The 57089-nt window shown below is 58.9% G+C and carries 55 protein-coding genes (1 of these 55 running past the window's edge); 23 read left to right on the top strand and 32 right to left on the bottom strand.

The genetic code is table 11. The features are described 5' to 3' along the window. A protein-coding gene (locus ACZ3HH_RS25610; RefSeq protein WP_367372857.1) for a BON domain-containing protein crosses the window boundary here: on the top strand, positions 1 to 320 show its 3' portion. It extends 259 nt beyond the left edge of the window; the window shows 320 of its 579 coding nt (coding positions 260-579); its start codon lies off the left edge, out of view; it ends in the stop codon at positions 318 to 320. 93 nt (positions 321 to 413) lie between these two features. Here ACZ3HH_RS25610 and ACZ3HH_RS25605 read toward each other — a convergent pair whose 3' ends face one another. Both ACZ3HH_RS25605 and purL read right to left on the bottom strand, forming a co-directional pair. After that, entirely contained in the window at positions 414 to 725 is a 312-nt protein-coding gene (locus ACZ3HH_RS25605; protein WP_465808834.1) for an NGG1p interacting factor NIF3, read from the bottom strand. Positions 726 to 730: 5 nt separating this feature from the next. Next, positions 731 to 4627, bottom strand: a complete 3897-nt coding sequence (gene purL, locus ACZ3HH_RS25600) for a phosphoribosylformylglycinamidine synthase (protein ID WP_465808832.1) — start codon at positions 4625 to 4627, stop codon at positions 731 to 733. A gap of 274 nt (positions 4628 to 4901) precedes the next feature. Here purL and mltF point away from each other — a divergent pair, with 274 nt between their 5' ends. Next, positions 4902 to 6362, top strand: coding sequence for a membrane-bound lytic murein transglycosylase MltF (gene mltF, locus ACZ3HH_RS25595; RefSeq protein WP_465808830.1), 1461 nt, complete (start codon positions 4902 to 4904; stop codon positions 6360 to 6362). Positions 6363 to 6490: 128 nt separating this feature from the next. Here the strand turns inward: mltF and pdxJ are convergent, their stop codons facing one another. The 8 genes from pdxJ to lptF form a co-directional block, all read right to left on the bottom strand. Beyond that, complete coding sequence (pdxJ, locus tag ACZ3HH_RS25590; RefSeq protein ID WP_465808828.1) at positions 6491 to 7237, bottom strand: pyridoxine 5'-phosphate synthase; 747 nt, start codon at positions 7235 to 7237, stop codon at positions 6491 to 6493. A gap of 99 nt (positions 7238 to 7336) precedes the next feature. Continuing rightward, positions 7337 to 8026 carry a DNA repair protein RecO gene (gene recO, locus ACZ3HH_RS25585; protein WP_427627526.1) on the bottom strand — a complete coding sequence of 230 codons (690 nt, stop codon included), beginning with the start codon at positions 8024 to 8026 and terminating at the stop codon, positions 7337 to 7339. A 171-nt stretch (positions 8027 to 8197) separates the two neighbouring features. Continuing rightward, positions 8198 to 9100: a GTPase Era gene (gene era / locus ACZ3HH_RS25580; RefSeq protein WP_465808825.1), complete on the bottom strand. Its 903-nt coding sequence runs from the start codon at positions 9098 to 9100 to the stop codon at positions 8198 to 8200. Continuing rightward, entirely contained in the window at positions 9093 to 9782 is a 690-nt protein-coding gene (gene rnc / locus ACZ3HH_RS25575) for a ribonuclease III (RefSeq protein ID WP_010463056.1), read from the bottom strand. Before rnc ends, era begins: the two co-directional genes overlap by 8 nt. 184 nt (positions 9783 to 9966) lie before the next feature. Further along, complete coding sequence (gene lepB / locus ACZ3HH_RS25570) at positions 9967 to 10821, bottom strand: signal peptidase I (protein WP_109628119.1); 855 nt, start codon at positions 10819 to 10821, stop codon at positions 9967 to 9969. Between the two features lie 5 nt (positions 10822 to 10826). Further along, positions 10827 to 12626, bottom strand: coding sequence for a translation elongation factor 4 (gene lepA, locus ACZ3HH_RS25565; protein WP_038981674.1), 1800 nt, complete (start codon positions 12624 to 12626; stop codon positions 10827 to 10829). Between the two features lie 171 nt (positions 12627 to 12797). After that, the gene (lptG, locus tag ACZ3HH_RS25560) at positions 12798 to 13859 is read right to left on the bottom strand and encodes an LPS export ABC transporter permease LptG (RefSeq protein ID WP_465808822.1); all 1062 of its coding nucleotides are present in this window, start codon (positions 13857 to 13859) and stop codon (positions 12798 to 12800) included. Next, positions 13852 to 14970, bottom strand: coding sequence for an LPS export ABC transporter permease LptF (gene lptF, locus ACZ3HH_RS25555; protein WP_465808820.1), 1119 nt, complete (start codon positions 14968 to 14970; stop codon positions 13852 to 13854). The genes lptG and lptF overlap by 8 nt, the downstream gene beginning before the upstream one ends. Before the next feature lie 293 nt (positions 14971 to 15263). Here lptF and ACZ3HH_RS25550 point away from each other — a divergent pair, with 293 nt between their 5' ends. The 5 genes from ACZ3HH_RS25550 (at position 15264) to rlmF (ending at position 22035) form a co-directional block, all read left to right on the top strand. Beyond that, a complete protein-coding gene (locus ACZ3HH_RS25550; protein ID WP_465808818.1) occupies positions 15264 to 16754 on the top strand; it encodes a leucyl aminopeptidase in 1491 nt (496 codons plus the stop codon). Positions 16755 to 16814: 60 nt separating this feature from the next. Next, positions 16815 to 17243, top strand: coding sequence for a DNA polymerase III subunit chi (locus ACZ3HH_RS25545; RefSeq protein WP_465808813.1), 429 nt, complete (start codon positions 16815 to 16817; stop codon positions 17241 to 17243). A gap of 8 nt (positions 17244 to 17251) precedes the next feature. Beyond that, entirely contained in the window at positions 17252 to 17641 is a 390-nt protein-coding gene (locus tag ACZ3HH_RS25540; RefSeq protein WP_008072054.1) for a hypothetical protein, read from the top strand. 264 nt (positions 17642 to 17905) lie between these two features. Continuing rightward, positions 17906 to 20752 (top strand): valine--tRNA ligase, encoded by a 2847-nt coding sequence (locus ACZ3HH_RS25535; protein ID WP_465808811.1) that lies wholly within the window; start codon positions 17906 to 17908, stop codon positions 20750 to 20752. Positions 20753 to 21012: 260 nt separating this feature from the next. Further along, positions 21013 to 22035, top strand: coding sequence for a 23S rRNA (adenine(1618)-N(6))-methyltransferase RlmF (gene rlmF, locus ACZ3HH_RS25530; RefSeq protein ID WP_007905515.1), 1023 nt, complete (start codon positions 21013 to 21015; stop codon positions 22033 to 22035). A gap of 206 nt (positions 22036 to 22241) precedes the next feature. Here the strand turns inward: rlmF and ACZ3HH_RS25525 are convergent, their stop codons facing one another. Then, on the bottom strand, positions 22242 to 22523 hold the full coding sequence (locus ACZ3HH_RS25525) for an HU family DNA-binding protein (protein ID WP_007905514.1): 282 nt from the start codon (positions 22521 to 22523) through the stop codon (positions 22242 to 22244). A gap of 396 nt (positions 22524 to 22919) precedes the next feature. Between ACZ3HH_RS25525 and yejK the strand changes: the two genes are divergently transcribed. Continuing rightward, positions 22920 to 23924 carry a nucleoid-associated protein YejK gene (gene yejK, locus ACZ3HH_RS25520; RefSeq protein ID WP_008147593.1) on the top strand — a complete coding sequence of 335 codons (1005 nt, stop codon included), beginning with the start codon at positions 22920 to 22922 and terminating at the stop codon, positions 23922 to 23924. After that, the gene (locus ACZ3HH_RS25515; RefSeq protein ID WP_465808806.1) at positions 23924 to 24274 is read left to right on the top strand and encodes a glutaredoxin family protein; all 351 of its coding nucleotides are present in this window, start codon (positions 23924 to 23926) and stop codon (positions 24272 to 24274) included. Before yejK ends, ACZ3HH_RS25515 begins: the two co-directional genes overlap by 1 nt. A 147-nt stretch (positions 24275 to 24421) precedes the next feature. Here the strand turns inward: ACZ3HH_RS25515 and ACZ3HH_RS25510 are convergent, their stop codons facing one another. The 5 genes from ACZ3HH_RS25510 to ACZ3HH_RS25490 form a co-directional block, all read right to left on the bottom strand. Further along, positions 24422 to 25357 carry a glutathione S-transferase family protein gene (locus ACZ3HH_RS25510; RefSeq protein ID WP_465808804.1) on the bottom strand — a complete coding sequence of 312 codons (936 nt, stop codon included), beginning with the start codon at positions 25355 to 25357 and terminating at the stop codon, positions 24422 to 24424. 88 nt (positions 25358 to 25445) lie between these two features. Then, a complete protein-coding gene (locus ACZ3HH_RS25505; protein WP_465808802.1) occupies positions 25446 to 25766 on the bottom strand; it encodes a GIY-YIG nuclease family protein in 321 nt (106 codons plus the stop codon). A gap of 39 nt (positions 25767 to 25805) precedes the next feature. After that, positions 25806 to 26276, bottom strand: a complete 471-nt coding sequence (locus tag ACZ3HH_RS25500) for a nuclear transport factor 2 family protein (protein WP_465808800.1) — start codon at positions 26274 to 26276, stop codon at positions 25806 to 25808. A 220-nt stretch (positions 26277 to 26496) separates the two neighbouring features. Then, a complete protein-coding gene (locus ACZ3HH_RS25495; protein ID WP_465808798.1) occupies positions 26497 to 27813 on the bottom strand; it encodes a CynX/NimT family MFS transporter in 1317 nt (438 codons plus the stop codon). Continuing rightward, entirely contained in the window at positions 27803 to 28462 is a 660-nt protein-coding gene (locus ACZ3HH_RS25490) for a FadR/GntR family transcriptional regulator (protein ID WP_465808796.1), read from the bottom strand. Before ACZ3HH_RS25490 ends, ACZ3HH_RS25495 begins: the two co-directional genes overlap by 11 nt. A gap of 165 nt (positions 28463 to 28627) precedes the next feature. Between ACZ3HH_RS25490 and ACZ3HH_RS25485 the strand changes: the two genes are divergently transcribed. Together ACZ3HH_RS25485 and ACZ3HH_RS25480 are read left to right on the top strand one after the other, a co-directional pair. Further along, on the top strand, positions 28628 to 28939 hold the full coding sequence (locus ACZ3HH_RS25485; RefSeq protein ID WP_465808794.1) for a type II toxin-antitoxin system MqsR family toxin: 312 nt from the start codon (positions 28628 to 28630) through the stop codon (positions 28937 to 28939). After that, the gene (locus tag ACZ3HH_RS25480; protein WP_465808792.1) at positions 28936 to 29424 is read left to right on the top strand and encodes a type II toxin-antitoxin system MqsA family antitoxin; all 489 of its coding nucleotides are present in this window, start codon (positions 28936 to 28938) and stop codon (positions 29422 to 29424) included. The genes ACZ3HH_RS25485 and ACZ3HH_RS25480 overlap by 4 nt, the downstream gene beginning before the upstream one ends. A gap of 57 nt (positions 29425 to 29481) precedes the next feature. On the opposite strand, the gene ACZ3HH_RS25475 is transcribed toward ACZ3HH_RS25480, so the two are convergent. The 4 genes from ACZ3HH_RS25475 to ACZ3HH_RS25460 all read right to left on the bottom strand — a co-directional run bounded on the left by ACZ3HH_RS25475 (position 29482) and on the right by ACZ3HH_RS25460 (position 33661). After that, complete coding sequence (locus ACZ3HH_RS25475) at positions 29482 to 30246, bottom strand: amino acid ABC transporter ATP-binding protein (RefSeq protein WP_460144714.1); 765 nt, start codon at positions 30244 to 30246, stop codon at positions 29482 to 29484. A 28-nt stretch (positions 30247 to 30274) separates the two neighbouring features. Then, a complete protein-coding gene (locus ACZ3HH_RS25470) occupies positions 30275 to 31372 on the bottom strand; it encodes an amino acid ABC transporter permease (protein WP_123358171.1) in 1098 nt (365 codons plus the stop codon). A 10-nt stretch (positions 31373 to 31382) separates the two neighbouring features. Continuing rightward, positions 31383 to 32564 (bottom strand): amino acid ABC transporter permease, encoded by a 1182-nt coding sequence (locus tag ACZ3HH_RS25465; protein ID WP_465808789.1) that lies wholly within the window; start codon positions 32562 to 32564, stop codon positions 31383 to 31385. A gap of 65 nt (positions 32565 to 32629) precedes the next feature. Further along, positions 32630 to 33661 carry an amino acid ABC transporter substrate-binding protein gene (locus tag ACZ3HH_RS25460; protein WP_367372879.1) on the bottom strand — a complete coding sequence of 344 codons (1032 nt, stop codon included), beginning with the start codon at positions 33659 to 33661 and terminating at the stop codon, positions 32630 to 32632. A gap of 468 nt (positions 33662 to 34129) precedes the next feature. Here ACZ3HH_RS25460 and ACZ3HH_RS25455 point away from each other — a divergent pair, with 468 nt between their 5' ends. The 5 genes from ACZ3HH_RS25455 (at position 34130) to ACZ3HH_RS25435 (ending at position 39478) form a co-directional block, all read left to right on the top strand. Continuing rightward, positions 34130 to 34786: an alpha/beta hydrolase gene (locus ACZ3HH_RS25455; RefSeq protein WP_465808787.1), complete on the top strand. Its 657-nt coding sequence runs from the start codon at positions 34130 to 34132 to the stop codon at positions 34784 to 34786. Positions 34787 to 34871: 85 nt separating this feature from the next. Beyond that, entirely contained in the window at positions 34872 to 36359 is a 1488-nt protein-coding gene (rhlB, locus tag ACZ3HH_RS25450; RefSeq protein WP_217854429.1) for an ATP-dependent RNA helicase RhlB, read from the top strand. A 139-nt stretch (positions 36360 to 36498) separates the two neighbouring features. Then, positions 36499 to 37446, top strand: a complete 948-nt coding sequence (locus ACZ3HH_RS25445) for an ornithine cyclodeaminase family protein (RefSeq protein WP_465808785.1) — start codon at positions 36499 to 36501, stop codon at positions 37444 to 37446. Between the two features lie 146 nt (positions 37447 to 37592). Beyond that, positions 37593 to 38720 carry an NAD(P)/FAD-dependent oxidoreductase gene (locus ACZ3HH_RS25440; protein WP_465808783.1) on the top strand — a complete coding sequence of 376 codons (1128 nt, stop codon included), beginning with the start codon at positions 37593 to 37595 and terminating at the stop codon, positions 38718 to 38720. Positions 38721 to 38836: 116 nt separating this feature from the next. Then, positions 38837 to 39478 carry a helix-turn-helix transcriptional regulator gene (locus ACZ3HH_RS25435; RefSeq protein ID WP_038981650.1) on the top strand — a complete coding sequence of 214 codons (642 nt, stop codon included), beginning with the start codon at positions 38837 to 38839 and terminating at the stop codon, positions 39476 to 39478. Between the two features lie 124 nt (positions 39479 to 39602). Here the strand turns inward: ACZ3HH_RS25435 and ACZ3HH_RS25430 are convergent, their stop codons facing one another. Together ACZ3HH_RS25430 and hmpA are read right to left on the bottom strand one after the other, a co-directional pair. Then, the gene (locus ACZ3HH_RS25430) at positions 39603 to 40379 is read right to left on the bottom strand and encodes an ABC transporter substrate-binding protein (RefSeq protein ID WP_465808781.1); all 777 of its coding nucleotides are present in this window, start codon (positions 40377 to 40379) and stop codon (positions 39603 to 39605) included. A gap of 236 nt (positions 40380 to 40615) precedes the next feature. Then, on the bottom strand, positions 40616 to 41797 hold the full coding sequence (hmpA, locus tag ACZ3HH_RS25425; RefSeq protein WP_465808779.1) for an NO-inducible flavohemoprotein: 1182 nt from the start codon (positions 41795 to 41797) through the stop codon (positions 40616 to 40618). 148 nt (positions 41798 to 41945) lie between these two features. Here hmpA and norR point away from each other — a divergent pair, with 148 nt between their 5' ends. The 5 genes from norR to ACZ3HH_RS25400 all read left to right on the top strand — a co-directional run bounded on the left by norR (position 41946) and on the right by ACZ3HH_RS25400 (position 46467). After that, positions 41946 to 43499 carry a nitric oxide reductase transcriptional regulator NorR gene (gene norR / locus ACZ3HH_RS25420; protein ID WP_465808777.1) on the top strand — a complete coding sequence of 518 codons (1554 nt, stop codon included), beginning with the start codon at positions 41946 to 41948 and terminating at the stop codon, positions 43497 to 43499. Positions 43500 to 43772: 273 nt separating this feature from the next. Continuing rightward, on the top strand, positions 43773 to 44675 hold the full coding sequence (locus tag ACZ3HH_RS25415; protein WP_465808775.1) for a chemotaxis protein CheW: 903 nt from the start codon (positions 43773 to 43775) through the stop codon (positions 44673 to 44675). A gap of 27 nt (positions 44676 to 44702) precedes the next feature. Further along, the gene (locus ACZ3HH_RS25410; protein ID WP_465808773.1) at positions 44703 to 45161 is read left to right on the top strand and encodes a GNAT family N-acetyltransferase; all 459 of its coding nucleotides are present in this window, start codon (positions 44703 to 44705) and stop codon (positions 45159 to 45161) included. Positions 45162 to 45307: 146 nt separating this feature from the next. Next, the gene (locus ACZ3HH_RS25405; protein ID WP_465808771.1) at positions 45308 to 45634 is read left to right on the top strand and encodes a hypothetical protein; all 327 of its coding nucleotides are present in this window, start codon (positions 45308 to 45310) and stop codon (positions 45632 to 45634) included. An 83-nt stretch (positions 45635 to 45717) separates the two neighbouring features. Further along, positions 45718 to 46467, top strand: a complete 750-nt coding sequence (locus ACZ3HH_RS25400) for a YkgJ family cysteine cluster protein (RefSeq protein WP_465808769.1) — start codon at positions 45718 to 45720, stop codon at positions 46465 to 46467. A 53-nt stretch (positions 46468 to 46520) separates the two neighbouring features. Here the strand turns inward: ACZ3HH_RS25400 and ACZ3HH_RS25395 are convergent, their stop codons facing one another. The 9 genes from ACZ3HH_RS25395 to rplM form a co-directional block, all read right to left on the bottom strand. Beyond that, positions 46521 to 47663 carry a transporter substrate-binding domain-containing protein gene (locus ACZ3HH_RS25395; RefSeq protein WP_465808767.1) on the bottom strand — a complete coding sequence of 381 codons (1143 nt, stop codon included), beginning with the start codon at positions 47661 to 47663 and terminating at the stop codon, positions 46521 to 46523. A 141-nt stretch (positions 47664 to 47804) separates the two neighbouring features. Next, a complete protein-coding gene (locus tag ACZ3HH_RS25390; RefSeq protein ID WP_007943495.1) occupies positions 47805 to 48062 on the bottom strand; it encodes a hypothetical protein in 258 nt (85 codons plus the stop codon). 228 nt (positions 48063 to 48290) lie between these two features. After that, positions 48291 to 48704: a ClpXP protease specificity-enhancing factor gene (locus tag ACZ3HH_RS25385; RefSeq protein ID WP_008004998.1), complete on the bottom strand. Its 414-nt coding sequence runs from the start codon at positions 48702 to 48704 to the stop codon at positions 48291 to 48293. 16 nt (positions 48705 to 48720) lie between these two features. After that, positions 48721 to 49338 (bottom strand): glutathione S-transferase N-terminal domain-containing protein, encoded by a 618-nt coding sequence (locus ACZ3HH_RS25380; protein ID WP_007905304.1) that lies wholly within the window; start codon positions 49336 to 49338, stop codon positions 48721 to 48723. 150 nt (positions 49339 to 49488) lie between these two features. Continuing rightward, complete coding sequence (locus ACZ3HH_RS25375) at positions 49489 to 50271, bottom strand: cytochrome c1 (protein ID WP_465808763.1); 783 nt, start codon at positions 50269 to 50271, stop codon at positions 49489 to 49491. Beyond that, the gene (locus ACZ3HH_RS25370; RefSeq protein ID WP_367372893.1) at positions 50271 to 51482 is read right to left on the bottom strand and encodes a cytochrome b; all 1212 of its coding nucleotides are present in this window, start codon (positions 51480 to 51482) and stop codon (positions 50271 to 50273) included. The genes ACZ3HH_RS25375 and ACZ3HH_RS25370 overlap by 1 nt, the downstream gene beginning before the upstream one ends. Next, positions 51482 to 52075 carry a ubiquinol-cytochrome c reductase iron-sulfur subunit gene (gene petA, locus ACZ3HH_RS25365; protein ID WP_007905300.1) on the bottom strand — a complete coding sequence of 198 codons (594 nt, stop codon included), beginning with the start codon at positions 52073 to 52075 and terminating at the stop codon, positions 51482 to 51484. Before petA ends, ACZ3HH_RS25370 begins: the two co-directional genes overlap by 1 nt. A gap of 267 nt (positions 52076 to 52342) precedes the next feature. Then, positions 52343 to 52735 carry a 30S ribosomal protein S9 gene (gene rpsI, locus ACZ3HH_RS25360; RefSeq protein ID WP_002555064.1) on the bottom strand — a complete coding sequence of 131 codons (393 nt, stop codon included), beginning with the start codon at positions 52733 to 52735 and terminating at the stop codon, positions 52343 to 52345. A gap of 14 nt (positions 52736 to 52749) precedes the next feature. Further along, entirely contained in the window at positions 52750 to 53178 is a 429-nt protein-coding gene (gene rplM / locus ACZ3HH_RS25355) for a 50S ribosomal protein L13 (protein WP_007905295.1), read from the bottom strand. Between the two features lie 245 nt (positions 53179 to 53423). Between rplM and ACZ3HH_RS25350 the strand changes: the two genes are divergently transcribed. Then, positions 53424 to 54464, top strand: a complete 1041-nt coding sequence (locus ACZ3HH_RS25350; RefSeq protein WP_465808752.1) for an NADP(H)-dependent aldo-keto reductase — start codon at positions 53424 to 53426, stop codon at positions 54462 to 54464. 103 nt (positions 54465 to 54567) lie between these two features. Here the strand turns inward: ACZ3HH_RS25350 and ACZ3HH_RS25345 are convergent, their stop codons facing one another. Beyond that, positions 54568 to 55704 (bottom strand): acyl-CoA dehydrogenase family protein, encoded by a 1137-nt coding sequence (locus ACZ3HH_RS25345; protein WP_038981619.1) that lies wholly within the window; start codon positions 55702 to 55704, stop codon positions 54568 to 54570. 244 nt (positions 55705 to 55948) lie between these two features. Between ACZ3HH_RS25345 and ACZ3HH_RS25340 the strand changes: the two genes are divergently transcribed. After that, positions 55949 to 56845, top strand: a complete 897-nt coding sequence (locus ACZ3HH_RS25340) for a GlxA family transcriptional regulator (protein WP_218399024.1) — start codon at positions 55949 to 55951, stop codon at positions 56843 to 56845. Positions 56846 to 57089: the final 244 nt, after the last annotated feature.

The following is a 57089-nucleotide window of genomic DNA, read 5'->3' as shown; positions in this document are numbered from 1 at the left end:
CTCGCGCCGACCTCAAGGCCAAGGCCGAACAGGTTGCCGCCTCTGTTCAGCGGGTAAAGAAGGTGCACAACGAGCTGCAAGTACTGGCGCCCTCCTCGCTGCTGGCGCGTCAGAACGACACTTGGCTGACCACTAAGATCAAGACCCAGATGCTCACCGACGCCTCCATCCCGGGTTCGCGTATCAAAGTCGTGACCGAAAATGGCATCGTCTACTTGCTGGGTCTGCTGACCAAACAGGAAGCAGCCCAGGCGACCAATCTGGTACAAGGCGTTTCCGGCGTGCAGAAGATCGTGAAGTTGTTTGAGTACATCGACTGATCGACTTGTTGGAGATGGCGCCCATGCCAGGCGCACATAAAAAAACCCGCTGAAATCACTTCAGCGGGTTTTTCATTTCAACGGCCAGGAAGATCAGAAATCCTCCAACCGCCATACCTCATAAGCCGGCGTTTCATAGGGATGACTCTCTTTCAGAGCCACCACCACCGCCTGTATCAACTCATCGCTGACTACAAGCTCAACCTTCCATTCCTCAACCTGCTCGACCTGCCCCGCTTCACCAATAAACGGCTGACTGCCATCCAGTGGACGAAACTGACCCAACCCGAACACCTGCCACGCACAGTGATCATAAGCCCCGATCCGCCCACCACCGGCAGCGAACACAGCGCTTTTGACCACCTCGACATGACTGGCCGGAACAAAAAAACTGAGCTTGTACACGGCGCTTAGTTAACCCACACGCGAGCATTACGGAACATACGCATCCAAGGTGCGTCTTCGTTCCAGTCTTCCGAACGCCACGAGTTCTGCACCGCGCGGAATACACGCTCCGGGTGCGGCATCATGATGGTCACGCGACCGTCACGGCTGGTCAAACCGGTGATCCCGCGCGGCGAACCGTTCGGGTTGGCCGGATAGCTCTCGGTGACCTTGCCATGGTTGTCGACGAAACGCATCGCCACGCAACCCGACAGATCGGCTTCCAGCAACGCTTCTTCGCTAGCGAATTCGGCATGACCTTCGCCGTGTGCGATGGCGATCGGCATGCGCGAACCGGCCATGCCTTGCAGGAAGATCGAGTTCGACTCCTGGACCTGTACCATCGCCACGCGAGCTTCGAACTGCTCGGAACGGTTACGCACGAAGTGCGGCCAGAACTCGCTGCCCGGGATCAGCTCGTGCAAGTTGGACATCATCTGGCAACCGTTGCACACGCCGAGGGTGAAGCTGTCGTTACGTTCGAAGAAGCCCTGGAAGGCATCGCGAGCGCGGCTGTTGAACAGCGCGGACTTGGCCCAGCCTTCGCCGGCACCCAGTACGTCGCCGTAGGAGAAACCGCCGCAAGCCACCAGACCTTTGAACTCGTTCAGGTCGACACGACCGGCCAGAATGTCGCTCATGTGCACGTCGATCGCGTTGAAACCGGCGCGGTCGAACGCGGCCGCCATTTCCACCTGACCGTTGACGCCCTGCTCACGCAGCACGGCAACCTGTGGGCGAATGCCTTTCTTGATGTAAGGCGCGGCGACGTCCTGGTTGACGTCGTAGCTGAGCTTGACGCTCAGGCCCGGGTTGTCTTCTTCCAGCAGCACGTCGAACTCTTGCTCGGCGCAGTCGGCGTTATCACGCAGACGCTGGATCTGATAGCTGGTTTCAGCCCACTGACGTTGCAGCAGACGGCGCTGACCTTCGAACACGGTGTCGCCGTTGAACGTGATGCTGATCTCGCCATTGTTCATCGGCTGACCGATCACCGACACGCAGTCACCCAGGCCCGCTGCGCTGAACTGCGCGAGGATGTCTGGAGTGGCGTCCTGGCGAACCTGGATCACGGCACCCAGTTCTTCGTTGAACAGGATCGCGGCGATGTCGGCGGAGGTTTCTGCCAGACCGTCGAGGTTCAGGCTCAGACCGCAATGGCCGGCGAAGGCCATTTCTACCACGCTGGTCAGCAGACCACCGTCGGAACGATCGTGGTAAGCCAGCAGGTGACCGTCGGCGTTGAGGCCCTGGATCACGGCGAAGAAGGCTTTCAGGTCTTCGGCGTCATCGACGTCCGGGGCCTGCTTGCCGAGTTTGCCGTGAACCTGAGCGAGGATCGAAGCGCCCATGCGGTTCTGACCGCGACCGAGGTCGATCAGGATCAGGTCGGTGGTGCCCTTGTCCATGCGCAGTTGCGGGGTCATGGTCTGACGGATGTCAGCCACGGGCGCGAAACCGGTCACGATCAGCGACATCGGCGAAGTCACAGTCTTGTCGACGCCTTCGTCGTTCCAGCGGGTGGCCATGGACATCGAGTCCTTGCCCACCGGAATGGTGATGCCGAGGTCCGGGCACAATTCCATGCCGACTGCTTTCACGGTGTCGTACAGACGCGCGTCTTCACCCGGGTGACCGGCGGCGGACATCCAGTTCGCCGACAGTTTGATGTCGGAGATTTTGGCGATGCGCGACGCCGCGATGTTGGTCAGGGTTTCGCCGATGGCCATGCGGCCCGACGCTGGAGCGTCCAGCAGTGCCAGCGGAGTGCGCTCGCCCATGGCCATGGCTTCACCGGTGTAGACGTCGAAGCTGGTGGCGGTGACGGCAACGTCGGCCACCGGAACCTGCCACGGGCCGACCATCTGATCACGGGCCACGAGGCCGGTGATGGTGCGGTCGCCGATGGTGATCAGGAAGCTTTTGCTGGCCACGGCCGGGTGATGCAGGACGCGCTCGACGCAGTCTGCAATTTCCAGCGTGCTTGGATCGAAATCATCGCCCAGCTCGTTTTCGCGAACGGCCGAACGGTGCATGCGCGGGGCTTTGCCCAGCAGCACTTCGAGCGGCATGTCCACCGGGCTGTTGCCGAAGTGGCTGTCGGTCACGGTCAGTTGTGGTTCGGCAGTGGCTTCGCCGACCACGGCAAACGGGCAACGCTCACGTTCGCAGATCGCCTGGAAGCGTTCGAAGTCCGCAGGGCCGACTGCCAGAACGTAGCGTTCCTGAGATTCGTTACTCCAGATTTCGTGCGGGGCCATGCCCGGCTCATCGTTTGGAATATTGCGCAGTTCAAAGCGGCCGCCACGGTTGCCGTCGTTGACCAGTTCCGGGAAGGCGTTGGACAGACCGCCGGCACCCACGTCGTGGATGAAGCTGATCGGGTTCTTGTCACCCAACTGCCAGCAACGGTCGATGACTTCCTGGCAGCGACGTTCCATTTCCGGGTTTTCGCGCTGTACGGAGGCGAAGTCCAGATCCGCCGAGCTGGTGCCGGTGGCCATGGAAGAGGCAGCACCGCCGCCCAGGCCGATGAGCATTGCCGGGCCGCCAAGAACGATCAGCTTGGAGCCAACGGTGATTTCGCCTTTCTGTACGTGTTCGGCACGGATGTTACCCATGCCGCCAGCCAGCATGATCGGCTTGTGGTAACCGCGAACTTCGTCGCCACGCGGGGTGGTGATCGATTGTTCGAAGGTACGGAAGTAGCCGGTCAGCGCCGGACGGCCGAATTCGTTGTTGAACGCGGCGCCACCCAGTGGGCCTTCGATCATGATGTCCAGCGCGGTAACGATGCGCTCAGGCTTGCCGTACGGCACTTCCCACGGCTGTTCGAAGCCCGGGATCTGCAGGTTGGACACGGTGAAACCGGTCAGGCCAGCTTTTGGCTTGGCGCCGCGACCGGTTGCGCCTTCGTCGCGAATCTCACCGCCGCTACCGGTGGATGCGCCCGGGAACGGGGCAATCGCGGTCGGGTGGTTGTGAGTTTCGACTTTCATCAGGATGTGCACCGGTTCCTGCACCGCGCCGTACTGGCGGGTTTCAGGGTCCGGGAAGAAACGGCCGGCGACGGAGCCGACGATTACCGAGGCGTTGTCCTTATAAGCCGACAAAACACCTTCGCTGTGCATCTGATAGGTGTTCTTGATCATGCCGAACAGGCTTTTTTCCTGGCTCTGACCGTCGATGTCCCAACTGGCGTTGAAGATCTTGTGACGGCAGTGCTCGGAGTTCGCCTGGGCAAACATCATCAGTTCGATGTCATGCGGGTTGCGCTTCAAGCCGACGAAGGCTGCGACCAGATAGTCGATTTCGTCTTCGGCCAGGGCCAGGCCCAGCTCGGTGTTGGCTTTTTCCAGCGCGGCGCGGCCGCCACCCAACACGTCGATCGCGGTCAGGGGCTTGGGCTCGGCGTGGCTGAACAGGCCGGCGGCTTGTTCAAGGTTGTCCAATACGATCTGGGTCATGCGGTCATGCAAGGCGCCTGCAATCAGCTGCGCTTCGGCGTCGCTGAATTGGCCGGCGACGTAGAACGCGATGCCGCGCTCCAGGCGCTGGATCTTGGTCAGGCCACAGTTGCGAGCGATGTCGCTGGCTTTACTGGACCACGGTGAGATGGTGCCGAAACGTGGCAACACCAGAAACAGACGACCGGTTGGCTCTTGTACTGGAACGCTTGGGCCGTACTTCAGAAGGCGCGCGAGCACCTGCTGTTCGTCGCCGGTCAGGACGCCGGTAACTTCGGCGAAGTGAGCGAATTCAGCATACAAGCCACTGACAGCCGGAACCTTCTGGCTCAGTTGCTCAAGGAGTTTGCTGTGGCGAAAGGCAGAAAGGGCAGGAGCGCCGCGCAGGATCAACATCTTCGGGACAGCCTCGGGAAGGGGTGTGCTTTGAGGCCGTGCATTCTAGCCTAAACCGCCCGCGACAGCACCCGAAACGGTACGCACGGCTGTACCCGAACGTCGGGCCGGGTATTCGGGCCCGAAACAGGGGCGTGTCGAGGGTTATTTTTTCTGTCACAAAACGCTGTTCAGGCCCATTCCTGCGGGCTCCAAACAGGTTTTCGACGCTCTAGCAGACAAGCCCTTCGCTGTCGAGATATGGCGCTCGTGGTCCTTTGCGTATACTGCGCAGATGTTTTCCCCAACGGCTTTGCGTCCGCGGCATGCCAAATGGCTGATCGCAACCGGACTCTTCCTGGTGCTCAGTGGCTGTGTTGATAAACCCAACACGCTGGAGCGCGTAAAGGAGGATGGCGTGCTGCGGGTGGTTACCCGTAACAGTCCCGCCACCTACTTTCAGGATCGCAACGGTGAAACCGGCTTCGAATACGAGCTGGTGAAGCGCTTCGCCGACGATCTGGGGGTGGAACTCAAGATCGAAACCGCCGACAACCTCGATGACCTGTTCAGTCAGGTGGGCAAGCCCAATGGCCCGGTGCTGGCTGCTGCCGGCCTGGTCAGCAGCGAGCAACGTAAAAAACAGGTGCGGTTTTCCCACTCCTACCTCGAAGTCACCCCACAGATCATCTACCGCAACGGCCAGTCACGGCCGACCGACGCAGGCGATCTGGTCGGCAAGAAGATCATGGTGCTCAAGGGCAGCACTCACGCCGAGCAATTGGCAGAGCTGAAAAAGAAATATCCCGGCATTGAATACGAAGAGTCCGACGCGGTTGAAGTCGTCGACTTGCTGCGCATGGTCGACGAAGCCCAGATCGATCTGACCTTGGTCGATTCCAACGAAGTCGCGATGAACCAAGTCTACTTCCCCAACGTGCGGGTCGCCTTCGATCTTGGTGACGCCAGTAATCAGAGCTGGGCCGTGGCCGCTGGCGAAGACAACAGCCTGCTCAACGAGATCAACACCTACCTCGACAAGGTGAAGAAAAACGGCACCCTGCAACGCCTGAAAGATCGTTACTACGGCCACGTCGATGTACTCGGTTACATGGGCGCCACCACCTTCGCCCAGCACTTGCAGCAACGGCTGCCCAAATACGAACAGCACTTCAAGGCGTACGCCAAGAAAGAAAAAGTCGACTGGCGCCTGCTGGCGGCGATCGGCTATCAGGAGTCGCTGTGGCAAGCGGCGGTCACGTCCAAGACCGGCGTGCGCGGGTTGATGATGCTGACCCAGAACACGGCGCAAGCCATGGGCGTGTCCAATCGCCTTGACCCCAAACAGAGCATCATGGGCGGCGCGAAGTACCTGGCCTACATGAAGGATCAATTGGACGAATCGATCCAGGAGCCGGATCGTACGTGGTTCGCGCTGGCAGCCTACAACGTAGGCAGCGGTCACTTGGACGACGCACGCAAACTGGCGGCCAAGGAAGGGCTGAACCCGGACAAGTGGCTGGACGTGAAGAAAATCCTGCCGCGTCTTTCCGAGAAGAAGTGGTTCAGCAAAACCCGTTACGGCTACGCCCGGGGCGGCGAGCCGGTGCACTTCGTGGCGAACATTCGTCGTTACTACGACATCCTGACGTGGGTCACGCAGCCGCAGCTGGAAGGCAATCAGATCGCTGAGGGCAATCTGCATGTGCCGGGGGTCGACAAGACCAAGCCGAGCCAGGAAACCCCTCCGCTCTAAATCTTCGCTGCCTTCAAGGACGCCATCGCGGGCAAACCACGCTCCCACAGGTCCGCGTCGAGTACATAGTTATCGTTCAACTCGGACCTGTGGGAGCGCGGCTTGCCCGCGATGGCAGCGCCGCCGATCTAACCTTTCAACGCAGCAGCCAGAATCAGCGCCTTCATCTCCGACACCGCCGACTTGAACCCGACGAACAACGCATGAGCCACCAATGCATGGCCGATGTTCAGTTCGTTGATGCCCTTGATCGCCGCAACAGCCTCGACGTTGTGATAGTGCAGGCCGTGACCCGCATTGACGATCAGGCCCTGGGCCAGGCCGAATGCCACGCCATCGGCCACGCGCTTGAGTTCTTCAGCCACTTCGGTTGGCGTCTCGGCGTCCGCATAACGCCCGGTGTGCAATTCAATGGCTGGCGCACCAATACGACGGGACGCTTCGATCTGCCGCTCGTCCGCGTCAATGAACAGCGACACTTCACAGCCGATCTTCGCAAGGCGATCCACCGCTGCCTTGATCCGCGCCTCCTGCCCTGCCACGTCCAGACCGCCTTCGGTGGTCAGCTCCTGACGGGTTTCCGGGACCAGGCAAATATGTGCCGGGCGAATGCGTTCGGCGAACACCATCATTTCTTCGGTGACGCCCATTTCGAAGTTCATGCGGGTTTGCAGCACGTCCTTGAGCAACAGCACGTCGCGCTCCTGAATGTGCCGGCGGTCTTCGCGCAGGTGCACGGTGATGCCGTCAGCGCCCGCCTCTTCCGCGTCCAGCGCTGCCTTGACCGGATCCGGGTAGCGAGTACCCCGGGCCTGACGCAGGGTGGCAACGTGGTCGATGTTCACGCCAAGAAGAATGCGATTGCTGGTGGTCACGGAAGCGCTCCTGAAAATAAGGGAAAGTTCGGTGCACAGCATACACGGGGAGCTTGGGTCTGTTGACGCAAGCATCAATAGTTCCTATTGCTTGCGAAACTATGGCTTGCGAAACAACTCGCGACTGACCAGAGGACGCCCACCCAGATGAACGGCCAATGCCTGACGCATCAAGCGCTTGGCGGCGGACAGTGCGCCGGGCGCGGACCAGTCGGCATCGGCCATCGCCAGCAGTTCAGTGCCGTTGAACAGGCCCGGTTGCAGCAGATAGACCCGCTCCAGGCCTGCATCCACTTGCAAGCGGTAGAGGCCATCCGGCGCAATGGGGTCGCCGTGGATGTCGGTGTTTAATGCAAAGCCGTAACCGAGGTCGTCGAGTAGACGCCATTCGAAGGAGCGCAGCAACGGCTCTAACGGGCGGCCTTCGGCCAAGGCGAGCAAGGTCGCGGCGTAGTGATCGAAAACTGCGGGGTGAGGGTCTTCGGCGGGCAGCAGGCGAATCAGCAATTCGTTGAGGTAGAGGCCGCTGAACAGCGCCTCGCCGTTGAGCCAGGTAGAAACACCGGCGCTTTCCATGCGGCCGACGTTTTTCAACTCGCCCCGACCACGGAACTCGACTTCCAGCGGCACGAACGGCCGCGCCAACGTCCCGGCCTTGCCCCGCGCGCTACGCAACACCGCGCGCAGCCGACCTTGCGGCGTAAGGAAATCCACCAGCGCGCTGCTTTCGCGGTAGGCGCGGCTGTGGAGGACGTACGCGGGTTGGCCGGTTGGCGCGGTGTTCGACATGGAAATCGTAGTTCTCAATGAAGGAGCGCAGTTCTACAAACAACCAAAACCAATGTGGGAGCGGGCTTGCCCGCGATGGCGGACTTACATTCAACATCTCTGCTGAATGTTACATCCTCATCGCGGGCAAGCCCGCTCCCACAGGGTTCTACGGTGCAACGCAGACCGGGTTTACAGGTCGCCGTAACCCAGCGAACGCAACGCACGTTCGTCATCGGACCAGCCGCCCTTAACCTTGACCCACAGATTGAGCATGATCTTGGAGTCGAACAGCAGCTCCATGTCCTTGCGCGCCTCGGTGCCGATGCGCTTGATGCGCTCGCCCTTGTCACCAATGATGATTTTCTTCTGGCCGTCACGTTCGACGAGGATCAAGGCATGGATGTGCAGGGTCTTGCCCTGCTGCTTGAACTCTTCGATTTCCACGGTGATCTGGTACGGCAGCTCGGCGCCCAACTGGCGCATGATTTTCTCGCGCACCAGTTCGGCGGCGAGGAAGCGGCTACTGCGGTCGGTGATCTGATCTTCCGGGAAGAAGTGATCATTTTCCGGCAAGTGCTGGGCGATCACTCGTTCCAGCGTGTCGAGGTTATGCCCGTGTTGGGCCGAGATCGGCATGATCTGCGCGTTCGGCAGCTGTTCCTGCAACCAGGTCAGGTGCGGCATCAGCTCGGATTTGTCTTCGATGCGGTCGGTCTTGTTCAGCGCCACGATCAGCGGGCCGGTCACGTACTGAACGCGCTCGAGGACCATCTGGTCTTCGTCGGTCCACTTGGTGCGGTCAACCACGAAGATCACCACGTCGACGTCTTTCAACGCCGCCGAAGCGGTCTTGTTCATGTAACGGTTCAGAGCCTTTTCGCCGCCCTTGTGCATGCCCGGGGTGTCGACGTAGATCGCCTGCACGGCGCCCTCAGTCTTGATGCCGAGCATGTTGTGGCGAGTAGTCTGAGGCTTGCGCGAGGTGATCGCCAGTTTCTGACCCAGGATGTGGTTCAGCAGCGTGGACTTGCCCACGTTGGGACGGCCGACGATGGCAACATAGCCACAGCGAGTTGCAGTTGAATCAGTCATTGCCATTCTCCACACCCAGGGCAATCAGTGCTGCGGCGGCCGCTACCTGTTCGGCAATACGACGACTCACACCCTGACCTCGGCTTTTTTCATTCAGTAAGGTGATTTCACATTCGACGAAGAACGTCCGGCAATGTGGCTCACCCTGGATATCCACCACTTCGTAACGTGGCAGCTCACAACCACGCGACTGCAGGAATTCCTGCAGGCGGGTTTTTGGATCTTTGTTGGTGTCGACCAGCGTCAGGCCTTCGAACTCACCGGCCAGCCAGGCCAACACACGCTCGCGCGCCATGTCCATGCCGGCATCCAGGTAGATCGCACCGATCAGCGCTTCAAGGGCATCAGCCAGAATCGACTCGCGACGGAACCCGCCGCTTTTCAATTCACCTGAACCCAGGCGCAGGTATTCGCCCAGGTCGAAACCACGGGCCAGTACGGCCAGGGTCTCACCTTTCACCAAGCGGGCGCGCAAACGCGACAACTGGCCTTCGCGGGCCAACGGGAAGCGATCGAACAACGCCTCGCCAGCGACGAAGTTGAGGATGGCATCACCGAGGAACTCCAGGCGTTCGTTGTTGCGCCCGGCAAAGCTGCGGTGAGTCAGGGCCAGGACCATCAGTTCCTGGTCTTTGAAGGTGTAGCCGAGCTGACGCTCTAGACGGCTTAAGGAGACGCTCACGGTTTACCCACGCTGAGTTCGTGGCTGGATTCCACCGCCATCGCCGTGGTACGGCGCAGGCTTGGGACAATTAACGCTGTGTTCAAAAATAACGTCCTGAATATCGTTGTTTTCATGCTTCTGTGGCCGATTATGCCGACTCCAGAAATGCATTCGGCGCTGTGTTCAACAGCGCCGTGTGTGATTACTTGATCAGGCCAACCCGCGAGAAATTCGGCAGGTGACTGAGTTTGGGTTCCGGCCAGCTCATCCAGACTGCGAAGGCCTTGCCGACGATATTCTTGTCGGGAACCATGCCCAGCAGATCCTTGGGAATACTCGGATCATCCCAGTAGCGACTGTCGTTCGAGTTGTCGCGGTTGTCGCCCATCATGAAGTAGTGCCCGGCAGGCACGGTCCACGAATGATCCGGCGTTGCGCGGTAGCGGCTCATTTCCTTGCGGATAAGGTGCTCGGCGACGCCGAGCTTTTCCTTGTAGAGCTCGGCGCTGCCCAACGTGCCCGGCTCGGAGCCGACCAGTTGTTCGGCGATCGACTCACCGTTGACGAACAGACGCTTGTCCGCGGTGTAGCGAATCTGGTCACCCGGCAGGCCCACCACACGCTTGATGTAATTGACGTTCGGGTCGCTCGGGTAGCGGAACACCATCACATCACCGCGCTGCGGATCACCGACTTCGATGACTTTCTTGTCGATCACCGGCAGGCGGATCCCATAAGAAAACTTGTTCACCAGAATGAAGTCGCCGACGTCCAGGGTCGGTTTCATCGAGCCGGAAGGAATCTGGAACGGTTCCACCAGGAACGAACGCAGCACCAGCACGATGAACAACACCGGGAAAAACGACTTGCCGTATTCGACCAGCAGCGGCTCTTTGTTCAGTTTCTCGACCACCACCATGTCAGCCTGGCTGACGCTACCCTGGTAAGAGTTAATGGCAGCCCGGCGCCGTGGCGCCAGGAACAGCAAATCGAGCAACGCCAACAGGCCGCAGACGAACACGGCGATGACCAGCAACAGCGGGAAATTTAGTGACATAGGACCTAACTATCCAACCTGAGCACTGCAAGGAAGGCTTCTTGTGGAATTTCCACGTTGCCGACTTGCTTCATGCGTTTTTTACCGGCCTTTTGCTTTTCCAACAGCTTGCGCTTACGGCTAACGTCACCGCCGTAGCATTTGGCCAATACGTTCTTTCTGAGTGCCTTGACGGAGGTTCGCGCAATGATCTGCCCGCCGATGGCGGCCTGGATCGCGACGTCGAACATCTGGCGCGGAATCAGTTCTTTCATCTTCTCGGTCAACTGGCGACCTTTGTAGTGCGCATTGTCGCGGTGCACGATCAGCGCCAGGGCGTCGACCTTGTCACCGTTAATCAGCACATCCAGTTTCACCAGATTAGCCGATTGATAACGGTCGAAATGGTAATCCAGCGAAGCATAGCCACGGCTGGTGGATTTCAGACGGTCGAAGAAGTCGAGGACCACTTCGTTCATCGGCAAATCGTAGGTCACTTGTACCTGGGTACCGAGGAACAGCATGTCGTGCTGCACGCCACGCTTTTCGATACACAGGGTAATGACGTTACCCAGGTGCTCTTGCGGCACAAGGATATTGGCCCGCACGATCGGTTCACGCATGTCTTCGATCGACGACAGGTCCGGGAGCTTGGACGGGTTATCGACGTAAATCGTTTCGCCGGTTTTCAGCAACAGCTCGAAAATTACCGTCGGCGCCGTGGTGATCAGGTCCAGGTCGTACTCGCGCTCCAGGCGCTCCTGGATGATTTCCATGTGCAGCATGCCGAGGAACCCGCAACGGAAGCCGAAGCCCAGCGCGTCGGAGCTTTCCGGGGTGTACTGCAGGGACGAGTCGTTGAGGGTGAGCTTTTGCAGCGCTTCACGGAAATCTTCGAAGTCGTCGGAGCTGACCGGGAACAGACCGGCGTACACCTGCGGCTGAATGCGTTTGAAGCCTGGCAGCACGTCAACGTCAGGCGTGGAACTCAAGGTCAGGGTGTCGCCGACCGGTGCACCGTGAATGTCCTTGATGCCGGCGATGATGAAGCCTACTTCGCCGGCCTTCAGGTCAACGGTGGCGGTGTGTTTCGGGTTGAAGACACCGACGCTGTCCACCAGGTGGATCTTGCCGGTGGATTTGACCAGGATCTTGTCGCCTTTCTTCACACGACCGTGACGCACGCGTACCAGGGAAACAACGCCCAGGTAGTTGTCGAACCAGGAGTCGATGATCAACGCTTGCAGCGGATCTTCGTAGTTGCCGGTCGGCGCAGGAATGGTGTGAACCAGGCGTTCGAGCACTTCGTCGACGCCCAAGCCAGTCTTGGCAGAGCACTCGACCGCATCGGTGGCATCAATGCCGATGATTTTTTCGATTTCTTCTTTGACGCGGTCCGGATCGGCCTGTGGCAGGTCGATCTTGTTCAGGACTGGCATGACTTCCAGGCCCTGCTCGATCGCCGTGTAGCAGTTGGCAACCGACTGCGCCTCAACGCCCTGACCGGCATCGACCACCAGCAATGCACCTTCACAGGCCGCCAGCGACCGGCTGACTTCGTAGGTGAAGTCAACGTGGCCGGGGGTGTCAATGAAGTTCAGCTGGTACTTGATGCCATCGCGGGCGGTGTAATAAAGGGTGACGCTGTGGGCCTTGATGGTGATCCCGCGTTCACGCTCCAGGTCCATGGAGTCCAGCACCTGGGCTTCCATTTCGCGCTCGGCAAGACCGCCGCACATCTGGATGAAGCGATCGGCCAGCGTCGACTTGCCATGGTCAATGTGGGCGATGATGGAGAAATTGCGGATATGACTCAAATCACTCACGGATCAACACTCAAAAAGGCTGCAGGCATAGCCCGCCGAAAAATAGCCGGGAATTGTACCTGATCCACGGCGCAAGCGTCACGTTCGCAGGTCAGACGGCGCCTACAAAAACGCCCCGGTCTTGCGACAGGGGCGTTTTGAGTGACAAGCCACATCGGGAATAACCCGCGATCAACCGGCCCGGCGCAACAACCAGACCCCGGCCAGGGCACAGACACCGGCCGGTACCAGCACCGCAAACAACGGCGAGAAACCGAATACCAGGCTCGAAGGCCCCAGCAAATCCTGGACGATGCGGAAGGTGAAACCCACCAGCACACCGGTAAAGACCCGCTGACCGAGAGTCACCGAACGCAGCGGGCCGAAGATGAAGGAAATCGCCATCAACACCAATGCAGCGGTCACCAGTGGCTGCAACACCTTGACCCAAAACGCCAGCCAGTAACGACCGTTGCTCAGGCCCTGGTCAGCCAGGTAGTGGATGTAACTCCACAGACCGGTGATCGACAATGACTCAGGCGCCATCACCACAGTACTCAGCAGTTGCGGGCTCAGGGCTACTTCCCAACGCTCCACCGGAGTCGTCACCACTTCGGTGCTCTTGTCATGGAACAACGTGGTCGTGACATCGCTCAGCTGCCAGTGATCCGTGTCAAATTCCGCGCGCTTGGCAAAGCTCGAAGACAGCATGTGGCGTTGATCGTCGAAGCGATAACGGGTCACGCCGTACAGCAGACCATTGGGTTGCACGGAGTTGACGTGAATGAACTCGTCACCCTGCCGGTGCCACAGACCGTGCTTGGCGCTTTGTGCATCGCCACTGCCCTGGGCCAGCGAGCGATTGGCCTGAGCGGTGACTTCCGTGGCCGGCGCGACGTATTCGCCAATCACCAGCCCTACCGCCATCAGAAGCAGCATCGGCTTCATGACGGCCCAGACGATCCGCCCGAGCGATACGCCCGCAGCGCGCATGATGGTCAGTTCGCTGTGGCTGGCCAGACTGCCGAGGCCGATCAGGCAACCGATCAACGCCGCCATCGGCAACATGTCGTACAGACGGCGTGGAGCGGTCAGCAGCACGTAGCTCAGGACATCTATCAGCGTATAGGTATCGCTGACCTCACTCATTTCATCGATGAAGGCAAACAGCGTTGCCAGGCCGAGGATGATCCCCAGGACTGCCAGGATCGCGACGAACACGCTGCTACCGATGTAGCGATCGAGCTTATCCACGGGCCACCTCCAGCGCACTGCGGCGACTCGCCATTTTCAAGCGCAGCGGCTCCCAGTACAGCAAGCCCAGACCGATGGACAGGAAGATCGCATGCACCCACCACAAGCCCAATGCCGGCGCAATCTTGCCCTTTTCGAGGGCGCCGCGAGCGGCAATCAGGATGCTCAGGTAAGCCATATAAAGAAGAATCGCCGGCAGCAACTTGAGGAAACGGCCCTGGCGCGGGTTGACCCGCGACAGCGGCACCGCCATCAGGGTCACGATGAAGACCAGCAACGGCAGGGACAGACGCCATTGCAGTTCAGTGCGCGAGCGGATGTCATCACTGCCCAGCAAGGAGCGAGTGGTCATTGCGTCACGGTCGGTGACTTCGTCGCTGACGTCCGGCTTGGGCAGCAATACGCCGTACTCGTCGTATTTGATGGCGCGGTAGTCGGCCTGACCCGGATTACCGTCGTAACGATAGCCGTTGTCGAGGATCAGATAACGGTTGCCGTCGGGGCGAATTTCCTGACGCCCCTTCTCGGCCACCAGTACGGAAATCCCGCGATCCTTTTTGTCGGAGTTTATATTTTTCTGCGAAATGAACACGCCACCCAGATTGATGCGGTCATCCGAAAGTTGTTCGGTGTAGGTCACCCGAGTACCGTCGCGCAAGGCCTGGAAGCGGCCTGGCTCAAGGGTATCGAATTCAGTCAGTGCGTCCTGTTTGTTCAGCAGCAACTGGAACTGATTGGCCCCTTGCGGCGCCAGGCTCAGGCTCAGCCATGCCACCACCAGCGCAACCAGGGTGGCCGGAAAAAGGGTCATGGCGAACAGACGCTGCTGACTCATGCCAGTGGCAGACAACACGGTCATTTCACTTTCAAGATATAGGCGACCGTAGGCCAGCAAAATCCCGAGAAACAGCCCCAAAGGCAGGATCAACTGCAGAAAACCCGGCAGACGGAAACCCATGATCAGGAACAGTGACCCCGGATCCAGAAGGCCAGAGGCCGCCTGGGCGAGGTACTTGATAAAGCGCCCGCTCATGATGATGACCAGCAGCACGGCGCTGACGGCGCTCAAGGTCAACAGGACTTCGCGGGATAGATAACGGAAGACAATCAAACCAGACACTCCAGGGTTGTCAGGCTAAGCGGCCAAACAAACAAACGTATCGGTCGGCCCGCAGGGCAGAGCCGCCGAAAAAGATGGCGCATTATCCTGTGATTGGGTGCGCCTGTCACTGCGCACGCTCAAGCAGACACCTGAACCACCGAAGTTCGCATGACCGAGGGTTGTCAGGCGCCGGTAGCGAGGTTCAAACTGCGGCCTTTATCGCTGGCACTGCACCGGCGTCTTTCTTAATAAGCAAGCCTCTGCGCGTCGCGCACTTTGACCATTAATTCAGGGACCCAGACATGGAACTGGTTGTAAAAAGCGTTAGCCCGGAAACGTTGAAGACCGCCACGCTGGTGGTCGCCGTCGGCGAAGGCCGTAAACTCGGCGCCGTTGCCAAACAACTCGACGAACTGAGCGGTGGCACCATCAGTGCCGTTCTCAAGCGCGGCGACCTGGCCGGAAAAGTCGGCCAGAGCCTGTTGCTGCACAGCCTGCCTAACCTCAAGGCCGAGCGCGTGTTGCTGGTGGGCGTGGGCAAGGATGAAGAGCTGGGCGATCGCCCGTTCCGCAAAATCATCGCCGGCATCCTCAACACCCTTAAAGGCCTGGGCGGCAGCGATGCCGTTCTGGCCCTGGACGAAGTCGTGGTCAAAGGCCGCGACAGCTATGGCAAAACCCGCCTGTTGGCCGAAACCCTGGTGGATGGCGAGTACACTTTCGACCAGTTCAAGAGCCAGAAAGCCGACCCGCTCTCCCTGAAGAAAATCACCCTGGTGACCATCAAGGCAGCACAGGCCGAAATCGAACGCGCCGTGGCCCACGCTACCGCGATCGCCAATGGCATGGCCTTCACCCGTAACCTGGGCAACCTGCCGCCAAACATCTGCCACCCGACGTTCCTGGGCGAGCAAGCCAAGAATCTGGGCAAAGAATTCAAGAGCCTGAAAGTCGAAGTCCTTGATGAGAAGAAGATCAAGGACCTGGGCATGGGCTCGTTCTACGCCGTCGGCCAGGGCAGCGCCCAGCCGCCGCGCTTGATCGTCATGCAATACAACGGCGGCAAGAAATCCGAGAAGCCGTACGCACTGGTCGGCAAAGGCATCACCTTCGACACCGGCGGCATCAGCCTCAAGCCGGGCGCCGGCATGGATGAAATGAAGTACGACATGGGCGGCGCCGCCAGCGTGTTCGGTACCCTGCGTGCCGTGCTTGAGCTGAAACTGCCGATCAACCTGGTGTGCATCCTGGCCTGCGCCGAGAACATGCCGAGCGGCAACGCTTCGCGTCCGGGCGACATCGTCACCACCATGAGCGGTCAGACCGTGGAAATCCTCAACACCGACGCCGAAGGCCGTCTGGTGCTGTGCGATGCCCTGACCTACTCCGAACGCTTCAAGCCGCAAGCGGTGATCGACATCGCCACCCTGACCGGCGCTTGTGTCGTCGCTCTGGGTTCCCACACCTCGGGCCTGCTGGGCAACAACGACGAGCTGATCGGCCAACTGCTGAGCGCCGGCCAATCCGCCGACGACCGCGCCTGGCAACTGCCGCTGTTCGATGAATATCAAGAGCAGCTGGACAGCCCGTTCGCCGACATCGCCAACATTGGCGGCCCGAAAGCCGGCACCATCACCGCTGCCTGCTTCCTGTCGCGCTTCACCAAGAACCTGAACTGGGCGCACCTGGACATCGCCGGCACGGCCTGGACCAGCGGCGGCAAGGACAAGGGCGCCACTGGCCGTCCGGTTCCCCTGCTGACCCAATACCTGCTGGACCGCGCCAAAGCCTGAAACCAATGACCCCGAGCGGTGCCTCTTACCCGTGGCGCCGCTCAGGGTTCAGGAACCGCAATGACCAAAGTCGACTTCTATATCCTGCCCAGCGCCGATCCTTCGGCACGGTTGGATTTCGCCTGCAAGCTCACCGAAAAAGCCTGGCGCATGGGCCACCGCATTTACCTGCACTGCAGCGATGCCGCCCAGCGTGATGACCTCGATGCACGTTTGTGGGCCTTCAAGGGCGAAAGCTTCGTGCCCCACGGTCCGGCTGAAAGCGAGCCGGAGGGTTTGATTGTCCTGGGTCTTGGCGATGCCTGCGGTCAGCATCAGGATCTGCTGGTCAATCTCGACCTGAAAGTCCCGGTATTTGCCAAACAGTTCGCCCGCGTGGCGGAAGTGGTGGTGGAAGATCCGACGATTCGTTCGGCTGCGCGGGAGAGTTTCCGTTTCTACCGCGAACAGGGCTATCCTCTGCAAGATCACCGTTTACAGCGACTCTGAGCATTCCGATGGACACTCCAAAACCGCAGCAAAATTCCGCGCATCTGCTGGATGACCTCGAGTCGATCCGACAACTGCTCGGCGATGACAACCTGCAACCGCCCTTGCTGACCGACACGGTCATTGAAGGTGATCAGGAACAGATCCCCATGCTGTTCGACACGGTCGGCAATGCGCCGCAACCGGTCGAAACCACACCACCACCCGCCCCAGCCGCGCAACCGTCACCTGCCGCCAGCAAAGGCCCTGACGCCCTGCTGCACCTGGACAGCGAACTGCGCGCCGCCGCGCTATTGATCATGCAAGATGTGATCGACGACTTCGCCCCGCACATTGAAACCGAAATCAAACGCCGTCTTGATGCGCGAATGGAACGGTTGCTCAGCCAGTACGAATAACACTGTCGAGCGGGCTTCTGTGGCGAGGGAGCTTGCTCCCGCTCGGTTGCGAAGCAGCCGCAAAGCCTGCACACGCGGAGTACCTGACACACCTGACTTGCTGATGTCGGGGCCGCTTCGCGCCCCAGCGGGAGCGAGCTCCCTCGCCATAGGTCCATTCCACACTTTGATCTGCGCCCTGTCCGCACCTGCTCGCCCTACGCCCCACGCCCCGCTATACTTGCCGGCTTTTCCTGAATAAATGCCAATAGGGTCCCGCCGCGCATGGATAAGACCTACCAGCCGCACGCCATTGAAACTTCCTGGTACAACACCTGGGAGTCTGAGAATTACTTCGCCCCGCAAGGCGCGGGCGAGTCCTACACCATCATGATCCCGCCGCCGAACGTCACCGGCAGCCTGCACATGGGTCACGGCTTCAACAACGCGATCATGGACGCCCTGATCCGTTTCCGCCGCATGCAGGGTCGCAACACCCTGTGGCAGCCGGGTACCGACCACGCCGGTATCGCCACGCAAATGCTGGTGGAGCGTCAACTCGAAGCCCAGGGCCAGAATCGCCATGATCTGGGCCGCGAAAAATTCCTCGAGAAAGTCTGGGAGTGGAAGGATCAGTCCGGCGGCAACATCAGCCGTCAGATCCGCCGCCTCGGCTCGTCCGTGGACTGGAGCCGTGAGCGCTTCACCATGGACGACGGCCTCTCGGAAGCGGTTAAAGAAGCGTTCGTGCGCCTGCACGAAGACGGCCTGATCTATCGCGGCAAGCGCCTGGTCAACTGGGACACCAAGCTGCACACGGCGATTTCCGACCTCGAAGTGGAAAACCACGACGAGAAAGGTTTCCTGTGGAACCTGAAGTACCCGCTGGCCGACGGCGCTAAAACCGCTGAAGGCAAGGATTACCTGATCGTCGCGACCACTCGCCCGGAAACCATGCTCGGCGACGCCGCCGTGGCCGTTAACCCGAACGATGAACGCTACAAAGCCCTGATCGGCAAATTTGTCGAGCTGCCACTGGTTGGCCGCCGCATCCCGATCATCGCCGATGATTATTGCGATCCTGAATTCGGCACCGGTTGCGTGAAAATCACCCCGGCCCACGATTTCAATGACTACGAAGTCGGCAAGCGCCACAACCTGCCGCTGCTGAACATCTTCGACAAGAACGCTGACGTGCTGCCGGCTGCCCAGGTGTTCAACCTCGATGGCAGCGTCAACGAGCAAATCGACGGCACGCTGCCCGCCGAATTCGTCGGCCTCAACCGCTTCCAGGCCCGCAAGGAAATCGTGGCTGCATTCGAAGCCGCCGGCCTGCTGGTCAGCGTCGACGATCACGCCCTGAAAGTACCGAAAGGCGACCGCTCCGGCACCATCATCGAGCCGTGGCTGACCGACCAGTGGTACGTCTCCACCAAGCCATTGGCCGAGCCGGCCATCGCTGCGGTTGAAGATGGCCGCATTCAGTTCGTGCCAAAGCAATACGAAAACATGTACTTCTCGTGGATGCGCGACATCCAGGATTGGTGCATCAGCCGTCAGCTGTGGTGGGGCCACCGGATTCCGGCCTGGTACGACGAGTCGGGCAAGGTCTATGTCGGTCGCGACGAAGCCGAAGTGCGTGCCAAGCACAACCTTGGCCCGGACGTTGCGCTGCAACAGGACAACGATGTTCTGGATACCTGGTTCAGTTCGGGCCTGTGGACTTTCTCCACGCTCGGCTGGCCGGAGCAGACCGAATTCCTGAAAAAATTCCATTCCACCGACGTACTGGTGACCGGTTTCGACATCATTTTCTTCTGGGTTGCCCGGATGATCATGCTCACCATGCACTTGGTGAAAAACGAAGACGGCACGCCACAGGTTCCGTTCAAGACCGTTTACGTGCACGGTCTGGTACGTGATGGCCAGGGCCAGAAGATGTCCAAGTCCAAGGGCAACGTCCTGGACCCGCTGGACATCATCGACGGCATCGAGCTGGAAGAGCTGGTGCAGAAACGCACCTCCGGCATGATGCAGCCGAAACTGGCGAAGAAGATCGAGAAGCAGACCCGCGACGAGTTCGCCGACGGCATCGCCAGCTATGGCACCGACGCCCTGCGCTTCACGTTCTGCTCGCTGGCGTCCACCGGTCGCGACATCAAGTTCGACATGGGCCGTGTCGAAGGCTATCGCAACTTCTGCAACAAGATCTGGAACGCTGCGCGCTACGTGCTGGACAAAGGCGAAGACTGCGGCCAGAACGGCGAAGCCTACGAGCTGTCCCTGGCGGATCGCTGGATCATTTCGCAGCTGCAACGCACCGAAGCCGAAGTGACTCGTCAGCTTGATCAGTTCCGTTTCGACCTGGCGGCACAAGCCTTGTACGAGTTCATCTGGAACCAGTATTGCGACTGGTACCTGGAACTCTCCAAGCCTGTGCTGTGGGACGAAAATGCACCGGTCGAACGTCAGCGCGGCACCCGTCGCACACTGGTTCGAGTGCTGGAAGTCGCGCTGCGTCTGGCGCACCCGTTCATGCCGTTCATCACCGAAGAAATCTGGCAGCGCGTCGCGCCGCTGGCCGGTATCGAAGGCAAGACGATCATGCTGCAACCTTGGCCTGTGGCCAATGAAGCACGCATCGACCAGGGCGCCGAAGACGACATCGAATGGCTCAAGGGCCTGATGCTCGGCACGCGTAACATCCGTGGCGAAATGAACATCGGTCCGGGCAAGCCGCTGAACCTGTTCCTGAAAAACGTCAGCGCCGAAGATCAGCGTCGCCTCACCGAAAACGAAGCCTTGCTGAAGAAGCTGGCCCGTCTGGAGTCGATCACCGTTTTGAAGGCCGGCGAAGAAGCACCGCTGTCCGCCACCGCACTGGTTGGCGAGATGGAAGTGCTGGTGCCGATGGCCGGCCTGATCGACAAGGATGCCGAACTGGCTCGTCTGGACAAGGAAATTCTGCGTCTGCAGGGTGAAGTTCAGCGGGTTGGCGGCAAGCTGTCCAACGCCGGTTTCGTTGATAAGGCCCCGGCCGAAGTCATCGACAAGGAACGCGCTAAACTGGCTGAAGCCGAACAGGCTTTGGGCAAGTTGGCCGAGCAGCATGCGCGGATTGCCAGCCTGTAACGGCAAGTCGCAATGAAAAAGGGAGGCCAGATGGCCTCCCTTTTTCATGCCCGCCCCTTCCCCCAAACACCGCAAATCCCTGTGGGAGCGGGCTTGCCCCGATGGCGTCCTTGCAGCCACATCAATGATGGATGTGATGTCCTCATCGCGGGCAAGCCCGCTCCCACAGGGAACAGCGGCGAACTTTACAGTTGGGTTCACAACGACTGGATGTGGGACAATACCCACCACTTTTAGCCATACCCGAATCGACAACGCCCATGAACGCCCCCCGCACACCAAGACCTGCGCGCAAAAAGCCTGACTCCGCTACCCCGGCCAAAGCCGTGGAGCCCCGCGAGAAGGCCAGCCTGCATCCGCGCAATCGCCATCAGGGTCGTTATGACTTCCCGGCGCTGATCAAAACCACGCCGGAACTGGCGAAGTTCGTGATCATCAACCCGTATGGCAAGGAAAGCATCGACTTCGCCAGCCCGGACGCGGTTCGGGTGTTCAACCGGGCGCTGCTCAAGTCGTTCTACGGCATCGCCCATTGGGACATCCCGGCCGATTACCTGTGCCCACCGGTGCCGGGTCGCGCTGACTATGTGCACTTCCTCGCTGACCTGCTGGCCAGCGTCAACGACGGCGAGATTCCTCGCGGTGCGCCGGTCAAGGTGCTCGATATCGGCATGGGCGCCAACTGCGTCTATCCGTTGATCGGCTACAGCGACTATCGCTGGCACTTCCTCGGCTCGGAAATCGACCCGACGGCCGTGGCCGCCGCCAAAGCCATCGTGCAATCCAACGGGCTGAACAAAGCCATCCAGCTGCGCCAGCAAAGCAATCCCAAGCACATTCTGCTGGGCCTGCTCGAGCCCGGCGAACGCTTCGACCTGACCATGTGCAACCCGCCGTTCCACGCCTCGATGGACGAGGCCACCAAGGGCAGCGAGCGTAAATGGCGCGCATTGGGCCGCGCCGACCCAAAACGTAAACTGCCGGTGCTGAACTTTGGCGGTCAATCGGCCGAACTGTGGTGTGAAGGTGGCGAAGCACGGTTTGTGACGCAACTGATCGCCGAGAGCGCGCATTTTCAACACAAAGTGCTTTGGTTCAGCACTCTGGTCTCGAAAGCCTCAAACCTGCCGGCGATCCAGACGGCGCTGAAAAAGGCCGGTGTGTTGGAAAGCCAAGTGGTAGAAATGTCCCAAGGGCAGAAGCAAAGCCGCTTCGTCGCCTGGACCTTCCAGACCAAGTCTGAGCAGCAAGTCTGGCGCGAACGTTGGGCGCGTAAAAGCTGATTAGCTGACCGACGTAGATCAAATGTGGGAGCGGGCTTGCTCGCGAAGGCGGTGTGTCAGTCGAATTCAATAGTGACTGACACACCGCCTTCGCGAGCAAGCCCGCTCCCACATTGGTTTAGAGGTGTTGCAGGTCAATCGTCAAATCGCAGACACAAAAAAACCGTGCCCGGATTGCTCCGGTGCACGGTTTTTTTTAACAAGTCTTACTTGTTAACAGCGTCGGTCAGGCCTTTGGCCACAACCAGCTTGATAACTTTCTTGGCAGCGATTTCGATGGCAGCGCCAGTCGAAGGGTTGCGGCCGGTACGGGCAGGACGCTCAGTCACTTTCAGCTTGCCGATACCTGGCAGGGTGATTTCGCCGCCGTTTTCCAGCTGATCAGCAACGATTTGGCCCAGTTGGTCCAGAGCGTTACGCGCGGTGGTTTTTGGCGCGTCGATAGCTTCAGCGATGTCGGCGATCAGTTGGTCTTTAGTAAGAGCCATGTAATGTTCCTTCCCTATCAAATTCATATGGATTGCAGAGTGCAGTGTCAGCCATCGAGCCCGATCTTCTGGATCTGGCACCCTCGGCCATAACCACGACGAGTCGGGGTTATAGATGCCGAAATCAGGGTTTGGTTCGACCTGACAAATGCTGAATGCACGCTTAACGCAGTGACTTCGCGTAAGACCGGGCAAAACTAGCACAGAGACGGGGAAATATCCGCCTCTAGCTACCCATTTGGTCAGCTTTATTGCTCTAAATCGGCAAAAAACTGCATAAGGGCCGGCGGACAGCTGCAAATTGCCCTTGGTACCACGCCAAAACCAGTGGTTGCGGTACACTGAGCGCTTTTTCGGGGGAGCACGCCCTCCTCTCTTCAATCAGCCGAGAAGCCCATGCCGATCCGTCATTGCATCGTCCACCTGATCGACAAAAAACCCGACGGCACACCCGCAGTGCTTCATGCCCGCGATTCCGAACTGGCCGAGTCCAGCGCCATCGAGTACATGCTTGCCGACCTCAACGAGAGCTACAACGCCAAACAAGGCAAGGCCTGGGGTTTCTTCCATGCCGAGTCCGGGGCGCATCCGTTCAGCGGCTGGCTGAAAGAATACCTCGACGGCGGTAAGGACTTCACAGCCTTCAGCCGGGTGGCGGTGGAACATCTGCAAAAGCTGATGGAAGAGTCGAACCTCTCTGTGGGCGGCCACGTGCTGTTCGCGCATTACCAGCAGGGCATGACCGATTACCTCGCCATCGCCCTGCTGCACCACAGCGAAGGCGTGGCAGTGACCGATCAGCTGGACGTGACCCCTTCGCGACACCTGGACCTTGGCCAGTTGCACCTGGCAGCGCGGATCAACGTCTCCGAGTGGCAGAACAACAAACAGTCCAAGCAGTACATCTCGTTCATCAAAGGCAAGAACGGTAAAAAGGTTTCGGAGTACTTCCGCGACTTCATCGGCTGCCAGGAAGGCGTCGACGGCCCCGGCGAAACCCGCACCCTGCTCAAAGCCTTCAGCGACTTCGTCGAAAGCGAAGACCTGCCGGAAGAGTCCGCACGCGAGAAGACCAAGACTCTGGTGGATTACGCCAGCAGCCAGGCCAAACTCGGCGAACCGATGGGCCTGGAAGAACTCTCGGAGCTGATCGACGAAGAACGCCCGAAAGCCTTCTACGATCACATCCGCAACAAGGACTACGGCTTGTCGCCTGAGATCCCGGCGGACAAGCGCACCCTGAACCAGTTCCGCCGCTTTACCGGCCGCGCCGAGGGCTTGTCCATCAGCTTCGAAGCGCACCTGCTGGGCTCGAAGATCGAATACGACGAAGAAGCCGGCACGTTGATCATCAAAGGTCTGCCAACCCAACTCACCGACCAGCTCAAGCGACGCAACTGATGCTCGGCGGCGTATTGAAGAAATGCCTGCTGATCCTGCTGGTGGTCGTTGTTTACCAGAACTGGGGCAAGATCGAGCGGGTGTTTCACCCCTCGCAGGTCGTGTCCGAGCAGACCCAAGCCAAGGCCAATGTCGTGCTCTACGCCACCGATTGGTGCGGCTACTGCAAGCTGACTCGACGCTTTCTCGACCAGAAGGGCATTCCGTACAAGGAATTTGATATCGAAAAAGATGCCCCGGCGCGTAAAGCCTACGAGGCGCTCGGAGGACGCGGGATCCCGCTGATTGATGTGAACGGAACGTTGATACGCGGGTATGACCCGGACAAGGTTCTTGCGGCGTTGAAATAACTCTTCAGACCGACACCGTCCCTTGTGGGAGCTGGCTTGCCTGCGATAGCGGAGTGTCAGGCAACATCAATATTGCTGGGCTGACCTCATCGCAGGCAAGCCAGCTCCCACAGGTCAGTGCATGACCAGAAATTCAATGGTTAGCGCCTACTGCACTTCGATGCGAAACCCGAACCGCGGAAAGTGCACATGCACAACGCCGGCCCGCTCGTCTTCGCGACGTAAAATCAACTCTTCGCTACCCGCAAACAACAATTCACCCGCCACCGGATCAACGCCGTAATCAGTCGCGGCGATCACCACCTGCTGGCCAACCTCAAACCCGTTTGGCTCCTCAAACTGCTCATCCGGCAACGCGGCCGGCGTGGCGTTGCGCGCGACCTCAAGCGCTTCCCCAGAAGTCATCTCGCTGAACGCGCCATGACCAAAGCCCATCACCCGACCAAACCACGCCAAAACAGCCGGATAAGCATCCACCAACGGTGACGTCACGTGCGTCGCTTTGAGGAACCACAACGGGTGAGCCAGGGCAAAGTCGGCAATCGACGGCTCGCCAAACAGGAAGTCGCCCTGTTCGCGCTGAAGCTGCTGCTCCAGACGCGCCATGATCGTTGGCCACTGGTGCCGAGCCTGCTCGGCCGATAACCGTGTGGCGCTGCCACCGCTGAACAAGCCGGCGCGATCGGCCAGGAACCCCTTGATCGCTTCCGGCGACAACTTGCCAAAGCGCACCGCCACCGACGCCGGCTGGAACACCAGGCTGACCGCATGCTGGAACACCACCGAATCGACCCACGCCGCGAAGGTTGCGGTGATCATTTCCTGACCTTCCGGGAAAAACGCCGGCAAGGCTTTTTCCTGCTCCAGACGACGAGCCATCAGCGCTGTGTCGCAATAGACATCAGCGCCAATCTGCAATACCGGCGTCTTGCGGTAGCCGCCGGTCAGCGCCGTCAGGTCGGGTTTTGGCATCACTGGCGATATGTTCACCGAGCGCCATGACAGCCCCTTGAAGCCCAGCAGCAAGCGGGCCTTTTCGGCGAAAGGGGACGTCGGGTAGTGATGAAGAATCAACTCGGACATGCTCGGCTCCGCCGCTCGGATAAGGAGCTCGCAGCTTAGCGCGCAATCCGCAAGCGGCCTACCCATCTGCCTGATGGGCGCTTATCAGTCAGATTGATAAGCCCGCAGCCGCGCTCGCCACTAGACATTCCTTGGCGCTTTTCTTGAGTTTTTTGATCAATCGTTCCTGGCGCAATGCTTCGCTTTTGTCGCGACAGACTTCGGTGTAGACCAATGCCACGGCCGGGCTGGAAAGGAAGAACCGTGCGCCTTTGCCACTTTGGTGGGTGGCGAAACGGCGGACGGGATCGTCGCTGATCCCGCAGTAGAGCGAACCATTGGCCGCGCGAACGAGGTAGACGAACCAGGGTTTGCTGACGGGCAGCGGCGGTTCGGCGGCAATGACGGAAGATTCGCTCAAGGTGTTCACGTGACGATCAAGGCTTGTAGGAAACAAGCCGCGATCTTATCAGCGACTGGCCTGAAATGCCTTCAGCCCCTTCAAGGCCTGGGCACGAACGGCGTTTCTCACCACTGGTGTCCAGCCCAACAACAGCCCTTTGAAACCCAGCGCCTGACGCGACCAGCGCCACAGATCAAAGCTGTCGTGATGCTCGCAGATCTTGCCGTCGCGAAACACGAAACGCGCCTGGATGTCGTTGACCACGGTATTGCCGGTCTGGCTGAACAGGTAGGCCGCTACCCAATGGGCACCGCCCGTGCGTTCATCGCTGCGCACATTATCGAAGGTCAGGGAGAAGTCCTTGGCCCGGGTGGTGAGCATGCGCCACATGTCGCCGGCATCGCGCCCGCGCAGTTCGCCGAACGCCGGATCACTGAATACCACGTCGTCGGTGTAGCACGCAGCCATGGCCTCGGCGTCGAGGTGCTGGAAGGCCTGGTAAAAGCGGGTGATCAGAGCGCTGTGGGCTTCACTCATGGGCAAACTCCAAGGAATGGACAGATTGCCAGCACGATAATCTGCAAACGGGCGAAACACTATCCGCATTCGTGTTCTGAATACTGACAGTAAGCCAAAGCCAGACACAAATCCTGTGGAAGCGAGCCTGCTCGCGATGACGGAGTGTCAGTCGACACCAATGTTGGATGTCAGGATGCAATCGCGAGCAGGCTCGCTCCCACATATAGAATCACCGCCTTCAGATCTTTTCGCTTGTGACCTGGACGTACAGCGCACGCCCGGCGCCAAGACCGGCGATGATCGCACCCGCCCCGATGATGCCGAAGATCCAGCCCAGGGCGTTCCAGCCACCGGTCCAGTCATGCACCACACCGACCGCGAACGGCCCCATGGACGCCAGGGTGTAACCGAAGCCCTGGGCCATGCTCGACAGGTTGGCCGCGACATGGGCATCCCGCGAACGCAGCACGATCAGAGTCAACGCCAGGCTGAACGTGGCGCCCTGCCCCAACCCCAGCAGGATCGCCCAACCCCACAAGCCATCGATCGGCGCATAAAGGCAACCGAACAAACCGCCGAGGGTCATTGCCATGACGATCACGATCGCCAACCGCTGATCCTTGCCGCGCGTCGCCAGCCAGGGTGCTGCCAGGGAACTGATCAACTGGACAATCACCGAACCCGACAACACCAGACCGGCCTGGGTTGGCGTCAGACCGCGGTCGATCAGAATCGACGGCAGCCAGCCAAACACGATGTAGGCCAAAGACGATTGCAGGCCCATGTACAAGGTCACTTGCCAGGCCAGCGGATCACGCAGCAGGCCTCGGACCCGATAGGCAACATGATGCGCGCCGTGTTTCTGACCGACTTGCGGCAGCCAGAAAATCGCCGCGACCAACGCTGGAACCACCCAGAAGCCGAGACCCAAGGCCCAGCTCTTATCGAAATGTTCGCTCAACGGCACGGTTGCCCCAGCCGCCATGGCCGCGCCCAGGCACAGCGCCATGGTGTAGACGCCGGTCATGGTGCCGGCCTGTTTCGGGAAGTCGCGTTTGACAATGCCGGGCAGCAGCACGCCAATCACCCCGATGCTGGCGCCGGCCAACACGCTACCGGCGAACAGGCCAACTTCGCCGAATGAACTGCGCAAAATGATCCCGCCGGCCAGCATCAGAAGAATCCCCAACACCACCCGCTCGGCCCCAAAACGTCGCGCCAGCACCGGCGCCAACGGTGCGAACAGACCGAGGCAAAGTACAGGCAAGGTCGTCAGCAACCCGGCTTGGGCAGCCGATAGCCCCAGCGCCTTCGAGATTTCGCTGAGCATCGGCGCCATGCTCGACAACGCCGGACGCAGGTTCAGCGCCACCAGAATCAGGCCGAGCAACAACAACCACGGCCGCCGCAGGACCGGGTGAGTTTGCTGAACCTGTTCGTCATCGGCCTCGGCGTCGATCAACAGCTCTTCGAGCTCCGCCGTACGCTTGAGCTCAGTGATGCTGCTGTTGCTGGCCTGCTGGGTGGACATGGGGTTCTCGGTTTCAAGGTTCATTGATCAACTGCCTCGACAAGGCTTTGGCCCGTTCCGGGTCGCGTTGCTCGACGGCCTCGAGCAGTTCGACATGAAGGTCGAACACCGATTGGCGTCGGGGTGAGATGTTCAGGGTCTGGCGCAAGTGCGCGCCGACGATGCTGGAAAAGTAGCGATACAACTCGCTGAGGGTCGGGTTGTGCGCCGCCTCCACCAGTCGACGGTGAAATACCAGGTCGCAGGCGATGTAGGTGTCGAGATCGCCGTGGTAGTGACTGCCGCTGACGCCTAGCGCTTCGCGCAATGCCACCAGGTCTTCATCGGTGCGGCGTAACGCCGCGAGGCCAATGGCTTCGACTTCCAGAATGTGCCGGGTTTCCCGAGCCTGTTCCTGAGTGCAACGGGACAGCGCCTTCATGGTGTCCAGCGGATCGACCACCGCCCGCAGATAGCTGCCGTCGCCCTGACGGATTTCGATCAACCCGGAAAACGCCAATACGCGCATGGCTTCACGCACGGTGTTGCGGCTGATGCCCAACTCTGTCGCCAGTTCCGGCTCGGTGGGCAAACGCTGGCCGACCGTCCAGATGCCTTCAGTGATGCGCAGGCGCAACTGGTCCAAGGCCTGATCGACCAGGGATCGCTTAATTAATGGAGAAATGTCTGACATAGGATTCGCCCTTTCATCCAATCATAGGATGAATTTTCTGACATGTTAGTCAGCTTCGTCTGAGAGGACAACCGCCTAGGGTTAGAAGGCAGGAAACAGAGCGGGATTTTCGATTGTTAAAATTACCCTTTAAGGGTAATTTTCATCTCAGAGTTGAAGTGTCTTATGGAAAAGAACACACCTCATTACGACTTGGCGGTGGTCAAGGCGGAGGTTGTCAGATTAGGGAAAAAAGCATTCACCAGGCGCGCGCTGGAAACAGGTAAGGATATGGGATTGACGCATTGGGGAATGGCGAAAGTGGTTTGTGCACTCGAGCGCAAGATGCTCTACAAATCCATGACCTCTTACGTGGACCACCGAATCTGGCAGGACGTGTACCACACAACATTCAGTGATCTGGAGATTTACATCAAAGTGACCTACTGCCCCGGCGGCGGCGCTCCGGTGATCTCCTTCAAGGAGAAAAATTCATGAAAGCACGGCAATGCATGAGCTGCGGCACTCAAGACGGAATGCAACATTTCGACGGACGCAGCCTCAGTGTGAACTACAAGCAAATGTCACGGATGGTGCACGATATCGCCGGATGGGAGTGCACGTTCTGTGGTGAAATCATTTTCGACGATGAGACCGATAGCGCAGAGCGATACGTCGACGCGGGCGATCAACTGCTCCAGGACTGCTTTCAAATCATGGGGGCCGAGATAAAACGTATCCGCCGCAAATTGCACCTCACACAGAAAGAAGCGGTGAAGCTACTCTCCGGCGGTGGGCACAATGCTTTTTCCCGCTATGAGCGCGGCGAGCTAGCCCCGCCTCAACCGCTGTTTACGCTAATGCGCTTGCTTGACCGTCACCCACACCTGATGGCCGAGGTGCACGCGCTCAGCGAGGGCACCGATTTAAAGCAGCTGTTGGCGACACGTTATCCAGAACAAGAAACCGTCCAGACGCAATAACCCAGACAAAAATAAACCCGGAACATAGTCCGGGTTTATTTCACTGCCTGGCTTCGATCAATGCAGAATCTGGCTCAGGAACAGCTTCGTACGCTCATTCTGCGGGTTATCGAAGAAGTCGTTCGGCGCAGCCTGTTCGACGATTTCACCCTTGTCCATGAAGATCACGCGGTTGGCCACGGTACGGGCGAAGCCCATTTCGTGGGTCACGCAGAGCATGGTCATGCCGTCTTCGGCCAGGCCGATCATGGTGTCCAGAACCTCTTTCACCATCTCTGGGTCGAGTGCCGAAGTCGGTTCGTCGAACAGCATGATTTTCGGTTTCATGCACAGGGCGCGGGCAATCGCCACACGCTGTTGCTGACCGCCGGACAATTGCCCCGGGAATTTATGCGCCTGCTCCGGAATGCGTACGCGCTCCAGATAATGCATGGCGATTTCTTCGGCCTTGCGCTTGGGCATCTTGCGTACCCACATCGGCGCCAGCGTGCAGTTCTGCAGGATGGTCAGGTGCGGGAACAGGTTGAAGTGCTGGAACACCATGCCGACTTCACGACGGACCGATTCGATCTGCTTGAGGTCGTTGGTCAGCTCCACGCCATCGACCACGATGCGACCCTGCTGGTGTTCTTCCAGACGGTTGAGGCAACGGATGGTGGTGGATTTGCCGGAACCCGACGGGCCGCACAAAACGATACGCTCGCCTTGCTTGACGTTCAGGTTGATGTCTTTCAACACGTGGAACTGGCCGTACCACTTGTTCACGCCCTGCATCTGAATAATGCCTTCGGGGCTCACTGTCTTTTTGATTGCTTCGCTCATCAGAGAACTTCCTAAATTAGGTACTGCTTTAGCGCTTGTGGCCAGTGTCCAGCTTGCGTTCCAAATGCATGGAATAGCGGGACATACCAAAACAGAAAATCCAGAACACCAGGGCCGCGAACACATAGCCTTCAGTGGCCATGCCCAGCCATTTTGGGTCGGCGGCGGCTTGCTTGACGCTGTTGAGCAAGTCGAACAGGCCGATGATGATCACCAGGCTCGTGTCCTTGAACAGCGCAATGAAGGTGTTGACGATGCCAGGGATCACCAGCTTCAGGGCTTGCGGCAGAATCACCAGGCCCATGCTGCGCCAGTAACCGAGGCCCATTGCTGCAGCCGCTTCGTATTGACCTTTGGGGATCGCTTGCAGACCGCCACGCACCACTTCAGCGATGTAGGCCGACTGGAACAGGATCACGCCGATCAGCGCCCGCAGCAGTTTGTCGAAGTTCATGCCTTCGGGCAGGAACAACGGCAACATCACCGAAGACATGAATAGCACCGTGATCAACGGCACGCCACGCCAGAATTCAATGAAGGTCACGCAGACCACACGAATCGCCGGCATGTTCGAACGCCGACCCAAGGCCAGAACGATACCCAGCGGCAATGCGCCGACGATACCGACGGTAGCGATCACCAGGGTCAGCATCAGGCCGCCCCACTGGCTGGTCGCCACAGTGCTCAGACCGAACAGGCCACCGTGCAGCAGGAGGTAGGCAATGATCGGATAGAGCACCAGAAAGCTCAGGCCGTAGATTGCCTTGTGTGGAACGCGTGCGACGAACAACGGCGCCACGCCAATCACCGCCAGCCACACGGTCAGGTCTACGCGCCAGCGCAGGTCTGTCGGGTAGTAGCCATACATGAACTGGCCGAAGCGCTGCTGGATGAACACCCAGCAGGCGCCCTCCTTGGTGCAATCGGCGCGAGTGGTGCCGACCCAGTTGGCGTCGAGAATCGCCCAGCTCACGATAGGCGGAACTATCAGGTAAATCAGATAGAACGCGAACAGCGTCAGCAGGGTGTTGATCCAGCTGGAGAACATGTGCGCCCGCATCCACGCCACGACACCGATACTGCTGCTCGGTGGTGGCATGTCGGGTTTGAAAGTATGAGTCGTCATGCGCTTTTCCTTACCGCTCGATCAGCGCAATGCGCTTGTTGTACCAGTTCATCAGCAGGGAAATGCTGATACTGATTGCCAGGTACACGCTCATGGTGATGGCAATGACTTCGATCGCCTGTCCGGTCTGGTTCAGCACCGTACCGGCAAACAACGACACCATCTCCGGATAACCGATACCGGCCGCCAGCGAGGAGTTCTTCGCCAGGTTCAGGTATTGGCTGGTCAGCGGTGGAATGATCACGCGCAGGGCTTGCGGGATGATTACCTTGCGCAGGGTCGGACCGTTGCGCAATCCCAACGAGTGCGCCGCTTCGGTCTGGCCATGGCTGACCGACTTGATGCCCGAACGCACGATCTCGGCGATAAACGCCGCGGTGTACACGGTCAAAGCCAGGGTCAGCGCCAGCAGTTCCGGGATCAGCACCCAGCCACCGACGAAGTTGAAGCCCTTGAGTTCCGGCATTTCCCAGTGCAGTGGCGCGCCGAAGATCAAGGCGCACAGCGCAGGGATCACCAGGAACATCGCCAGGCCGACCCAGAACTTGTGGAACGGTACGCCGGTCGCTTCGAAACGCTTGGTAGCCCAGCGGCTCATCAGCACGATAGCCACAATGGCCACGACGATGCTCACCACAAACGGCCAGAAACCGTCCGCCGCCAACGCTGCGGGCATGTTCAGGCCGCGGCTGCTGACGAAGAAGGTGTCGCCGAAGTTATGGCTGTTGCGAGGCCCCGGCATGGTCAGGAACACGGCAAAGTACCAGAACAGAATTTGCAGCAGTGGCGGAATGTTACGGAAGACCTCTACATAAACCGTCGCCAGCTTGGCAATGATCCAGTTCTTCGACAGCCGTGCCACACCGACGATGAACCCGAGGATCGTCGCCAGGATCACACCGATAAAGGTGACCAGCAGGGTGTTGAGCAAGCCGATGACAAACACCCGGGCATAGCTGTCCGATTCGGTGTAGTCGATCAGGTGCTGAGCGATGCCGAAACCGGCGCTGCGCTCCAGAAAACTGAAACCGGAGGTAATGCCCCGGTGTTGCAGGTTTGTTTGAGTGTTGTCGAACAGGTACCAACCCATCCCGACCACGGCGACAACCGTGATGATCTGAAACAGCCACGCACGCACTCGTGGATCGCTGAGGCTGAGCCTCTGCTTTGGTGCGCCGATTGAATTTTGCATGAAGTGCCCCGGAAATAATGGAACAGAACATCACCCGGTGGTTGGCCCACCGGGTGATAGAACCATCAGCGCACTGGTGGTGCGTATTGAATGCCGCCGTTGGTCCACAGGGCGTTCAAGCCACGGTCGATTTCCAGCGGAGTGCTCTTGCCGAGGTTTTTATCGAAAACTTCGCCGTAGTTACCGACTTGTTTGACGATTTTAACGACCCAGTCTTTCGGCAGTTTCAGATCCTTGCCGTATTCACCGTCGCCACCCAGCAGACGGGCAACGTCCGGGTTCTTGGTCGACTTGGCTTCAGCTTCGACGTTTTTCGAAGTGATGCCTGCTTCTTCAGCGTTGAGCATGGCGTAACCCGTCCAGCGCACGATGGCCAGCCACTCGTCGTCGCCATTACGCACGACCGGACCCAGAGGTTCCTTGGAGATGGTTTCCGGCAGAACGACGTAGTCTTTTGGCGAGGCCAGTTTGCTGCGCTGTGCGTACAACTGAGACTTGTCGGAGGTCAGCACGTCGCAACGACCGGATTCCAGCGACTTGGCGCTTTCATCGGAGGTGTCGAAGGTGATCGGGGTGTACTTCAGGCCATTGGCGCGGAAGTAGTCGGACACGTTCAGCTCGGTGGTGGTACCTGCTTGAATACAGATGGTTGCGCCATCCAGTTCCTTCGCACTTTTCACGCCCAGCTTGCTGTTAGCCAGGAAGCCTACGCCGTCGTAATAGGTGATGAAGCCAGGAAACTTCAGGCCCATGCCCGCGTCACGGGAACTGGTCATGGTGGAGTTGCGCGACAGCATGTCGATTTCGCCGGATTGCAAAGCAGTGAAACGCTCCTTGGCATTCAACTGGCTGAATTTGACCTTGGTTGCGTCGCCGAATACGGCAGCAGCTACAGCACGGCAGAAGTCAGCATCGATACCCACGATCTTGCCGGTAGAGTCCGGAACCGAGAAGCCCGGCAGACCGTCACTCACACCACACTGTACGAAACCTTTCTTTTGCACTGCATCCAGGGTTGCACCCGCCTGAGCGAACCCACTGACACCGAGCACTGCGGCTGCAGTCACGATGGCCAGGGTGGATTTCAACATCTTCATTCAAACCTCCAGTTTTGCTCTTGTTGTGTCGGAGCTTGAGCCCTGTCGCACCCTTATGAGGCGTTGTTGACCCGTGTTGGCTTTTTTTAGGGTCAACCGACGCAGGACCGTCGCTATGAGTCTAGTAGGAGAAAATCCACATCATGGACAACTCCCTTCTCACCAATCGGCCGAACGGGCGGTAGCCCTTTCACGTTCGCGAAGCCCGTAGCGGCCTTTGGCGAACATCCATCACCAGATTCTTTGCTATCCCATGACTAGCCGTACACTGATAGTGTTACCGCCAGGCATGAGATTGGTGCACAGGTTTCCCTATAGCAAAGCCCGTACCAGACCGATCGCTAAAGCGATTCAGCGACAGGTCAATAGCAAAACTTGCAGCCTTGCGACATCTTCTTAACTGATCAACCCGTTGCGCACTCCAACCTCGCACTTAAATGAGAGCGCATGCACAAATATGGAGCACCCATGACCGAGCCCCTGATTCTTCAACCCGTCAAGCCCGCAGACGCCTGCGTTATCTGGCTGCACGGGCTGGGCGCCGACCGTTACGACTTCCTGCCGGTGGCTGAAGCGCTGCAGGAAAGCCTGCTGACCACTCGCTTCGTCCTGCCCCAGGCTCCGACTCGCGCCGTCACCATTAATGGTGGCTACGAAATGCCGAGCTGGTACGACATATTGGCCATGAGCCCGGCGCGCGCGATCAGCCGAGAGCAGTTGGAAGCGTCCGCGCAACGGGTCTTTGATTTGATCGAAGAGCAGAAGGCCAGCGGAATAGACGCCTCGCGCATCTTTCTCGCCGGTTTTTCCCAAGGTGGCGCCGTGGTATTGCACACGGCCTTTGTGAAATGGCAGGGACCGCTGGGCGGCGTACTTGCCCTCTCTACTTACGCGCCGACCTTCAGCGATGAACTGGAGCTTTCCGCCAGCCAGCAGCGCATTCCGGTGCTGTCATTGCACGGCCAGTACGATGAGGTGGTTCAAAACTCCATGGGCCGGACCGCCTATGAGCATTTAAAGCAACGTGGTGTCACCGTGACATGGCAGGAATACCCAATGGGCCACGAAGTGTTACCCGAAGAAATTCGTGACATCGGCGTCTGGCTTGCCGAGCGTTTGCGCTAAAAGCTACCCATTGATCCATCCCACTACGCCGCGCCCGATTCTTGCATTACACTGGCCGGCGTATATTCCTTAACCAATTGATGAGATGACCGTGCTCAAAGCACTCAAGAAAATGTTCGGTAAAAGCGAGACTGAGCAGCTCGCGCCAGTCTCCAGCGCTCCTTCTCATACTCCCAGCCACCGCACCGACGGTAATCAGCCTGGCCGGACCGCAACCGTAGCGGCACCGAAGCACGAGCCGGTGACCACACCGACCGCCCCCGCCGCCCCGGCCATCGCCTCTGAGCAGCCGCGCAGCGAAGCCCCGAAACCGGCAAAACCGCGTCGCGAACCAAAGCCAAAAGCGCCGGTTATTCCCTGGAAACTCGAAGACTTCGTCGTCGAACCCCAGGAAGGCAAAACCCGCTTCCACGATTTCAAACTCGCCCCCGAACTGATGCACGCCATTCAGGACCTGGGCTTTCCGTATTGCACGCCGATCCAGGCGCAGGTGCTTGGCTTTACCCTCGCGGGCAAAGACGCCATCGGTCGCGCCCAGACCGGCACCGGCAAAACCGCCGCCTTCCTGATTTCGATCATCACTCAGCTGCTGCAAACCCCGCCGCCCAAAGAGCGCTACATGGGTGAACCGCGGGCACTGATCATCGCCCCGACCCGGGAACTGGTGGTGCAGATCGCCAAGGACGCAGCCGACCTGACCAAGTACACCGGCCTCAACGTCATGACATTTGTCGGCGGCATGGACTTCGACAAGCAACTCAAGCACCTCGAAGCCCGTCACTGCGACATCCTGGTGGCCACTCCGGGCCGCTTGCTCGACTTCAACCAGCGCGGCGATGTGCACCTGGACATGGTCGAAGTGATGGTGCTGGACGAAGCCGACCGGATGCTCGACATGGGTTTCATCCCACAAGTGCGTCAGATCATTCGCCAGACTCCGCCGAAGAACGAGCGTCAGACGCTGCTGTTCTCCGCGACCTTCACCGAAGACGTGATGAACCTCGCCAAGCAATGGACCACCGACCCGTCGATCGTCGAGATCGAAGCGCAGAACGTGGCCAGCGAAAACGTCGAGCAACACATCTACGCGGTGGCCGGCGCCGACAAATACAAACTGCTCTATAACCTGGTCAACGATAACGGCTGGGAACGGGTAATGGTCTTCGCCAACCGCAAGGACGAAGTGCGGCGCATCGAAGAACGCCTGGTACGCGATGGCGTCAACGCGGCGCAACTGTCTGGCGATGTGCCGCAGCACAAGCGCATCAAGACCCTGGAAGGTTTCCGCGAAGGCAAGATCCGCGTACTGGTGGCCACCGATGTTGCCGGTCGCGGCATTCACATCGACGGCATCAGCCACGTGATCAACTTCACCCTGCCGGAAGTCCCGGACGACTACGTGCACCGCATCGGTCGTACCGGCCGTGCCGGCGCGGATGGCGTGTCCATCAGCTTTGCCGGTGAAGACGACTCCTACCAGCTACCGTCCATCGAGGCGCTGCTGGGTCGCAAGATCAGTTGTGAAACGCCACCGACGCATCTGCTACGGGCGGTTGAGCGCAAGCGCCCGTAACTCGGGCCTTTCAGAAAGAAGCGCAGCCGGAAACGGACTGCGCTTTTTTTTCGTCCGGCTTTTTTCAACAGGACTTGCTAGAGACAACTAAAAGTCCATAATGGACAAATTAGTTTACTTTCAGCGCCCGGAGCCGACCATGCCCAGCACGCCTTACGTGATAACCCAACCTCAAGCCCGCGAACTGTTGGCACACGTTGACGTGCCGCAGATCCTGCGCAAGCTGTTCCGCGACCTGGCCGCCGGACAAGCCGTGCAACCGGCGCAACAGTTGGTGGAATTCCCGCAGGGCGCCGGGGACTTCATCAATTACTTGGGTGTGCTGGCCGAAGACGGGGTATATGGCGTCAAGACCTCGCCTTACATCGTGCGCGAGCAAGGCCCGCTGGTGACAGCCTGGACGCTGCTGATGTCGATGCAAACCGGCCAGCCGCTGCTGCTCTGCGATGCCGGTGAACTGACCACGGCTCGCACCGCCGCGACGACGGCGGTGGCGGTCGATGCCCTCGCGCCGTTGAAGGCCCAACGTCTGGCGATCATCGGCAGCGGCAAGGTGGCCCAGGCGCACCTGCATTACGTCAAGGACCTGCGGGACTGGCAAAGCATCAGCCTCTACTCGCCGAGCCTGAGCGAAAAAAATCCCGAAGCGTTGGCACAGCTCAAAAGCCTCGATCCACGGCTGACCCTCGCCGACAATTGCGAAGCCGCGATTCAGGATGCCGACGTGATCATGCTCTGCACTTCGTCCGCCGGTCCGGTGATCGACCCGTCGAACTTAAGCAAACCGGCGCTGATCACCTCCATCAGCACCAACGCCCCACGCGCCCACGAAGTGCCGCCGCAGAGCCTCAATGACATGCAGGTGTTCTGTGACTATCGTCAGACCACTCCGGGCTCGGCCGGTGAAATGCTGATCGCTGGAGAGCAGCATGGCTGGGACAAGCGTTCGATTGTCGGCGATCTGCCCGACTTGCTCAGCGAAAAAATCCAGCGCCCTGAATACGATCGCTCGGTGTTCTTCCGCTCCATCGGCCTGGGCCTGGAAGACATCGCACTGGCCAATGCCCTTTACCAACTACAGCGCTAACACCAAAAACCCCATGGGAGCGGGCTTGCCCGCGATGCAGGCGCCGCGCTCTGTCAGGCACACCGCGGTGATGCCATCGCGGGCAAGCCCGGCTCCCACAGGGTTTATCTATAACCATGGCATTTGCGCCCCCACAGGAGACGTTCATGAGCCAGGCAGACTTCATCATCATCGGCGGCGGGATTGCCGGCGCTTCCACCGGTTTCTGGCTGTCGCAGCACGGGCGGGTGATTGTGCTCGAACGCGAATCCCATCCGGCCTACCACTCCACCGGACGCTCGGCGGCGCTGTTCACCGCCGCCTATGGCACACCGCAGGTTCGGGCATTGACCCAGGCCAGCCGCGACTTCTTCGATGCTCCACCGCCCGGTTTCTGCGAACACCCGCTGCTGACCCCGCGCGGCGAGATGACCGTCGACTTCACCGGCGATCCGGCCGAGCTAAGCAACCAATACCTGAGCGCCAAAGCCACGGTGCCGCAAATGCAATGGCTCAGCGCCGACGAAGCCTGTGCGCGCCTGCCGATCCTGCGTCGGGAAAAAGTCCATGGCGCGATCTACGACCCGACCGCCAGCGACATCGATACCGATGCCTTGCATCAGGGCTATCTGCGCGGTATCCGACGCAATAAAGGTGAAGTTCATACCGACAGCGAGGTGTTAAGCCTGAGCCGTGATGTCGAAGGGCAATGGCAGGTTCAAACCAACACTCAGACCTTCAGCGCCCCGATCATCATCAACGCCGCCGGTGCCTGGGCCGACAGGATTGCCGAGCTGGCCGGCGCCAAACCGCTGGGTGTGCAACCCAAACGCCGGGCAGCCTTTATCTTTGCCGGCCCCGAGGGCCTGGATATCCATGACTGGCCAATGCTGGTCAGCCTCGATGAATCCTTCTATATGAAACCCGACGCCGGCATGTTCCTCGGTTCACCGGCCAACGCCGACCCGGTGGAACCGCACGACGTGCAGCCCGAAGAGCTGGACATCGCCATGGGCATCTACCAGATCGAAGAAGCCACCACCCTGAACATCCGCCGCCCGACCCGCACCTGGGCCGGCCTGCGCAGTTTCGTGCGCGACGGGGATTTGCTGTCCGGCTTCGATCAGCAGGTGCCGGGGTTGTTCTGGGTCGCGGCGCAAGGTGGGTATGGCATCCAGACGTCGCCGGCCATGGGCCAGGCCAGTGCTGCCCTGGTACGCGGTGAAGACTTGCCCGAGCAGCTCACCCGTTTCGGCCTGGACGCCGGAATGCTCTCCCCTGCCCGCCTGAGCTGATCCTGATCCTGATCCTGATCCTGATCCTGATCCTCAGGTGACGTGTCCACACGATTGCGGCAAACTTCCGGCGTCCCTTTTTAACGGGGCGCTGACGCTGCCTGGAGTTCCACTGTATGAACGCACCTGAAAAAGACTCGGCTCTGGACGCTACGTCCATGGACAACTTCCGCGCGATTGCCGATGCGATCGCCACGTTGTTCTTCCCTCACGCCGAGGTGGTGCTGCACGACCTGCGTACGCAAAAGGTCGATTACATCGCCAACAACCTGTCCAAACGGGAAATCGGCGACGACTCGTCTCTGGAAGACATGCTCAGCGAAGAGGTCAGCGAACGAAACATCGGGCCGTACGAAAAGCTCAACTGGGACGGTCAGAAGATTCGCAGTCTCAGCAGCGTACTGCGCGACAGCGAGGGTCGTCCGCTGGCAGTGTTGTGCATCAACCTGAATATCTCGCTGTTCGAGAACGCGAAAGCGGCGCTGGATTTGTTCCTGTCGCCGACCAAGCTGATCCCGCAACCGGACTCACTGTTTCGCGATGACTGGCAGGAGCGGATCAACACCTTTCTGCACGCCTGGTTGCGTGAGCGTCAGTTGAGCCTGAACGTGCTGACCCGTGACCACAAACGCGAACTGGTGCTGGCGCTGCACGCCGAAGGCGCCTTCAAAGGCAAAAGCGCCTCCAACTATGTGGCCAATGTACTGAACATGGGACGGGCGACGGTGTACAAGCATTTGAAGGAACTAAAGGGCTAAAGATTTGCAGTGACTGTTCCGGCCTCATCGCGGGCAAGCCCGCTCCCACAGTGTCCGTGTCGTGTACAAAATATGAGTACACCGCTGAACCTGTGGGAGCGGGCTTGCCCGCGATGGCGATTAATCAGTCGCCATAGATATCCGACTTGAAATACTTCTGCGAAATCTTCTGATACTCGCCATTGGCGCGAATATCGTCGATAGCCTTGTTCAGATCCGCCACCAACTGCGTGTTGCCCTTGCGGACCGCAATCCCGGCGCCCTCGCCCACGTATTTCGGGTCTTTCAACTCCGGCCCGACAAACGCGTAGCCTTTGCCACGAGGCATCGCCAGGAAGTCACTCAAGGGGATGGTGTCGGCAAAAATCGCATCGAGACGACCGGCTGCCAGATCCATGTAGATTTCTTCGTTGTTACCGTAGCGCTTGACGTTGATGCCTTTGGGTTCAAAAACCTCGGTGGCGTAACGGTCGGTGGTGGTTGCGCGCTGCACGCCGACATTCTTGCCCTTGAGGCTGGCGTACTGGTCATCCACCACGGCGCCGTCCTTCATCACCAGACGCGATGAGGTGAAGTAATACTTGTGAGTGAAATCCACCGATTTCTTACGGTCTTCATTGATGGTCATGGACGACAGCGCCATGTCGATTTTCTTCACCTTCAGGGAAGGAATCAGACCGTCGAACTCGCCTTCGACCCACTCACACTTGACCTTCATCTGCGCGCACAGGGCATTGCCGATCTCGTAGTCAAAACCGACTATTTTGCCTTCCTGAGTTTTGGACGCGAACGGTGGATAAGCCGCTTCGATGCCGATGCGCAGGTTTTTCTCGGCGGCGAACAGGCTACTGCACGCCAACAGGCTCAAGGCCAGACCGGTGATGAGGGGGAATTTCTTCATATTCGTTCTCTCGCGGGTTGTTGTTGGTTTGGCAAGACAGAAGAAGCTGAAACAGGGAAGCACTTTTTTGTACTTATAATTCCATACTGGACTTTTACGTATTATCCGTCAATCGGGCAGACAGTCTCATACCCGGCCTCTGGTCGGGTGCTAGCCGAATGTAAAAAAAAAAGGCCGGGGCGGTGCTTCGCGATCATGCGAAACACCGACCCGGCCCTCAGGAACCGCCCAGACAGTTATTCCAGCGCGGCAGCCGGCCCGAAGAACTCGTAACGGCTTTGCTTCTCCGGCACACCCAAGGCCTTGAGGTGACGCTTGATCACTGCCATGAAGCCTTTAGGCCCCAGGAAGTACGCATCCACATCGCGCTGTTCCGGCATCCACTCGCCGAGTTGCTCCTCGCTCAACAGGCCAACCTTGTCCGCCGCCGGGCTGACGCCATCGTCTTCGGCATAGCAATAAAAACGCTTGAGCTGCGGATGACGCTCGGCCAGGCCATCGATCCAGTCACGGAAAGCATGCACGCTACCGTTGCGCGCGCAGTGGATAAAGTGCACCGGCCGCTCGGTCGCCAGCGCCGCTTCGAGCATCGCCAGCGTCGGGGTGATGCCGACGCCACCACTGATCAGCACCAGCGGTTTGTCGCTGGCGGTCAGGGTGAAATCGCCCGCTGGCGGGAACAGCATAATGCTCGCGCCCACATTCAGTTGATCGTGCAAATGGTTGGACGCGCGGCCGCCGGTTTCACGCTTGACGCTGATGCGGTACTGGCCCTTGTTGGCCAGCGCCGACAGCGAATAATTACGTCGAATTTCTTCGCCATCGAGGATCAGTTTCATGCCGATGTACTGGCCAGGCTCTGCCGCGAGAATCGGGCCCTTGTCCGCCGGTTCGAAGTAGAACGAGGTAATTTCCGAGCTTTCCTCGACCTTGGCCGCCACGATGAACTCCCGCGCACCGCGCCAGCCGCCCGGCGCCTGTGCTTTCTGGTCGTAGATGCTGGCTTCGGCGCCGATCAGGATCTCTGCCAATTGGCCATAGGCCGCGCCCCAGGCACTCATCACTTCAGGCGTGGCAATCTCTTCGCCCAGCACTTCTGAGATCGCTCGCAACAGGCAGCTGCCCACGATCGGGTAATGCTCCGGGAGGATTTGCAGGGCCACGTGCTTGTTGATGATCTTGGCCACCAGGTCGCCCAACTGATCGAGCTGGTCGATGTGCCGCGCATACATCAATACACCGTTGGCCAAGGCACGAGGTTGATCGCCGCTGGCTTGGTGGGCCTGGTTGAACAGCGGGCGGACCTCCGGGTATTCGGAGAGCATCATGCGGTAGAAGTGAGTGATCAACGCTTCGCCGCCGCTTTCCAGCAACGGCACGGTGGATTTGATGATTGCACGGTCTTGAACGCTAAGCATAAAGGGCGACTCCTGAGCTTTATGTGAATAACCTTTACGTATCAGTTTCCATGCCAACAATTAAATCCTTATAAATCAGCAAGTTAAAAACATAGTAGTCATATCGACACACGGCACTTTATAGTCACACCGACTACACGGAGTCATTATGACTGCAAAACTACTGCTCACGACCCTACTGCCCCTGGTCTCCGACCTGTCCCGCGAATTGCCCGAAGGAGAGCGCTACCGACGCCTGCTCGAAGCCATGCGCGCCCTGCTCCCTTGCGACGCCGCGGCCCTGCTGCGACTCGACGGCGAATGGCTGGTGCCTTTAGCCGTCGACGGGTTGAGCACCGACACCCTCGGCCGACGTTTCAAGATCAGCGAACACCCGCGCTTCGAAGCGCTGCTCAGCAGTCCCGGCCCGACTCGCTTCGCCGCCGACAGCGATTTGCCCGATCCTTATGACGGCCTGGTCGAGGGTCTTCACGATCACCTGGAAGTCCACGACTGCATGGGCTGCCCGTTGTTTATCGACGAGCGTCCGTGGGGGTTGCTGACCCTCGACGCGCTCGACCCTGAACGTTTCGAACCGATCGAACTGGACGCCCTGCAAGCCTTCGCCAGCCTCGCCGCCGCCACGGTCAACGCCGCCGAGCGCATCGAACGGCTGGCCAATCGCGTCGAAGACGAACATCAGCGCGCCGAGGTTTACCGTCAGGCCAGCGGCCAACAGAACCGCGAAATGATCGGCCAGAGCAAGACTTACAAACGACTGGTGGAAGAGATCAGCCTGGTGGGCGGCAGCGACCTGACGGTGCTGATCACCGGCGAAACCGGAGTCGGCAAAGAGTTGGTGGCCCAAGCCATCCACGCGGCGTCCCCACGGGCCGACAAACCAATCATCAGCCTCAATTGCGCCGCTCTGCCAGACACACTGGTGGAGAGCGAATTGTTCGGCCATGTGCGCGGTGCTTTCACCGGCGCAACGAATGATCGGCGCGGCAAGTTCGAACTGGCCAACGGCGGCACATTATTTCTCGATGAAGTGGGCGAACTGTCGCTGACGGTGCAAGCCAAATTATTGAGGGTGCTGCAGAGCGGGCAATTGCAGCGCCTGGGCTCAGACAAGGAACATCAGGTCGACGTGCGATTGATTGCAGCGACCAACCGCGATCTGGCCGAAGAAGTGCGCAGCGGTCGCTACCGTGCCGACTTCTATCATCGCCTCAGCGTTTACCCGCTGCTGGTCCCCGCACTGCGCGATCGCGGTCGGGATGTTCTGCTGCTCAGCGGCTACTTCCTGGAACAAAACCGCTCACGCATGGGCCTCAACAGCTTGCGTCTGACCAGCGATGCGCAAGCGGCCTTGTTGGCGTATGACTGGCCGGGGAACGTGCGGGAGCTGGAGCATTTGATTGGTCGCAGTGCCTTGAAGGCGTTGGGCAACTGCAAACAACGGCCGAAGATTCTCAGTTTGAGTGCGGCGGATCTGGACTTGCCCAATGGCAGCGTTGAACCCGCGCCAGAACCGGTGGATGCTGCGCCGGAGGCTGCATTAATGGCAGGGGATTTGCGTGAGGCCACCGAGCATTATCAGCGCCAACTGATCAGCGCTTGCCTGGAACGGCACCAGAACAACTGGGCCAGCGCGGCGCGGGAGTTGGGGCTGGATCGGGCGAACCTTGGACGGATGGCCAAGCGGTTGGGTATGAAATAGTCTCACCAGGATAACGTCGTACCCTTGTGGCGAGGGAGCTTGCTCCCGCTGGAGTGCGTAGCGCTCCCGCTTTTTCCAGAGTAGAACCTCATTGCTGGTTTCACGACCGCTTCGCGGCCGAACGGGAGCAAGCTCCCTCGCCACAGGGGTTCAGTGTTTGGGCGGCAATGGGGATTACTCCTAAAGCCTGCCCCCGACAAGTCGATAACCCGGCATCGATAGCTGTTGGCGATCTTCACAATCGCCCATCACCTTTTTCCACAGAAGGTTTTTATGTCTTCCAACAAAGCCCGCGCAGATTCACTTTCGCTTCTGCTGTTTACCTTGCGCAGCGGCAAGCTGATGGCGATCAACCTGCTGAAAGTCAGTGAAATCATCCCGTGCCCGCCGCTGACCAAGCTGCCGGAGTCGCACCCCCACGTCAAAGGCATCGCCACCCTGCGCGGCGCGTCGCTGTCGGTGATCGACCTGAGCCGCGCCATCGGCGAGCGCCCGCTGGAAGACCCCAACGGTGGCTGCCTGATCGTCACCGACGTCAGCCGCTCCAAGCAGGGCCTGCACGTTCAGGCGGTGAGCAAAATAGTCCATTGCCTGACCACCGACATCCGTCCACCGCCCTTCGGCTCCGGCGGCGTGCGTTCGTACATCACTGGCGTGACCTCAGTCGACGGCACGCTGGTGCAAGTGCTGGACATCGAAAAGGTCATCCACGGCATCGCTCCGGCGCAGATCGAAACGGCTCCGACCGAACTGAGCATGGAAGACGCCGAAGTACTCGGCAACGCGCGGATTCTGGTGGTCGATGACAGCCAGGTCGCCCTGCAACAATCGGTGCACACACTGCGCAACCTCGGCCTGCAATGCCACACCGCTCGCAGCGCCAAGGAAGCCATCGACTGCCTGCTGGACCTGCAAGGCACTGCCCAGCAGATCAACCTGATCGTCTCGGACATCGAAATGTCGGAAATGGACGGCTATGCCCTCACCCGCACATTGCGCGAAACCCCCGACTTCTCGCACCTCTATGTGTTGCTGCACACCTCGCTGGACAGCGCGATGAACAGCGAGAAGGCCCGACTGGCAGGGGCCAACGCGGTGCTGACCAAATTCTCCTCGCCAGAACTGACCAAATGCCTGATCGCGGCGGCCAGGGCCATCGCCGAACAAGGTCACTGAGTTGTGGCTGAGGTTTTTTGTTTTCTGATGCGGCGCAACCTTGCTGAGGATGTGCCGCCTTTCACTTGGCCAAATGGCATTGAGTTGACCCAGTACCGCCCTGAACTTGCCGAAGACGTTCATCACTTGATGGAACTGGGCTATCTGGAAGGTAGCGGTCGCGTACCGGCGCTGGAAGTCTGGCAGCAGCGTTTCGAAACCGATCCTGAATACGATCCGTCCCTGTGCTTTATTGCCCTGGATGCCGAAGGAATCGTCGGCGTTGCCCAGTGCTGGACCAGCGCTTACATCAAGAGCCTGGTGGTGCACCCGCGCGCTCAAGGCCTCGGACTTGGCCGTGCTCTGCTGCTAAATGCTTTCAATGTGTTTCAGCAACGCCGCGAAGGTTTTGTGGATTTGAAAGTCTTGGAAAACAACCTTCGGGCCCAGCGCTTGTATGAAAGTGCCGGGATGTATGTGGTCCGCCGGGAGCCGGTTCCAACCTGACACCGCCTTCGCGGGCAAGCCCCGCTCCTACACAGGTCACCGAACCCTGTGGGAGCGGGCTTGCCCGCGAAGAGGCCCGCATAACCAATCCAAAACCATCAGGCATACTCCGACCTCGGCCACTACACGCCAAGGATGCCCAAACCATGAAAGCTACCACCCTGACCTTCCTCTGCCTCACCACCCTCGCCACCCAAGCCCACGCCTCCAGCCCCGACGCCTGGGCCACCTACGACAAAGCCGTACTCGCCAGTTGCACCAAAACCAGTGGCCTGAAAAACGTCAAACCCGTCGGCAACGCCGCACAGTTCGATGACCGGGTCGGTTATACCGCGCTCCTGCTGCAAGGCCAGTACCCGCAAAAACACATGAAAGGCCAGCAAGGCACCGAGCTGTGCCTCTACAACAAGAAAAGCAAAACCGCGTACGTGACCGAGTGGGACTCCATCCGCCCAACAGCAAAAGCGCGGTGAATGGCGCATAACTTGCTTCGGCACAGGCCTTTGCGGTGGCTTTTTGTCGCCATTTCATGCCCCAACAGGTGACTGGCCGTTCAATGAATACAACGTTTTCCTGCGTAGGTTGTGGCAAATGCTGCAACGACCACCACGTGCCCCTGACACTGGCCGAAGCCCGGATGTGGGCGGCCGATGGCGGTCAGGTGATCGTGCTGGTGGAGGCCTTCCTCGCCAACGGCCTGGGCCTGCCCGTGCAGCAACGCGAACACGCCGAACGCCGTTCGGCGGTAGTTCGAAGCGGCGCCTGTGAGGCACACGTGGCGATCACCTTCGCCGCCTATAACGTCGGTCCCTGCCGGAATCTTGACGAAGACAACCTTTGCCGCATCTACGAACGCCGACCGCTGGTGTGTCGCATTTATCCGATGGAAATCAATCCGCACATTCCACTTAACCCGGCTATCAAAGAATGCCCGCCCGAGTCGTGGGAAACAGGGCCGGATTTGATCATCGGAGGTGAGCTGGTGGATCAGGAACTGGCAGGATTGATCCAGCGCTCCCGTCAAGCGGATCGCGATGAGATTCAGACCAAGGAAGCGATTTGTGCGTTATTGGGGATTCGGACGACCGCGTTGAAGGGGGATGGATTTACTGCATATTTGCCGGACATGACTGCGTTTGCCATGGTCATTGATCAGGCTTCAGCGCAATCGCAGATGGAGCCGGGTAGTGACTGGTGGTTTCACGTGTCAGGTGAGGATATTGCCGGGCAAGTGCAGGCGGCAGGTGCCCAGGTGGCGACCGATACACCGGTTAACTATGCGTTTATTTCGTTGCGGGCAGCCTGAAACACCCAACCACTGCACAACTTTCGTTGCACAGTGGCTTGTCTGACGGTGAGTCAGCGAGCTGCAACCGCAAGGCATTCGACTTCCACCCGTGCATTCGCCAGCAGTTTTTTAGCCGCGAATGTTGTCCGGGCAGGCAGGCGATCGGCCGGGAAAGTCCCGCGGTAAACCGCATTCATGGCATCGAAGTCTTTGATATCGGCAAGTATGACCGTGCATTTGGCCACATGAGCGAGGGACGAGCCTCGACGTTGCAGTTCGGTGCGCAGGTTCTCCATGACCTGGGTCATTTGCGGGCCAATCCCGCCCTTGACCAGTTGGCCATCAGCATCCAGACCGAGCATCCCGGACAGATAAAGGGTCTCACCGGCCTGTACTGCATCGGAAAATGGCAAGCCTTCTTCATTCGGAAAGTAACGTGGTGAATCGGGTGCTGCTGGCGGCAAGTAGCGCTCGGTAATTGCTTGGTAGCGGCCATTTAGCTTGAGACGCTCAAGGGCTGCATTCAGGTTATCGCGCAAGCGGGTGTCACTTTTGCGCACAGCCATCGCCACACCATTGCCCAGCATGGGATCGTTGAGGGCAGGACCGGCAAAGTCGAACGCCTGTCCTTGAGGTTGGCTTAGCAAGGCTTGAGTGATTTCGATGGTGTCTTGCAGGGTGGCATCGATCTCCCCCGCCAAAAGACTGGCAATCAACTGGTCGTTGAATTGAAAACTGCGCACCGTTACGCCCGCGTCCGCCCAACGCACCTTGGCGAACGCTTCACGGCTGGTGCCAGCCAAGACGCCGATACGCTTACCTTTGAGCGATTGCACATCCGGTTGCAACGTCGCGCCTTTGCGCGCTACCAGACGACTACTCAGGGGATAAAGATTGTCGGTGAAATCAACCCGCTCGCGCCGCGCCTGTGTAGCCGTCATCGGCATGATCACGTCGAAACGGCTGGCTTCAAGGGCATGGAGGTTGGTCGCGTAATCCTGATCGATCCAGACACAGCGGGATTCGAGTTCAGCACACAGCGCGTTGCCCAACTCGATGTTCAATCCGACCAACTCACCTTTGTCGTTACGGCTCTCGAACGGTGGAACCAGGGCTTCGACCCCGAAGCGGATCTGCGGATCGAGCGCAGAGGACACGCAGCCGGTGGTCAGGGCCACAAGAGAGAGTAGTGACAGGGTTTTCAGCAGAGACATTTGGCGGCCTTCATCAAAAATTCACAGGGCGTGAATTCTTGATGAGTGACAACCGTCTTTCCCAGAGGATTAATCGCGCATCCTTGTGGGAACTGTCTCAATGGCTGGAGGAATAGTTACCGACCAACAAATGTCTGACTATCAGCGTTTACCCATCGAACGACGAGTGCCGGGTGGTGCTGCGCCGGGAGTCTTGGTATGACCATTCTTCGCGCCATTCTTGTACCAAGGCTGGCTGGCATTCTTCGCAGCGGCCAAATCACCCGGTTTAAACGGGAACTTGAACGCCGGGATCGCCGCTTTGGTTTCGCTGTCTGCGCTGGAGTCGACGCTGTCTGGCAGGTCTGCCTGGTCGTCGCTCAAAGCGTCGGCAACCGGCGGTTGTGTCGGGGAAGTCATGAAAGCTCCGGGTGATGCTCAAAGAGTCGGGCCCGGTAGGCGAGCCACGAAAGGCGGCAGTATACCTGTGTCGGGAGCCGCAAGCTGCAGTTGCTCCGTTGGGTTTTGCGCTGATTGACCTGCCGTCTTCGCCGGCACAGTGGTTCATCGTCACTCATGGATTCCGTATACGACACAGATCCACCGGGCACACATAAAAAAGGCGATCCATTCGGATCGCCTTTTTTACTACTTCACCACCTTCAAACTCGGTCGACCGCTGGGACGCGGCGGCTCGCTGTCGGGTGGCGGAACATCATCATCCGGCTCGATCTCTTCCTCGTCTTCCAGAGGCGATTCCATATCGAACACCATGCCCTGACCGTTCTCCCGAGCGTAAATGCCCAGGATCGATGCGATAGGCACGTACAGGGTGTGCGGCACGCCACCGAAACGCCCTTCGAAGCTGACTGCCTCGTTGTCCATGTGCAGATGACGCACGGCTGCCGGGGAAACGTTCAGAACAATCTGTCCATCACTGGCAAAACCCTGAGGAACCTGCACCGACGGATACTCGGAATTGACCAGCATGTGCGGGGTGCAATCGTTGTCCACAATCCACTCGTAGAGCGCGCGGACCAGATAAGGTCGACTGGAGTTCATAGCGGCTCCTTAAGCCTTAGCGCATATCGCGTTCGACACCAGACAGACTCGCCTGGAAAGCCTCACGTGCAAACGAGCGCTCCATATAATCAAGCAACGGCTTGGCAGGCCGCGGCAGTTCAATACCCAGAATCGGCAATCGCCAGAGTATTGGCAATAGGCAGCAATCCACCAGACTTTGTTCCTCACTGAGGAAAAACGGCTTGTCGGCGAACAACGGCGACACGCCTGTCAGGCTTTCGCGCAGCTCTTTACGAGCCACGACACGGGCGGCTTCCTTGGTCCGTGAATCCAGGATCAGATCCACCAGACCACACCAGTCACGCTGAATGCGATGAATCAGCAGACGACTGTTGGCACGCGCCACAGGATAAACCGGCAGCAATGGCGGGTGTGGGTAACGCTCATCCAGATATTCCATCACCACGGTCGACTCCCACAACGCCAGGTCACGATCGACCAGGGTGGGCAGGCTTCCGTAAGGGTTCACTTCAATCAGTTTAGGCGGCTGGCGACCAGCCTCCACGTAAATGATCTCGGCGCTGACACCCTTCTCTGCAAGTACGATGCGCACTCGGTGGGAATAGTGGTCGGCGGGGTCGGAGTAACAGGCCAACCGATTGGTCACGCCCATGGCGGTCCTCCTCGCTTGTTGAAATTATCGGAAACGGAAAAACACGCGCGCCCAGAGGGCGCCTCCCGTAACGCCTGGATCACCAGACTCGTTACACCTTCAGAGACGCCCCTGGGCGCGCGCGATTAACAGCAATGGCTTACAGCTTTATCAATGGACGTCTTTCCAGTATTCACGCTTGAGCAAGTATGCGAATACGAAGAAGAACGCCAGGTACAGCAACACATAGGTACCGATGCGCTGATGCTGCAGCTTCACCGGGTTGGCCGAGTAGGCCAGGAAGGTCACCAGATTCTTGACCTTCTCGTCGAACTGCTCTTCGTTCAGCGTGCCGGTTTTCGGCAGCACGGTCAGCTGGTCGCAGGCTTCATGAGTCAAAGCCGTGCCCGTCAGCGGATCGTATTGCTTCTTGCCGTCTTCGACGATTTGAACTTGTTTACAGCCTACCACCTGACGACCCTGCAAGCCGACCAGAACGTTAGGCATACCGACGTTCGGGAACACCTTGTTGTTCACGCCCCAAGGACGCGACGGGTCTTCATAGAAGGAACGCAGGTAGCCGTAGAGCCAGTCAGTGCCACGAACACGAGCCACCAGCGTCAGGTCGGGCGGCGCCGCACCGAACCAGGTCTTGGCGTCAGCCGGCTGCATGCCGATGTTCATGTGATCGCCGATCTTGGCGCCGGTGAACACCAGCTTCTCAAGCATCAGCTCATGAGGAATGCCCAGGTCATCGGCAACACGCTCGTAGCGCTGGAACTTGGCGCTGTGGCAGCCCATGCAATAGTTGGCGAACGTACGTGCGCCGTCCTGCATGGCAGCCTTGTCGGAAACGTCGATGTCGACCTTCTCAAGCTCAGGACCACCATGTTCGGCCGCAAAGGACAATACAGGCATCGCCGCAAGCATCAGTACAGCAAATAGCTTTTTCATCAGCCAGTCACCCTTTCCGGAACCGGTTTGGTCTTCTCAAGCCTGGTGTAGAACGGCATCAGAATGAAGTAGGCGAAGTACAGGAAGGTACATACCTGCGACAGCAACGTACGGCCTGGAGTTGGCGCCAGAACACCCAACACACCCAGGATCACGAACGAGATGCAGAACACCCAGAGCCAGATCTTGCTCAGCCAGCCCTTGTAGCGCATCGACTTGACCGGACTCCGATCAAGCCAGGGGAGGACAAACAACATTGCAATCGAAGCGCCCATGGCAATTACGCCCAGAAGCTTGTCCGGAATCGCCCGCAGAATCGCGTAGAACGGCGTGAAGTACCAGACCGGAGCGATGTGCTCAGGGGTCTTGAAGGCGTTCGCCACTTCAAAGTTCGGCTTCTCGAGGAAGTAGCCGCCCATTTCAGGGAAGAAGAACACGATCGAGCAGAAGATGAACAGGAACACCACTACGCCGACGATATCTTTCACGGTGTAGTACGGGTGGAAGGCAATGCCGTCCAGCGGTATACCGTTTTCGTCTTTGTGCTTCTTGATGTCGACGCCATCCGGATTGTTCGAACCGACTTCGTGCAGCGCCAGAATGTGCACCACCACCAGACCGAGGATCACGATCGGCAGGGCAACCACATGCAAGGCGAAGAAGCGGTTCAGGGTAATACCGGAAATCAGGTAGTCACCACGAATCCACTGGGTCAGGTCGTTACCGATGACCGGAATCGCACCGAACAGCGAGATGATCACCTGGGCACCCCAGTAGGACATCTGGCCCCACGGCAGCAGATACCCCATGAAGGCTTCAGCCATCAGCGCCAGGTAGATCAGCATGCCGAACACCCACACCAGCTCACGCGGCTTCTGATACGAACCGTAGAGCAGACCACGGAACATGTGCAGATAGACCACGATGAAGAACGCCGAAGCGCCGGTGGAGTGCAGCAGACGCAGGATCGAGCCGTACTCGACGTCGCGCATGATGTATTCGACGGAAGCAAACGCCTCTTCCGCCGACGGGGTGTAGCTCATGGTCAGCCAGACACCGGTAACGATCTGGTTGACCAGAACGAGCAGTGCGAGGGAGCCAAAGAAATAGAAGAAGTTGAAGTTCTTCGGGGCGTAGTACTTGCTGAGATGGTCTTCCCACATTTTGGTCGCGGGGAAGCGCGCATCAACCCAATCCATGAACTTGCTCATCACGCTTTCTCCGTATCGACGCCAATGACAATGATGTCATCGGTCTCATAGGAATGCGGGGGAACTGGCAGGTTCAAAGGCGCAGGTTGCGACTTGTAGACGCGGCCAGCCAAATCGTAGTGAGAACCGTGGCAAGGGCAGAAATAACCACCTACCCAATCCTTGCCCAGGTCGGCAGGTGCCACTTCTGGACGGAAGGTCGGAGAGCAACCCAGGTGAGTGCAGATACCGATCAGCAGCAGAACTTCTGGCTTGATCGAACGCGTCTCCGGGTCGACATAGGTCGGTTGCGTAGAGTTCTTGGAGGTCGGGTCAGACAGCTGGCCCTCGATCTTTTTCAGATTCCCCAGGATTTCCTCCGTACGGCGGACAATGAACACCGGCTGGCCGCGCCACTCAGCAATCATTTGCTGACCTGGCTCGATTTTGCTGACATTCACTTTCACCGGTGCACCTGCAGCTTTCGCCTTGGCACTGGGAAACCATGACCCCACGAACGGGACCGCAGCCCCCACCGCTCCTGCAGCACCCACCACGGATGTGGCTGCTACCAAGAAGCGACGCCGGCCTGCATTCACGCCGTCATTGCTCATTCAGTCCTCTCCCATCAGCTTTGTGGCCTGTTAAATCAGGCGTCTACTAAGTAAAAATCTGAACTTATAAAAATTTTGCCGAATGGTAATGAAAAGCCCCAATTCTGACAAGGTAATTACCGAGGGGCTCCACTGCCAAGCCTTGCAGTATAGGGCTTCTGCGGATGTGGCAAGTTGTCACAGCGCAATTCATTGATAAATCGCGCCCATAAAAAAACGCCCAGCTTCGCGAGGAAACTGGGCGTTCTTTTTGAACGCGAAAGCGAATTAACGCTTCGAGTACTGCGGACGCTTACGCGCTTTACGCAGACCAACTTTCTTACGTTCAACTTCACGAGCATCGCGAGTAACGAAGCCAGCTTTGCGCAGAGCGCCACGCAGGGTTTCGTCGTACTGCATCAGTGCGCGAGTGATACCGTGGCGGATTGCGCCAGCTTGACCACTTACACCACCGCCGATCACGGTGACGTAGATGTCGAACTTCTCGACAGTCTCAGTCAATTCCAGCGGCTGACGAACTACCATGCGGGCAGTTTCGCGGCCGAAGAAATTATCCAGCGAACGGTTGTTGATGGAGATGTTACCAGTACCCGGACGCAGGAAAACGCGTGCGGTTGCGGTCTTGCGACGGCCAGTGCCGTAATTTTGAGTCGCCGACATAATGAACTATTCCGTTAAAACTTCAGTTCTTGGGGCTGCTGAGCAGTATGAGGGTGTACAGCGCCCGCATAGACTTTCAGCTTACGATACATGTCGCGACCCAGCGGGTTCTTAGGCAGCATGCCTTTGACCGCGGTCTCGATCACGCGCTCAGGGGCTTTAGCGATCAGCTTTTCGAAGTTGATCGACTTGATGCCGCCCGGGAAACCGGAGTGGGAGTAGTAGATTTTGTCGGTGGTTTTAGCACCGGTTACACGAATCTGCTCGGCATTGATAACGACGATGTAATCGCCGGTGTCAACGTGAGGAGTGTACTCAGCTTTATGCTTGCCACGCAGACGGCTCGCGATTTCGGTGGCCAGACGACCCAGGGTCTGACCTGCAGCGTCGACGACAAACCAGTCGCGCTGTACTGTTTCCGGTTTAGCAGTAAAAGTTTTCATTCTTTATAGCCTCAGGGGCCGCCCTGTAAATTAGACGGCGGATCTTACTGAATAGTGCGTACTTTGACAAGTCAAAGGCAGCCGGATACAGACGCTTTCGGGGGCTCGGGTCGGCGCGTCCGTTCAACGGCAAGATTCTTCGGCGGCGGCGCATCACTTCCACTGCAGAAAGAGGTGCGCAATTATGCAGATTGCGAAAAATATTTCAACCTGCTTTTATGATTGTTTTGCCCAAGGAGCACCCGATGGACTATCGCCAGCTAGGCCGTACCGATCTGAACGTGAGTGCAATCTGCCTCGGCACCATGACCTGGGGCGAGCAAAACAGCGAGGCTGAAGCCTTCGCCCAGATCGAACGGGCCAAGAGCGCGGGCATCAATTTCATCGACACCGCCGAAATGTACCCGGTGCCGCCCAAGGCCGAAACCTACGCCACCACCGAGCGTTACATCGGCAATTACTTCAAAAGTCGCGGCGATCGCGCCGACTGGATCCTGGCGAGCAAGATCGCCGGCCCCGGCAACACCATCGACTACATCCGCGACAAAAACCTCAAACACAACCGCGAGCACATCGTCCAGGCCGTGGATGCGAGCCTCAAGCGCTTGCAGACCGACTATATCGACCTCTATCAGTTGCACTGGCCGGAACGCAGCACTAATTTCTTCGGACAACTGGGCTACAAGCACACGAGCGAAGTCAACCTCACGCCACTGGAAGACACCCTCGAAGCACTGGACGAACAGGTCAAGGCCGGCAAGATCCGCCACATCGGCCTGTCCAACGAAACCCCGTGGGGCACCATGCGTTTCCTCGCCATCGCCGAAGCCCGGGGCTGGCCGCGCGCCGTATCGATCCAGAACCCCTACAACCTGCTCAATCGCAGCTTCGAAGTCGGCCTGGCGGAAATCGCCATCCGCGAACAGTGCGGTCTCCTCGCCTATTCACCATTGGCGTTCGGCTTCCTGTCGGGCAAGTACGAAGGTGGCGCGCGTCCGCCCAAAGGTCGCCTGAGCCTCTACAGCCGCTTCAGCCGCTATTTCAATCCTCAGTCAGAGGCAGCGTGCAGCCGTTATGTGGCACTGGCTCGTGAACACGGCCTGGACCCGGCGCAGATGGCACTGGCGTTCGTCACACAGCAACCGTTCGTCACCAGCAACATCATTGGCGCCACCACGCTTGAGCAACTGGACAGCAACATTGCCAGCTTCGAGCTGAAACTTTCCGATGAAGTGTTGGCGGGGATCGAGGCGATTCACCAGGATCATCCGAATCCTGCACCTTGATTGATTCATAGGCCCAATCGCGGGCAAGCCACGCTCCAACAGGAAATCACAAACCTGTGGGAGCGTGGCTTGCCCGCGATGGCGTCCGCCCAGTCACTGCAAATTACAACGAGCGCGCAATAATCTCCTTCATGATCTCATTGGTCCCGGCATAGATCCGCTGCACCCGCGCATCTGCCCACGCCCGGGCGATCGGGTATTCCCACATGAACCCGTAACCGCCATGCAACTGCACACACTCATCGAGCACCTTGCATTGCAGGTCGGTGCCCCAGTACTTGGCCATTGCCGCTGTCGGCACGTCGAGCTTGCCTTGCAGATGCAGTTCCAGGCAGCGATCGACGAAAACCCGGCCGATCTGGATTTCGGTCGCCATTTCAGCGAGTTTGAAGCGGGTGTTCTGGAAGTCGGCGATGGCCTTGCCGAAAGCCTTGCGCTCACGGGTGTAATCCAGCGTCCATTGCAACGCCGCTTCGGCTGACGCCAAGCCACCCACCGCGACCGTCAGACGCTCCTGCGGCAATTCCTGCATCAGGTAAGCGAAGCCCATCCCGGCCTGGCCCAGCAGGTTTTCCTTTGGCACCCGAACGTCCTGGAAGAACAACTCCGAGGTGTCCTGAGCCTTCATGCCGACCTTTTCCAGACGCTTGCCCTTGGCGAAGCCCGGCGTATTGGCCTCCACCAGAAACAGGCTGGTGCCCTTCGCCCCTGCCTTCGGATCGGTCTTGGCCACGACGATCACCAGGTCCGCCAGAAAGCCATTGGTGATGAAGGTCTTCGAACCGTTGATCACGTATTCGTCGCCATCCAGCACGGCAGTGGTTTTCACTCCTTGCAGGTCGGAACCGGCACCCGGCTCGGTCATGGCAATCGCGGTGACCATCTCGCCAGACACCAGTTTGGGCAGGTATTTGTGTTTCAGCGCTTCACTGCCGTAATGCAGGATGTAAGGCGCCACAATGTCCGAATGAAGAGAAAAGCCGATGCCGGTCAAACCCAGGCGGCCGACCTCTTCGATCACCACCGCGCTGTAGAGAAAGTCTGCCCCCAGCCCGCCGTATTCTTCCGGCAGATGCGAACAGAGCATCCCCGCCTCCCCCGCCTTGTTCCAGAGTTTGCGGTCGATATAGCCTTGTTTTTCCCATTGCCCATGGAACGGCACGGCCTCTTTTTCGAGGAACGTTCGCACGCTATCGCGAAAAAGTTCGTGCTCGGAACTGAACAAGGTTCTGGGGATCATGCGGCACCTGTGGTTATTGTTAGCCGGAATTGACCTTTAGAGACTAAGCCTCGCTTCCGATACAGGACACTGGACACATCCGACAAAAAATAAGACGATCCAGCCGTCTGGTGACCACTTTCCCCTATAAGAATAAAGTTGAATTATGTCTAACCAAGTCTCCACGCCCTTGCGGCGCGTCAGCATCCTGGCTATCGACCGGGTTTTCGCTTCCACTCTCATGCAAGCCAAGGATTTCTTCCATCTGGCCAGCCTGCGCTATGGCAAACAACTGGGCCACGGCCTGACACCGGCGTTTGAAACCCGGCTGGTCAGCCCCGACGGCAAACCGGTGAACAGCTTCAGCGATGTGATCATGCCGGTGGATGGCGGTCTGGAAAATGCCGACATCATCATCCTTCCCGCCTTCTGGGACGATTTCGATACCCTCTGCAAACGTTATCCACAGGTCCTGCCGTGGCTGCGTCAGCAGCATGCACGCGGTGCCGTGTTGTGTGGCGAGGCCACCGGTGTGTTCTGGCTGGCCGAGGCCGGGTTGCTCGATGGCAAGGAAGCGACGACCTACTGGCGTTTCTTCAATGCGTTTGCCGAGCGCTTCCCGCAGGTGCAGCTCAATCAGGACAAACACCTGACCGACGCCGACAACCTGTATTGCGCCGGCGGCACCACCTCGGCCTGTGACCTCTACATCTACCTGATCGAGCGCTTTTGCGGCGCCAACGTGGCCCAGGCCGTGGCCCGCGACATTCTTTATGAAGTGCAGCGCAGCTATGCGCCGGGGCGGATCGGTTTCGGCGGGCAGAAGCTGCACCAGGACGTGATCATCCTGCAGATCCAGCATTGGCTCGAAGAACACTTCGCCGACAAGTTCCGCTTCGAAGACGTGGCCCGCGAACACGGCATGAGCATCCGCAACTTCATGCGCCGCTTCCAGACCGCCACCGGCGACAAACCGCTGCATTACCTGCAGCGACTGCGCATCGAGACGGCCAAGGGCTTGTTGTCCGGCAGCCGCAAGAGCATCAAGACCATCAGTTATGAGGTCGGCTACGACGATGCGAGCTTCTTCGCCCGACTGTTCCGCCAGCACACTGAGTTGTCGCCGAATCAGTATCGGCAGCAGTTTCAGCAAGCGGCTTAAGGACCGGACACAAATCCAATGTGGGAGCGGGCTTGCTCGCGAAAGCGGCGGTTCAGTCGACATCCATGTTGAATGTCAGACCGCTTTCGCGAGCAAGCCCGCTCCCACATGGGTTCTTCGGCGCGCACAAAAAAGGGCCTGCATATGCAGGCCCTTTTTTATGTTTTTGTCCCGTCCTGAATAAGGTTTACACCTTCTGACCCATTCTCAGGAGGACGTAATGAACACGGGAAAAAGGCGCAGC

Source organism: Pseudomonas sp. PME37.24/025 (assembly GCF_055556615.1).
The sequence above is the reverse complement of the archived record's forward strand: the minus strand, read 5'-3'. Positions and strand labels throughout refer to the sequence as shown.

Bases quoted from the DNA above. Each gene is read 5' to 3' on its own strand.
- purL (WP_465808832.1), bottom strand. From the start codon at position 4,627: ATGTTGATCCTGCGCGGCGCTCCTGCCCTTTCTGCCTTTCGCCACAGC.
- mltF (WP_465808830.1), top strand. From the start codon at position 4,902: ATGTTTTCCCCAACGGCTTTGCGTCCGCGGCATGCCAAATGGCTGATC.
- recO (WP_427627526.1), bottom strand. From the start codon at position 8,026: ATGTCGAACACCGCGCCAACCGGCCAACCCGCGTACGTCCTCCACAGC.
- era (WP_465808825.1), bottom strand. From the start codon at position 9,100: ATGACTGATTCAACTGCAACTCGCTGTGGCTATGTTGCCATCGTCGGC.
- lepB (WP_109628119.1), bottom strand. From the start codon at position 10,821: ATGTCACTAAATTTCCCGCTGTTGCTGGTCATCGCCGTGTTCGTCTGC.
- ACZ3HH_RS25550 (WP_465808818.1), top strand. From the start codon at position 15,264: ATGGAACTGGTTGTAAAAAGCGTTAGCCCGGAAACGTTGAAGACCGCC.
- ACZ3HH_RS25545 (WP_465808813.1), top strand. From the start codon at position 16,815: ATGACCAAAGTCGACTTCTATATCCTGCCCAGCGCCGATCCTTCGGCA.
- ACZ3HH_RS25540 (WP_008072054.1), top strand. From the start codon at position 17,252: ATGGACACTCCAAAACCGCAGCAAAATTCCGCGCATCTGCTGGATGAC.
- ACZ3HH_RS25535 (WP_465808811.1), top strand. From the start codon at position 17,906: ATGGATAAGACCTACCAGCCGCACGCCATTGAAACTTCCTGGTACAAC.
- rlmF (WP_007905515.1), top strand. From the start codon at position 21,013: ATGAACGCCCCCCGCACACCAAGACCTGCGCGCAAAAAGCCTGACTCC.
- ACZ3HH_RS25525 (WP_007905514.1), bottom strand. From the start codon at position 22,523: ATGGCTCTTACTAAAGACCAACTGATCGCCGACATCGCTGAAGCTATC.
- yejK (WP_008147593.1), top strand. From the start codon at position 22,920: ATGCCGATCCGTCATTGCATCGTCCACCTGATCGACAAAAAACCCGAC.
- ACZ3HH_RS25515 (WP_465808806.1), top strand. From the start codon at position 23,924: ATGCTCGGCGGCGTATTGAAGAAATGCCTGCTGATCCTGCTGGTGGTC.
- ACZ3HH_RS25510 (WP_465808804.1), bottom strand. From the start codon at position 25,357: ATGTCCGAGTTGATTCTTCATCACTACCCGACGTCCCCTTTCGCCGAA.
- ACZ3HH_RS25500 (WP_465808800.1), bottom strand. From the start codon at position 26,276: ATGAGTGAAGCCCACAGCGCTCTGATCACCCGCTTTTACCAGGCCTTC.
- ACZ3HH_RS25495 (WP_465808798.1), bottom strand. From the start codon at position 27,813: ATGAACCTTGAAACCGAGAACCCCATGTCCACCCAGCAGGCCAGCAAC.
- ACZ3HH_RS25490 (WP_465808796.1), bottom strand. From the start codon at position 28,462: ATGTCAGACATTTCTCCATTAATTAAGCGATCCCTGGTCGATCAGGCC.
- ACZ3HH_RS25485 (WP_465808794.1), top strand. From the start codon at position 28,628: ATGGAAAAGAACACACCTCATTACGACTTGGCGGTGGTCAAGGCGGAG.
- ACZ3HH_RS25480 (WP_465808792.1), top strand. From the start codon at position 28,936: ATGAAAGCACGGCAATGCATGAGCTGCGGCACTCAAGACGGAATGCAA.
- ACZ3HH_RS25475 (WP_460144714.1), bottom strand. From the start codon at position 30,246: ATGAGCGAAGCAATCAAAAAGACAGTGAGCCCCGAAGGCATTATTCAG.
- ACZ3HH_RS25470 (WP_123358171.1), bottom strand. From the start codon at position 31,372: ATGACGACTCATACTTTCAAACCCGACATGCCACCACCGAGCAGCAGT.
- ACZ3HH_RS25465 (WP_465808789.1), bottom strand. From the start codon at position 32,564: ATGCAAAATTCAATCGGCGCACCAAAGCAGAGGCTCAGCCTCAGCGAT.
- ACZ3HH_RS25460 (WP_367372879.1), bottom strand. From the start codon at position 33,661: ATGAAGATGTTGAAATCCACCCTGGCCATCGTGACTGCAGCCGCAGTG.
- ACZ3HH_RS25455 (WP_465808787.1), top strand. From the start codon at position 34,130: ATGACCGAGCCCCTGATTCTTCAACCCGTCAAGCCCGCAGACGCCTGC.
- rhlB (WP_217854429.1), top strand. From the start codon at position 34,872: ATGACCGTGCTCAAAGCACTCAAGAAAATGTTCGGTAAAAGCGAGACT.
- ACZ3HH_RS25445 (WP_465808785.1), top strand. From the start codon at position 36,499: ATGCCCAGCACGCCTTACGTGATAACCCAACCTCAAGCCCGCGAACTG.
- ACZ3HH_RS25440 (WP_465808783.1), top strand. From the start codon at position 37,593: ATGAGCCAGGCAGACTTCATCATCATCGGCGGCGGGATTGCCGGCGCT.
- ACZ3HH_RS25435 (WP_038981650.1), top strand. From the start codon at position 38,837: ATGAACGCACCTGAAAAAGACTCGGCTCTGGACGCTACGTCCATGGAC.
- ACZ3HH_RS25430 (WP_465808781.1), bottom strand. From the start codon at position 40,379: ATGAAGAAATTCCCCCTCATCACCGGTCTGGCCTTGAGCCTGTTGGCG.
- hmpA (WP_465808779.1), bottom strand. From the start codon at position 41,797: ATGCTTAGCGTTCAAGACCGTGCAATCATCAAATCCACCGTGCCGTTG.
- norR (WP_465808777.1), top strand. From the start codon at position 41,946: ATGACTGCAAAACTACTGCTCACGACCCTACTGCCCCTGGTCTCCGAC.
- ACZ3HH_RS25415 (WP_465808775.1), top strand. From the start codon at position 43,773: ATGTCTTCCAACAAAGCCCGCGCAGATTCACTTTCGCTTCTGCTGTTT.
- ACZ3HH_RS25410 (WP_465808773.1), top strand. From the start codon at position 44,703: ATGCGGCGCAACCTTGCTGAGGATGTGCCGCCTTTCACTTGGCCAAAT.
- ACZ3HH_RS25405 (WP_465808771.1), top strand. From the start codon at position 45,308: ATGAAAGCTACCACCCTGACCTTCCTCTGCCTCACCACCCTCGCCACC.
- ACZ3HH_RS25400 (WP_465808769.1), top strand. From the start codon at position 45,718: ATGAATACAACGTTTTCCTGCGTAGGTTGTGGCAAATGCTGCAACGAC.
- ACZ3HH_RS25395 (WP_465808767.1), bottom strand. From the start codon at position 47,663: ATGTCTCTGCTGAAAACCCTGTCACTACTCTCTCTTGTGGCCCTGACC.
- ACZ3HH_RS25390 (WP_007943495.1), bottom strand. From the start codon at position 48,062: ATGACTTCCCCGACACAACCGCCGGTTGCCGACGCTTTGAGCGACGAC.
- ACZ3HH_RS25385 (WP_008004998.1), bottom strand. From the start codon at position 48,704: ATGAACTCCAGTCGACCTTATCTGGTCCGCGCGCTCTACGAGTGGATT.
- ACZ3HH_RS25380 (WP_007905304.1), bottom strand. From the start codon at position 49,338: ATGGGCGTGACCAATCGGTTGGCCTGTTACTCCGACCCCGCCGACCAC.
- ACZ3HH_RS25375 (WP_465808763.1), bottom strand. From the start codon at position 50,271: ATGAAAAAGCTATTTGCTGTACTGATGCTTGCGGCGATGCCTGTATTG.
- ACZ3HH_RS25370 (WP_367372893.1), bottom strand. From the start codon at position 51,482: ATGAGCAAGTTCATGGATTGGGTTGATGCGCGCTTCCCCGCGACCAAA.
- petA (WP_007905300.1), bottom strand. From the start codon at position 52,075: ATGAGCAATGACGGCGTGAATGCAGGCCGGCGTCGCTTCTTGGTAGCA.
- rpsI (WP_002555064.1), bottom strand. From the start codon at position 52,735: ATGTCGGCGACTCAAAATTACGGCACTGGCCGTCGCAAGACCGCAACC.
- rplM (WP_007905295.1), bottom strand. From the start codon at position 53,178: ATGAAAACTTTTACTGCTAAACCGGAAACAGTACAGCGCGACTGGTTT.
- ACZ3HH_RS25350 (WP_465808752.1), top strand. From the start codon at position 53,424: ATGGACTATCGCCAGCTAGGCCGTACCGATCTGAACGTGAGTGCAATC.
- ACZ3HH_RS25345 (WP_038981619.1), bottom strand. From the start codon at position 55,704: ATGATCCCCAGAACCTTGTTCAGTTCCGAGCACGAACTTTTTCGCGAT.